Annotated in this window: 50 protein-coding genes and 1 tRNA gene (1 of these 51 running past the window's edge); 17 read left to right on the plus strand and 34 right to left on the minus strand. The window is 42.1% G+C overall.

Going from position 1 to position 57,671, the window contains the following annotated elements:
- Positions 1–712 precede the first annotated feature (712 nt).
- Entirely contained in the window at positions 713–1,561 is an 849-nt protein-coding gene (gene pssA, locus IEY48_RS05245; RefSeq protein ID WP_229786333.1) for a CDP-diacylglycerol--serine O-phosphatidyltransferase, read from the minus strand.
- A gap of 98 nt (positions 1,562–1,659) precedes the next feature.
- On the opposite strand from pssA, the gene IEY48_RS05250 reads away from it, so the two are divergent.
- Positions 1,660–2,100 (plus strand): DUF4124 domain-containing protein, encoded by a 441-nt coding sequence (locus tag IEY48_RS05250; protein ID WP_188918005.1) that lies wholly within the window; start codon positions 1,660–1,662, stop codon positions 2,098–2,100.
- Positions 2,101–2,160: 60 nt separating this feature from the next.
- Here the strand turns inward: IEY48_RS05250 and clpB are convergent, their stop codons facing one another.
- The 3 genes from clpB to rluD all read right to left on the minus strand — a co-directional run bounded on the left by clpB (position 2,161) and on the right by rluD (position 6,613).
- The gene (gene clpB, locus IEY48_RS05255) at positions 2,161–4,734 is read right to left on the minus strand and encodes an ATP-dependent chaperone ClpB (RefSeq protein ID WP_188918007.1); all 2,574 of its coding nucleotides are present in this window, start codon (positions 4,732–4,734) and stop codon (positions 2,161–2,163) included.
- A 152-nt stretch (positions 4,735–4,886) separates the two neighbouring features.
- Positions 4,887–5,639: a peptidoglycan editing factor PgeF gene (gene pgeF, locus IEY48_RS05260; protein ID WP_188918009.1), complete on the minus strand. Its 753-nt coding sequence runs from the start codon at positions 5,637–5,639 to the stop codon at positions 4,887–4,889.
- The gene (rluD, locus tag IEY48_RS05265) at positions 5,639–6,613 is read right to left on the minus strand and encodes a 23S rRNA pseudouridine(1911/1915/1917) synthase RluD (RefSeq protein WP_188918010.1); all 975 of its coding nucleotides are present in this window, start codon (positions 6,611–6,613) and stop codon (positions 5,639–5,641) included. Before rluD ends, pgeF begins: the two co-directional genes overlap by 1 nt.
- A 123-nt stretch (positions 6,614–6,736) precedes the next feature.
- Here rluD and IEY48_RS05270 point away from each other — a divergent pair, with 123 nt between their 5' ends.
- On the plus strand, positions 6,737–7,498 hold the full coding sequence (locus tag IEY48_RS05270) for an outer membrane protein assembly factor BamD (protein ID WP_188918013.1): 762 nt from the start codon (positions 6,737–6,739) through the stop codon (positions 7,496–7,498).
- 229 nt (positions 7,499–7,727) lie between these two features.
- Positions 7,728–7,803: transfer RNA gene (locus IEY48_RS05275), tRNA-Phe, on the plus strand.
- A 123-nt stretch (positions 7,804–7,926) separates the two neighbouring features.
- Here the strand turns inward: IEY48_RS05275 and recJ are convergent.
- From recJ to brnQ, 4 genes are all read right to left on the minus strand, one after another.
- Positions 7,927–9,651: a single-stranded-DNA-specific exonuclease RecJ gene (gene recJ, locus IEY48_RS05280; RefSeq protein ID WP_188918015.1), complete on the minus strand. Its 1,725-nt coding sequence runs from the start codon at positions 9,649–9,651 to the stop codon at positions 7,927–7,929.
- Between the two features lie 183 nt (positions 9,652–9,834).
- The gene (gene dsbC, locus IEY48_RS05285; protein WP_188918017.1) at positions 9,835–10,563 is read right to left on the minus strand and encodes a bifunctional protein-disulfide isomerase/oxidoreductase DsbC; all 729 of its coding nucleotides are present in this window, start codon (positions 10,561–10,563) and stop codon (positions 9,835–9,837) included.
- 132 nt (positions 10,564–10,695) lie between these two features.
- Complete coding sequence (xerD, locus tag IEY48_RS05290) at positions 10,696–11,601, minus strand: site-specific tyrosine recombinase XerD (RefSeq protein WP_188918020.1); 906 nt, start codon at positions 11,599–11,601, stop codon at positions 10,696–10,698.
- A 109-nt stretch (positions 11,602–11,710) separates the two neighbouring features.
- Positions 11,711–13,036 carry a branched-chain amino acid transport system II carrier protein gene (gene brnQ / locus IEY48_RS05295; RefSeq protein WP_188918022.1) on the minus strand — a complete coding sequence of 442 codons (1,326 nt, stop codon included), beginning with the start codon at positions 13,034–13,036 and terminating at the stop codon, positions 11,711–11,713.
- 480 nt (positions 13,037–13,516) lie between these two features.
- On the opposite strand from brnQ, the gene IEY48_RS05300 reads away from it, so the two are divergent.
- The 6 genes from IEY48_RS05300 to IEY48_RS05325 all read left to right on the plus strand — a co-directional run bounded on the left by IEY48_RS05300 (position 13,517) and on the right by IEY48_RS05325 (position 23,371).
- Positions 13,517–14,245 carry a tRNA1(Val) (adenine(37)-N6)-methyltransferase gene (locus tag IEY48_RS05300; RefSeq protein WP_188918024.1) on the plus strand — a complete coding sequence of 243 codons (729 nt, stop codon included), beginning with the start codon at positions 13,517–13,519 and terminating at the stop codon, positions 14,243–14,245.
- 53 nt (positions 14,246–14,298) lie between these two features.
- Positions 14,299–15,519, plus strand: a complete 1,221-nt coding sequence (srmB, locus tag IEY48_RS05305) for an ATP-dependent RNA helicase SrmB (RefSeq protein ID WP_188918026.1) — start codon at positions 14,299–14,301, stop codon at positions 15,517–15,519.
- A gap of 441 nt (positions 15,520–15,960) precedes the next feature.
- Complete coding sequence (locus IEY48_RS05310) at positions 15,961–17,154, plus strand: efflux RND transporter periplasmic adaptor subunit (RefSeq protein ID WP_188918028.1); 1,194 nt, start codon at positions 15,961–15,963, stop codon at positions 17,152–17,154.
- 2 nt (positions 17,155–17,156) lie between these two features.
- Positions 17,157–20,309, plus strand: coding sequence for an efflux RND transporter permease subunit (locus tag IEY48_RS05315; RefSeq protein WP_188918030.1), 3,153 nt, complete (start codon positions 17,157–17,159; stop codon positions 20,307–20,309).
- 137 nt (positions 20,310–20,446) lie between these two features.
- On the plus strand, positions 20,447–21,055 hold the full coding sequence (locus IEY48_RS05320; protein ID WP_188918032.1) for a TatD family nuclease-associated radical SAM protein: 609 nt from the start codon (positions 20,447–20,449) through the stop codon (positions 21,053–21,055).
- 69 nt (positions 21,056–21,124) lie between these two features.
- Positions 21,125–23,371, plus strand: coding sequence for a PAS domain-containing protein (locus tag IEY48_RS05325; protein ID WP_188918034.1), 2,247 nt, complete (start codon positions 21,125–21,127; stop codon positions 23,369–23,371).
- A gap of 34 nt (positions 23,372–23,405) precedes the next feature.
- On the opposite strand, the gene IEY48_RS05330 is transcribed toward IEY48_RS05325, so the two are convergent.
- The 10 genes from IEY48_RS05330 to IEY48_RS05375 all read right to left on the minus strand — a co-directional run bounded on the left by IEY48_RS05330 (position 23,406) and on the right by IEY48_RS05375 (position 34,935).
- Positions 23,406–24,857 carry a hypothetical protein gene (locus IEY48_RS05330; RefSeq protein WP_229786334.1) on the minus strand — a complete coding sequence of 484 codons (1,452 nt, stop codon included), beginning with the start codon at positions 24,855–24,857 and terminating at the stop codon, positions 23,406–23,408.
- A gap of 67 nt (positions 24,858–24,924) precedes the next feature.
- Positions 24,925–25,446, minus strand: coding sequence for a hypothetical protein (locus tag IEY48_RS05335; RefSeq protein WP_188918036.1), 522 nt, complete (start codon positions 25,444–25,446; stop codon positions 24,925–24,927).
- Positions 25,447–25,510: 64 nt separating this feature from the next.
- Positions 25,511–26,215, minus strand: coding sequence for a hypothetical protein (locus IEY48_RS05340; protein WP_188918038.1), 705 nt, complete (start codon positions 26,213–26,215; stop codon positions 25,511–25,513).
- A gap of 337 nt (positions 26,216–26,552) precedes the next feature.
- Positions 26,553–27,293, minus strand: a complete 741-nt coding sequence (locus tag IEY48_RS05345) for a DUF481 domain-containing protein (RefSeq protein WP_188918040.1) — start codon at positions 27,291–27,293, stop codon at positions 26,553–26,555.
- A gap of 136 nt (positions 27,294–27,429) precedes the next feature.
- Positions 27,430–28,770: an MATE family efflux transporter gene (locus IEY48_RS05350; protein ID WP_188918042.1), complete on the minus strand. Its 1,341-nt coding sequence runs from the start codon at positions 28,768–28,770 to the stop codon at positions 27,430–27,432.
- Between the two features lie 184 nt (positions 28,771–28,954).
- Positions 28,955–30,019, minus strand: a complete 1,065-nt coding sequence (gene fba, locus IEY48_RS05355) for a class II fructose-bisphosphate aldolase (protein ID WP_188918045.1) — start codon at positions 30,017–30,019, stop codon at positions 28,955–28,957.
- Between the two features lie 150 nt (positions 30,020–30,169).
- Positions 30,170–31,345: a phosphoglycerate kinase gene (locus IEY48_RS05360; protein ID WP_188918047.1), complete on the minus strand. Its 1,176-nt coding sequence runs from the start codon at positions 31,343–31,345 to the stop codon at positions 30,170–30,172.
- 81 nt (positions 31,346–31,426) lie between these two features.
- A complete protein-coding gene (gene epd, locus IEY48_RS05365) occupies positions 31,427–32,446 on the minus strand; it encodes an erythrose-4-phosphate dehydrogenase (RefSeq protein ID WP_188918049.1) in 1,020 nt (339 codons plus the stop codon).
- 185 nt (positions 32,447–32,631) lie between these two features.
- On the minus strand, positions 32,632–34,626 hold the full coding sequence (tkt, locus tag IEY48_RS05370; RefSeq protein ID WP_188918051.1) for a transketolase: 1,995 nt from the start codon (positions 34,624–34,626) through the stop codon (positions 32,632–32,634).
- Between the two features lie 153 nt (positions 34,627–34,779).
- Positions 34,780–34,935 carry a hypothetical protein gene (locus tag IEY48_RS05375; protein ID WP_188918053.1) on the minus strand — a complete coding sequence of 52 codons (156 nt, stop codon included), beginning with the start codon at positions 34,933–34,935 and terminating at the stop codon, positions 34,780–34,782.
- Between the two features lie 229 nt (positions 34,936–35,164).
- Here IEY48_RS05375 and metK point away from each other — a divergent pair, with 229 nt between their 5' ends.
- Together metK and IEY48_RS05385 are read left to right on the plus strand one after the other, a co-directional pair.
- Positions 35,165–36,316 (plus strand): methionine adenosyltransferase, encoded by a 1,152-nt coding sequence (gene metK, locus IEY48_RS05380; protein WP_188918055.1) that lies wholly within the window; start codon positions 35,165–35,167, stop codon positions 36,314–36,316.
- Positions 36,317–36,664: 348 nt separating this feature from the next.
- A complete protein-coding gene (locus tag IEY48_RS05385; RefSeq protein ID WP_188918057.1) occupies positions 36,665–37,243 on the plus strand; it encodes a GNAT family N-acetyltransferase in 579 nt (192 codons plus the stop codon).
- A gap of 9 nt (positions 37,244–37,252) precedes the next feature.
- On the opposite strand, the gene IEY48_RS05390 is transcribed toward IEY48_RS05385, so the two are convergent.
- The 3 genes from IEY48_RS05390 to IEY48_RS05400 are packed head-to-tail and all read right to left on the minus strand — an operon-like array spanning position 37,253 to position 38,399.
- Positions 37,253–37,615: a hypothetical protein gene (locus IEY48_RS05390; protein ID WP_188918059.1), complete on the minus strand. Its 363-nt coding sequence runs from the start codon at positions 37,613–37,615 to the stop codon at positions 37,253–37,255.
- Positions 37,615–38,178 (minus strand): GNAT family N-acetyltransferase, encoded by a 564-nt coding sequence (locus IEY48_RS05395; RefSeq protein WP_188918061.1) that lies wholly within the window; start codon positions 38,176–38,178, stop codon positions 37,615–37,617. The genes IEY48_RS05390 and IEY48_RS05395 overlap by 1 nt, the downstream gene beginning before the upstream one ends.
- A 2-nt stretch (positions 38,179–38,180) precedes the next feature.
- Positions 38,181–38,399 (minus strand): hypothetical protein, encoded by a 219-nt coding sequence (locus IEY48_RS05400; RefSeq protein WP_188918063.1) that lies wholly within the window; start codon positions 38,397–38,399, stop codon positions 38,181–38,183.
- Positions 38,400–38,522: 123 nt separating this feature from the next.
- Here IEY48_RS05400 and IEY48_RS05405 point away from each other — a divergent pair, with 123 nt between their 5' ends.
- Together IEY48_RS05405 and argR are read left to right on the plus strand one after the other, a co-directional pair.
- Complete coding sequence (locus tag IEY48_RS05405; RefSeq protein WP_188918064.1) at positions 38,523–38,939, plus strand: META domain-containing protein; 417 nt, start codon at positions 38,523–38,525, stop codon at positions 38,937–38,939.
- A 226-nt stretch (positions 38,940–39,165) separates the two neighbouring features.
- Complete coding sequence (gene argR / locus IEY48_RS05410; protein WP_188918066.1) at positions 39,166–39,636, plus strand: transcriptional regulator ArgR; 471 nt, start codon at positions 39,166–39,168, stop codon at positions 39,634–39,636.
- A 112-nt stretch (positions 39,637–39,748) separates the two neighbouring features.
- Here argR and IEY48_RS05415 read toward each other — a convergent pair whose 3' ends face one another.
- From IEY48_RS05415 to IEY48_RS05440, 6 genes are all read right to left on the minus strand, one after another.
- Positions 39,749–40,687: a Dyp-type peroxidase gene (locus IEY48_RS05415; protein WP_188918068.1), complete on the minus strand. Its 939-nt coding sequence runs from the start codon at positions 40,685–40,687 to the stop codon at positions 39,749–39,751.
- 197 nt (positions 40,688–40,884) lie between these two features.
- Positions 40,885–41,919 carry an ABC transporter ATP-binding protein gene (locus IEY48_RS05420; RefSeq protein WP_188918071.1) on the minus strand — a complete coding sequence of 345 codons (1,035 nt, stop codon included), beginning with the start codon at positions 41,917–41,919 and terminating at the stop codon, positions 40,885–40,887.
- Between the two features lies 1 nt (position 41,920).
- Positions 41,921–43,552 carry an ABC transporter permease gene (locus tag IEY48_RS05425; protein WP_188918073.1) on the minus strand — a complete coding sequence of 544 codons (1,632 nt, stop codon included), beginning with the start codon at positions 43,550–43,552 and terminating at the stop codon, positions 41,921–41,923.
- Between the two features lie 72 nt (positions 43,553–43,624).
- On the minus strand, positions 43,625–44,632 hold the full coding sequence (locus tag IEY48_RS05430; RefSeq protein WP_188918075.1) for an extracellular solute-binding protein: 1,008 nt from the start codon (positions 44,630–44,632) through the stop codon (positions 43,625–43,627).
- Between the two features lie 188 nt (positions 44,633–44,820).
- Positions 44,821–45,570: a ferredoxin--NADP reductase gene (locus tag IEY48_RS05435; RefSeq protein WP_188918076.1), complete on the minus strand. Its 750-nt coding sequence runs from the start codon at positions 45,568–45,570 to the stop codon at positions 44,821–44,823.
- 133 nt (positions 45,571–45,703) lie between these two features.
- Positions 45,704–46,300: a DUF5610 domain-containing protein gene (locus IEY48_RS05440; RefSeq protein WP_188918078.1), complete on the minus strand. Its 597-nt coding sequence runs from the start codon at positions 46,298–46,300 to the stop codon at positions 45,704–45,706.
- Between the two features lie 195 nt (positions 46,301–46,495).
- On the opposite strand from IEY48_RS05440, the gene IEY48_RS05445 reads away from it, so the two are divergent.
- Both IEY48_RS05445 and IEY48_RS05450 read left to right on the plus strand, forming a co-directional pair.
- The gene (locus tag IEY48_RS05445) at positions 46,496–47,980 is read left to right on the plus strand and encodes an FMN-binding glutamate synthase family protein (protein ID WP_188918080.1); all 1,485 of its coding nucleotides are present in this window, start codon (positions 46,496–46,498) and stop codon (positions 47,978–47,980) included.
- 359 nt (positions 47,981–48,339) lie between these two features.
- Positions 48,340–48,534: a hypothetical protein gene (locus tag IEY48_RS05450; protein WP_188918082.1), complete on the plus strand. Its 195-nt coding sequence runs from the start codon at positions 48,340–48,342 to the stop codon at positions 48,532–48,534.
- A 212-nt stretch (positions 48,535–48,746) separates the two neighbouring features.
- Here IEY48_RS05450 and IEY48_RS05455 read toward each other — a convergent pair whose 3' ends face one another.
- Entirely contained in the window at positions 48,747–48,965 is a 219-nt protein-coding gene (locus IEY48_RS05455) for a hypothetical protein (protein ID WP_188918084.1), read from the minus strand.
- Positions 48,966–49,256: 291 nt separating this feature from the next.
- On the minus strand, positions 49,257–51,050 hold the full coding sequence (locus tag IEY48_RS05460) for an ABCB family ABC transporter ATP-binding protein/permease (RefSeq protein WP_188918086.1): 1,794 nt from the start codon (positions 51,048–51,050) through the stop codon (positions 49,257–49,259).
- 350 nt (positions 51,051–51,400) lie between these two features.
- On the opposite strand from IEY48_RS05460, the gene IEY48_RS05465 reads away from it, so the two are divergent.
- Complete coding sequence (locus tag IEY48_RS05465) at positions 51,401–51,577, plus strand: hypothetical protein (RefSeq protein ID WP_188918088.1); 177 nt, start codon at positions 51,401–51,403, stop codon at positions 51,575–51,577.
- Positions 51,578–51,615: 38 nt separating this feature from the next.
- Here IEY48_RS05465 and aroG read toward each other — a convergent pair whose 3' ends face one another.
- The gene (aroG, locus tag IEY48_RS05470; RefSeq protein WP_188918090.1) at positions 51,616–52,671 is read right to left on the minus strand and encodes a 3-deoxy-7-phosphoheptulonate synthase AroG; all 1,056 of its coding nucleotides are present in this window, start codon (positions 52,669–52,671) and stop codon (positions 51,616–51,618) included.
- 389 nt (positions 52,672–53,060) lie between these two features.
- Between aroG and IEY48_RS05475 the strand changes: the two genes are divergently transcribed.
- On the plus strand, positions 53,061–53,924 hold the full coding sequence (locus tag IEY48_RS05475; protein ID WP_188918092.1) for a transporter substrate-binding domain-containing protein: 864 nt from the start codon (positions 53,061–53,063) through the stop codon (positions 53,922–53,924).
- Between the two features lie 275 nt (positions 53,925–54,199).
- Here the strand turns inward: IEY48_RS05475 and IEY48_RS05480 are convergent, their stop codons facing one another.
- The 4 genes from IEY48_RS05480 to IEY48_RS05495 all read right to left on the minus strand — a co-directional run.
- Positions 54,200–55,420, minus strand: a complete 1,221-nt coding sequence (locus IEY48_RS05480; protein WP_188918094.1) for a tetratricopeptide repeat protein — start codon at positions 55,418–55,420, stop codon at positions 54,200–54,202.
- Positions 55,421–55,528: 108 nt separating this feature from the next.
- Positions 55,529–55,849, minus strand: a complete 321-nt coding sequence (locus tag IEY48_RS05485) for a hypothetical protein (RefSeq protein ID WP_188918096.1) — start codon at positions 55,847–55,849, stop codon at positions 55,529–55,531.
- A gap of 235 nt (positions 55,850–56,084) precedes the next feature.
- Entirely contained in the window at positions 56,085–57,335 is a 1,251-nt protein-coding gene (gene amtB / locus IEY48_RS05490) for an ammonium transporter AmtB (RefSeq protein WP_188918098.1), read from the minus strand.
- A gap of 10 nt (positions 57,336–57,345) precedes the next feature.
- Positions 57,346–57,671 carry the 3' portion of a P-II family nitrogen regulator gene (locus IEY48_RS05495; protein ID WP_188918100.1) on the minus strand. The gene runs 13 nt beyond the window's last position, so only the last 326 of its 339 coding nucleotides appear in the window; the start codon falls outside the window, past its right edge; the stop codon is at positions 57,346–57,348.

The following is a 57,671-nucleotide window of genomic DNA, read 5'->3' on the forward strand; positions in this document are numbered from 1 at the left end:
TTGGGAGGCGTATTTTACGCTTTCCCGTGTTGGCGTCAAGTGTTTTTTCAAACTTTCTTTTCGCCGTTGAATTGTGTGTTTTGAAGCACTTAATTCAACCTAACTCGGTGACCGCTTTCGCTGTCTGCCGTGTCAGTGGATGCGCATTATAGGCACCATGAGATTTAGTGCAACCCCTTTTTTAATAGTTTTATCTCAAAACAGCTCAAGCGAACACTATTCGAACAGAACACATTAAAAACGGTTAAAAACACAACATAAAAGCAACTTTTGGGAGCTTTTAGGATTAGGTTGACTGTCACTTTCGGTTTTTTGCGATTTCTTAATGCAATTAACAAGCTTTGATAAGTCAGTTAGCGCAGGTAATCGTGATATCGATAATTGATTCAATGAACATAACAACGACTGATTCAGTCGTTACTCTCGCTACTTACTCCCTCATAGTGAAATAAGCTATGTAGGTAATCGTTACTATTACCTTATAGGAGTAGTCGCGACTGTTTTTAAAAATCGATATCTACAGTAAGCGATATCTAATGCAATCTATCTCTAAACAGATGTTAACTTTTTTCAAACAGACTTTAACTATAGTACAAATACAGTCTCTGGGTGAGAAAAGTGGTGCTTTTAAAAAAAATAACGCCATCGAATTAATGGCGCGATTTATGAGTGATACAACTCAGTAGTTATCTGGTTGATTTGGGAAGCGATACTATTGTGGATTATCCTTTGTTGGCATGGCTTGGGTTTTATCTTCGCCATGAGGTTCTGCCATGTCTTGCTGAGGTTCTGTTTCATTAGGATCTACTGGCTCATCCCCAACAATATGCTCAACCTTTAACTTTTTAATGGTCTTGATAGTGATGAATGGACCTGACAATGCATATATATAGAAACCTAAACATAAAATGATGGCCGGTTCGACTGAAACAACAACAAATACGCCGACCAATAATAACATAACGATGAAATTGACCCTACCGCGCCAATCGACTTCTTTAAATGAGTGATATCTGAAATTACTTACCATTAACAGCCCGGTTAAGGCGGTGACAAAGGCTACGATATAGCTAATGTTTGTTGGATCAATTTCATATTTGCTACCACTCCAGATGCTTCCGGCAATTAATGCAGCTGCAGCTGGACTTGCAAGCCCTTGAAAAAATCGTTTATCAGCAACACCCACTTGGGTATTAAACCGCGCGAGGCGTAATGCGGCACAAGCACAATAGATGAAAGAAGCCAACCAACCTATTTTGCCTAAATCTTGTAGTGCCCAGTTATATACTAATATTGCAGGGGCCATCCCAAACGACACCATATCGGCCATGCTATCGTATTCTGCACCAAAGTCGCTTTGTGTATTCGTGAGTCTTGCGACTCTTCCATCTAATCCATCGCAAATCATCGCAATAAAAATTGCAATTGCAGCGGATTCAAAGTGACCATTCATAGATGAAATCACGGCATAGAACCCAGAAAAGAGTCCTGCTGTGGTAAATAAGTTAGGTAATAAGTAAATACCTTTATTTTTTACTGTTTGATTTGATGAATTTTGCATACACTTTAAACAATATTGTTTTAGATGTTGGATTTATACTCAAGATAGCATATTTTGGAACAATCAAGCATAGCGTCATTTTAGCCTTGGGAACTCACATGGGAATTTTTCGTTTAGTTACTAGTTTAATCCTTATTACCTTTAGCTGTTTTTTGTATGCTGAGCCCATTTATACCTGGGTTGATAAAGCGGGCGTTGTGCATTACAGCCAGCAGCCGCCTAAAGGTGTAGATGCTACATTAATTTATAGCGAAGATATGGAGCCCGCCAAAATAGGGACTCGTGCTCCGCAAAGAAAAACGTCACCCACTAAAGAGATGACAGATTTAGAAAAGTCAGCACAGATCATCAATGCACAAGACCAAAAACAAGCTGTAGAGATTTGTGAAAGTGCTAAGCACAGCCTTAATGTATTAACCACTCACAGCCAGTTAAACCAGCAGAATAAAGAAACCGGTGAAACCGTTGCAATGACAGAAGAGCAAAGACAAGCAGCGATTGCTGAAAACACTGAACGAGTAAAGTTATTTTGCAAATAACACAAACACTTAAACAAAAAAAGGGAGCTTTCGCTCCCTTTTTGATTTTACACAGTTAGCTTATTGCTCAAACGTTAACACCCCATCAACCACATCGACATTAATCATCTTACCTGGCAATAATTGTCCGCGAAGTAGTTTCTGCGCCAATGGATTTTCAACTTCCTGCTGTAAGGCACGTTTTAATGGACGCGCACCATAAACGGGGTCGAAACCGGCTTCGGCAATTAGCGATAAAGCCGCATCAGTTAACTGAATATCAAACTCTTTCTCAACCAAACGTTTACGCAGTAACTCAAGCTGAATACTCGCAATATGTTTAATGTTTTCCGCATCCAATGGATGGAACACGACAGATTCATCGACACGGTTTAAAAACTCTGGACGGAAGTTTTGCATCACCACCTCCATCACGCTTTCTTTCATTTCGTCATAACTGGCACGACCAAAGCTTTCCTGGATCCGGTCTGACCCTAAGTTAGATGTCATGATGATAACGGTGTTTTTAAAATCAACCGTACGTCCTTGGCCATCGGTTAATCGTCCATCATCTAGCACTTGCAGTAAAATGTTAAACACATCTGGATGCGCTTTTTCAACTTCATCAAGCAAGATAACCGAATAAGGTTTACGTCGAACTGCTTCTGTTAGATAACCACCTTCTTCATATCCGACATATCCGGGAGGTGCACCGACTAGGCGTGACACGGTATGTTTTTCCATAAATTCTGACATATCGATGCGCACCAGTGCCGATTCGGTATCAAATAAAAACTTAGCCAGTGATTTACATAACTCGGTTTTACCGACCCCGGTTGGCCCAAGGAACAAAAATGAACCAATAGGGCGCTGTGGATCAGCAAGACCTGCACGACTACGACGAATGGCATTGGATACAGCATCAACGGCTTCATGTTGACCAATTACGCGCTCGTGTAATGCATCTTCCATGTGCAAGAGTTTTTCGCGCTCACCTTCAAGCATTTTTGATACCGGGATACCGGTTGCTTTTGACAATACTTCTGCAATTTCGATATCGGTAACCTTATTACGTAATAAAGTCATATCTTGCATTTCAGCTTGTGAAGCTAAATCGAGCTGTTTTTCAAGCTCAGGGATCCGTCCATACTGTAACTCAGACATTCGGGTTAAATCACCAGCACGTCTTGCCACCTCTAGATCTAGGCGAGCTTGTTCAAGATCAGCTTTGATATGCTGGGTTCCTGCTAATGCGGCTTTTTCAGTATGCCAAATCTCATTAAGCTCAGCGGCGTGGCTTTCAACTTCTTTCAACTCTTGTTGTAAAAAGTCTAAACGTTTGCGGCTGGCGTCATCGGTTTCTTTACTGAGCGCTTGCTCTTCTAGCTTCAACTGAATCGCACGACGTTCTAGCTTATCTAACGCCTCGGGTTTTGAATCGATTTGCATACGAATACTCGATGCAGCTTCGTCAATTAAGTCGATAGCTTTATCGGGTAACTTTCTGTCTGAAATATAGCGATGTGACATAGTTGCAGCGGCAACAATGGCAGGGTCGGTAATTTCAACATGATGATGCAACTCATAGCGCTCTTTTAAACCACGTAAGATTGCAATGGTGTCTTCTACACTTGGCTCATCAACAATCACTTTTTGGAAACGGCGCTCAAGTGCTGCATCTTTTTCAATGTATTGGCGATACTCATCTAACGTTGTGGCGCCAACACAATGTAAGTCACCACGGGCTAGAGCAGGCTTTAACATATTACCGGCATCCATGGCACCTTCGCCTTTGCCAGCGCCAACCATAGTATGCAATTCATCAATAAAGAGAATTACCTGCCCTTCTTCTTGCGACAACTCGTTTAATACTGCTTTGAGACGTTCTTCAAACTCACCGCGATATTTTGCGCCCGCAATAAGCGAGCCCATGTCGAGTGATAACACCCGCTTGTTTTTAATGCCTTCTGGCACCTCACCATTAATGATCCGTTGAGCTAAACCTTCAACAATGGCCGTTTTACCTACCCCAGGTTCACCAATTAATACGGGGTTGTTTTTACTCCGGCGTTGCAAAACCTGAATAGTACGGCGAATTTCGTCGTCGCGGCCAATCACGGGGTCCAGTTTGCCCTGCTCTGCGCGTTCGGTTAAATCGACAGTAAACTTTTTCAATGCTTGGCGTTGGTCTTCTGCATTTGGATCATCAACTTTTTGACCTCCACGCATGTCCTCAATGGTTTTTTCCATGAGTTCTTTGCTAGCACCCGATTCTTTTAACGCTTTTGACAATGAATCGTTGTTTTCTAAGGCAGCAAGCACAAACAATTCTGACGAAATGTATTTGTCTTTACGTTTTTGTGCCAGCTTGTCGCATAAATTCAGTAGACGGATTAATCCCTGAGACAATTGAACGTCGCCACCGGTACCATCGACTTGCGGTAAACGCTCTAACTCTTGGGTCACTGCAGAGCGAAGCGCGCTAACACGAATGCCAGCTTGGGTTAACAATGGATGAATAGAGCCAGAATCTTGATTTAATAGCGCCATCATTAAGTGAGTGGGTTCGATAAATTGATGATCGCGCCCCAAGGCTAATGATTGGGCATCAGAAATAGCAATTTGAAACTTATTAGTCATACGATCGAGTCTCATATAACCTCCTAGGATCTGATACTTATGTAATGGGAAATTAATTCAGAAATGAATAATTTGTTAACTTAAAGATGGGGGCAATTAATGTGATTTCAAGCTTAAAACTTAATCTAGATCAATAAATCGTCTATTTTTTGAACTTGAACGAATTATTATGATTTTAGCCAGATAAGCGACGCCATGCGGCCAGTTTGTTGATCGCGACGATACGAAAAATAGTCAGGGTCAGTAAAAGTACACACATTAGCATTGAATACTTGTGACACGCCCATTTGCGCTAAACATAAAGAAGCAAGACCGGGTAAATCGGCAAGATATTTGTTGTGATGAGAAATAAAGTATTGCGCGGCTTGAGGGTGTTTTTGCATAAAAGCATCGCGTACCTCAGCGCCGACTTCAAAAGCCTGCGGCCCAATTGCTGGACCTAAATAAGCCATGAGCTCAGTGGTAGCTGAGCCAAATAATTCAACCGCTTGTTCAATCACGCCAGCACACAACCCGCGCCAGCCTGCATGTACCGCTGCCACTTCTGTACCTTGTTGATTACATAACAATACAGGTAAACAGTCTGCTGTCATGACTGCTAACACATCACCAGCTTTATTACTGTAACTTGCATCGGCTTTTATCGGTGAAAGGCTTGTAGAATCCCTCACCGAATCACTCAGTTTTAGGTGCGCCATATTCACCACATCAACACCGTGCACTTGATCAAGCCATAATGGCTCAGCAGGTAAAGATAGCCGTTGGCGTAAAGCGGCACGATTAGCCAAAACATGTTGCTGATTATCGCCAACATGCAACCCTAAATTTAAACTGTCAAATGGCGCTAAACTGCATCCGCCATGTCGATCAGTCATCGCTATTGCGACATTATCAGGTAAAGGCCAATCGTGCTGGAGCATTATAAATACTCAATAGGGTTTAATTGCGTATCTTCACGTAACGCTTTGGTCAGCTCAACCATGTCATCAGGAATTGGCGCATGCCAAGTCATGATTTCGCAGGTAAACGGATGCGCTAATTCTAAACGCACCGCGTGTAATGCTTGGCGGTTAAAGCCTTTCAATAACTCAAAAAATTCAGGGCTAGCATTTTTTGGGGGTCTTGGGCGACCGCCATACACTGGATCGCCAACCAAAACATGGCCAATGTGCGCCATATGCACACGAATTTGGTGAGTACGACCGGTTTCAAGGCGTAAACGTAAACGCGTATGAGCACGGAACTTTTCAGCGACTCGATAGTGAGTTACAGATGGACGACCACCATGAATCACCGCCATTTGTGTCCGTCTTGTGGCATGACGCTCAATCGGCTCATCAACGGTGCCACCAGCAGTCATAGTACCAAGCACAATGGCCTCATATTCACGAACGATATCGCGCGCTTGCAATGCTGCAACCAAATGAGTTTGTGCTTCTACGGTTTTAGCCACAACCATCAACCCAGTCGTGTCTTTATCTAAACGATGCACAATACCGGCTCGTGGCACATGTTCAATGTCAGGGCAATGATGCAATAGCGCATTCATCAAGGTGCCGTCGGCATTACCCGCACCAGGGTGAACAACTAAACCCGCTTGTTTATTTACAACAATAATATGTTCGTCTTCATAAATAATATTTAAGTCGATATCTTGTGCCTTAGCACGCACTTCTTCTTCAAGTGTTGCTGTAACTTCTATCAACTGAGACTCGAAAACCTTTTCCCGTGGCTTGTCGACTGTGATACCGTCAATAGTAACTGCACCAGATAGGATCCATTCCTTGATGCGTGTGCGCGAGTAGTCAGGGAACAAACCAGCTAATGCTTGGTCTAATCTCAGACCGGTTTGTGTTGCTGTTATCTCGCTTTTTAGATTAATCTCTTGTGTCATAGGAACCGTACCCCAGTTTAGGGGTCCAAAGTGAATGTGCTATCTGTTACAATCGGATGTTTTCTATTTTACCGTGAAATGGAAAAATTCTTAACAACAACTTAAAAAGAATTGAATTCAAGTATGTATAAATTTGCCCAAGGTGCCGCCCTAGTAATACTTTCACTGGCTTTAACAGCCTGTAGTAGCAGTCCAGAAGAAGATGAATTTACAAGAAATGCATCTCCTGATCAGCTCTATACTCAAGCAAGAACATCAATGGAATTAGGGAATTACTCTAAAGCCGTACGTTCACTTGAAGCATTGGATTCTCGTTATCCATTTGGCCCGCACAAGACTCAAGTTCAATTAGATTTGATTTATGCGTATTACAAAATGGACGACGCGGCCTCTGGAATTGCTAACATTGATCGCTTTTTACGCCTCAATCCAACACATCCAAATATTGATTACGTGCATTATATGCGCGGTTTAACCAATATGCAGGCAGATAATTATTTATTTCACGATTTAATGAATATCGATCGTACTGATCGCGATCCTAAAAATGCTCAAGATGCATTTAAAGATTTTGACCGCTTAATTAAATCATACCCAAATAGTAAATATGCTGCCGATGCGCAACACCGCATGCAGTTTTTGAAAAACCGTTTAGCGCAGTATTCTATTAAGGTAGCCGAGTATTATATCAAAATGAACGCCTGGAGTGCAGCAGCAATTCGTGCGCAAACGGTTATGGAAAAATTCCCAGGTACTCCTGCAACCGAACGCGCTCTAGAAATCATGTCTGAAGCATACGAAGAATTAGGCCAAGAAAAGTTACAAGAGCACATTAAAATGGTGATGCGAGCTAACTTCCCGAACAATGAAACACTCACTAACTAAGTGAGTTCGCATCATTGAATGAATAAAACGCTCTTCGGAGCGTTTTTTATATGTGGGCAGTTACACAACCATATTTTTTGAGTCGTTTAATCAACTTTTGGGCTTTAGTGCACAAAATGGATAAATTAACGCCGATACGGATAAAATACGTCCAAACGCATCGATTTTTACGATAAAAAGTAAAAACAAGTTGACTCAACAGGCCAAAACCCTTTAAATTGCGTCCGTCGCCCGAATAGCTCAGTCGGTAGAGCAGAGGATTGAAAATCCTCGTGTCCCTGGTTCGATTCCGGGTTCGGGCACCATATTTAGATTGGTGGCTAACGCGACTAATAACAGATTAACAAAAAGGCCTCGCATTGCGGGGCCTTTTTGTGTTCAGTATTGATGAAGCTCAGTACATCCTTGTACTAATGCGGTCTCCCCCATTACAGCGGCTCGATGTAATCCACCATAAGCTGCACAGTTTGATTACCACGAAACTCATTCACATCTAGCTTATACACAATCCTTGCTTGTTGAATCGTTGCATCAGGCCAAATCGTTAAATCTATATTAAACGCGATACCATCGAGCATTAACGTACCACAAGGGGTTTCTACGAGTAATTTAAGATGTTTCTCTCCAACAATACGTTGCTGGACAACCCTAAACACCCCGTCAAATAATGGCTCCTCAAACGACTGCCCCCAAGGCCCTGCATTGCGTAAAGTCAATGCGGTATCAAGACTGATTAACTCAGTAGGTAGCTCCCCATCTGAAAGCAACTCTCCGGTCAATTGCTCATACTCAAGAATATCCCGCACGGCGTTATCATAAGCTTGTTTAAACGGCTCAAATGTATCTGCTTTAAGCGATAATCCGGCCGCCATAGCATGGCCACCAAATTTAGTGATCATGCCAGGGTGTAGGCTATTAATACGCTCAAGCAAGTCACGCATATGCAAGCCTTTAATTGAACGTGCAGAGCCTTTAATTTCGCCCTCTCCCGCATCGGCAAACGCAATCACTGGACGGTGATAACGGTCTTTAATCCGTGAGGCCAAAATACCAATTACACCTTGATGCCAATCTTCTTGAAAAATGGCAATGCCCCAGGGTAAATCATCTTCATTGAGCGACACTTGCTGCAAACTCTTAAGCGCCTCTTGTTGCATGCCGGTTTCAAGTTCACGACGTTCCTGATTTAAGCCATCGAGCTCGGCTGCCATTCTTCTTGCTCGCATCATGTCATCACACAAAAGGGTTTCGACACCTAGGGCCATTTCATCTAAGCGCCCTGCGGCATTTAAACGGGGACCAACAGCAAAACCAAAGTCAGCAGCCACCATTTTTTCAGGGCTGCGTTTGGCCACCTCGAGTAAAGCGGTAATACCGACTCGGCAACGGCCGCTTCTCACTCGCTGTAAACCCGCATTGACCAAGATACGATTATTGGCATCTAGCGACACCACGTCAGCCACGGTGCCCAGCGCAACAATATCTAATAGCGTGCCTAAATTGGGCTCTGCAATATGATATTGTTGATACCAATTGCGTTGCCGTAACTCTGCCCGTAATGCCGACATTAAGTAAAAAGCCACGCCAACGCCTGCAATCGATTTACTGGCAAACTCACATCCAGGTTGATTTGGATTCACAATCACATCGGCATTGGGCAAAGAGTGCCCTGGTAAATGATGGTCAGTGACCACAACTTGCATGCCTAATAACTTGGCAGCCGCGACCCCTTCAATTGATGAAATACCATTATCGACAGTGATCAATACATCTGCAGATTTAGAATAGGCAACCGCAACAATCTCAGGACTGAGGCCATAGCCATAGTCAAAGCGATTAGGGATTAAGTAATCCACCTTGTGTGCGCCCATCATCTTTAATGCCAACATACACACGCTGGTTGATGTCGCGCCATCGGCATCAAAGTCGCCAACGATTAATATCGACTTTTCAGCAGCCATTGCATCAGCGATTAACACTGCAGCTTCAGATAGGCCTTTCATGGTTTCGGGGCGAAGTAATTTGGTTAACACTAACTCGCAGTCTGTCTCGGTGACACCACGACGAGCGTAAAGCTGCTTTAAAAATGGTGGTAATGATGTCGGTAAGTGTGAATCATCGACTTGCGGACGACGGACTATTTTGTGTGACAAGAGACAACCTTATTCGAACAATGAGTAAACCTTTCAACTCAGGTATTAAATGATAATCAAATGACGGCTTAGTGTGTTTGACTCACTTGTAACGTGAATTGAGATGAAATAATACCTAACAAAAAGGTGAGCCTGAGCTCACCTTAGATATTACGCAATAACGACTTACTTGACGACAATCAATTATAGGTTTGACTCAATCGTACGCAGTAAATCAGCAGGCGGTTGATAACCTGGTACCATAACGCCGTTTTCTAACACGATTGCAGGTGTTCCGTTTACGCCAAATGCTTGGCCTAACTGAAACTGTTTCGCAATATCTATATCACAACTTGCCGATTTAACATTGCCACCCGTTTTGGCTTCTGTCATCGCTTTTAACGGATCTTTAGCACACCATACCGCTTGCATTTCATCGGCATTAGCAGAAGGTATACCGGCACGTGGATAAGCTAAATAGCGAATAGTAATGCCTAAATCGTTATAACCCTGCATTTGGTTATGCAACTTACGACAAAATCCACAATCAACATCTGTAAAAATGGTCACAACGTGCTTTTCGTTTTTGGCTTTATAAACCAACATATCTTGCTCAAATGGTTTAAGCATTTCTAAACGAGGAGCAGCCAACGCAAGCTCAGTAAGATTCTTCATACCCTGGTCTAAGTCATATAAATTACCATGAAATAATTTACTGCCATCTTGAGTGACATATAACACCCCACGATCAGTAAACACTTGGTACAAACCGTCAACAGGGGAAGGTTGAATCTGCGCAACATTAACGCCTAAAGTTTCTGTAAGCTTTTGTTTTAAAGCTGATTCATTTGACACATCCGTTGCAGTAGCTGCAGACACAATTGGCGCAATAACAAGACTAACAACAAGAGTAATTGCTTTAGTTAACTTCATGATAATTCCTAATTTACACGGGTTCAAAATGTATAGACCCGACTTCGTAAGCAAAACTTACAGATTTAATTAAATGAACGCAACAAATACTCAAACTCTTAAATGTAAGGATTTGAAACCTCACAAACACAACTAACCTCGAGGATGATGCTGGCTATGCAATTGTTGCAAGCGCACTTTTGCTACATGGGTATAGATTTGAGTTGTCGATAAGTCACTGTGGCCGAGTAATAATTGTACCACACGCAAATCCGCCCCATGATTGAGTAGATGAGTCGCAAAAGCATGGCGTAAAGTATGTGGAGACAAATGACACTGGATCCCTGCTCTTGCCGCATACAACTTAATCCGATGCCAAAACGTTTGCCGTGTCATCATTTGTCCGCGTCTTGATGGAAACACCACATCAGATTGTTTCATATTTAATAATTCGCCACGAGCAAAGCGCATGTATTGCTCAACCTCGGCCACCGCTAACTCGCCTAAAGGCACTAAACGCTCTTTACCGCCTTTACCTACCACCCTCACAAGCCCCTGGCGCAAGCTTATTTGTTCCATGGTTAAACTCACCAACTCAGTGACCCGCAGCCCAGTGGCATATAACAGTTCCAACATGGCTTTATCACGACATTCAATCGGATCGTCCTGATTGGGTTCAGCCAGTAAACTATCGATTTGTGCTTCAGACAATGAGTCGGGGAGTTGACGTGCTAGCTTTGGCGATTTAATTAAGGCGGTAGGATCTTCGCTAATCAATTGCTTTACCAACAAGTAGCCATAAAAGCGTCGTAAACTACTTAATAACCGGGCGGTACTGCTTTTAGCAAACTGCTGCTCAAAACGGGCATTCAAATAATTACGCAGCAAGCCTTGATCGACACGCAATAAATCACAGCCTTGCGATAACACATAACGCTCTACATGCTGCAAGTCAGTGCGATATGAAGCCAAGGTATTGTCACTTAACCCTTTTGTCGACCATAAATCATCCAAAAACTGGTTAATTAATGGGTTGGGCTGATATGCAGGTTTGACCAAAATAACATCTCTAATGGGATAAAAAAAACGACGTTAGATAAAATATCATAACGTCGTCTTATTGTTTGCCTTTATTCATTGATTAAGGTGAATGTTTACCCCTAAACCATTACGCGGCTGCAACACGGTTATTGGGTAGAAACAAGCACACAATTGCGGTCAGTGCTGTCGGCAACAACCACGCCATACCTTCTTTATGCAATGGCATGAAATCAAGGAAGCTCATGTCCATGCCCGCAGTTTGTAAACCGTCGAAAATACCAAAAAATAACGCCACGCTTAAAATCACTCGGTGTGAAAAGGCTGGTCGAGCAAAACGTTCGGTTAAGAATGTCACTAATACCAGGGCAATCGCCACTGGGTAAATTGTCATCAACACCGGAATACTAATACTGATTAATTGCGACAAGCCTACGTTAGCAACCGTGGCACAAATTATACTTAACAACACAACCAATAATTTATACGACAAACTTGGCATTAGCTCATTGAAAAACTCAGCACATGCCGTCACTAAACCAATCGCTGTCGTTAAACACGCTAGTGTTACCACGGTAGACAACATTAACATACCAATGCTGCCAAAATGATGGGTGACATAGTTTGTTAGAATTTGGCCGCCATTTTCAGCACCAATGGCAAAATCACCCGCCGATGCGCCAAGATAAAATAACGACACATAAACAAACGCTAATCCGCCTGCGGCGATAAAGGCAGCTCGCACCAAATACTTAGTTTGATCGGCTGTATCGTTAACGCCTTTTTTACGCAGCAAATCAATAATCAACATACCAAACATCAACGATGCTAGGGTATCCATGGTGTTGTAACCTTCAATAATCCCTTTGGTTAATGGGCTATTGATGTATTCACCAACCGGTTGATTAACTTCAAATCCCGGTAAAATAATCACTGAACTGGCTAAACTGACTAATAACAGAATCAAAATGGGTGTTAGCACCTTACCCACGTTATCCAGTAACTTACCTGGGTATAAAGACAAAAACATCACAATAGAGAAAAACACTAAGGTGTAGATCAGCTGTGCGATATTGAATTCTTTACCCGCTAACATCATCACAGTATCTGGGTTGCTAATAAAGGGTCTTGCGCCAATTTCAAATGCGACTAACCCAGTACGCGGTGCAGCAAATGCAGGGCCAATAATAATGTAAATAGCAATCGCCAATGCCGTAGCAGCAAACGCAGGTAATAGCGCCATGACCTTGCCATTCGCTTTAGCAACAGCAATTAACCCAATCAATGGCATACCCACCGCGGTAATCAAAAAGCCGAGCATCGCAAAAGACATATTTTCGCCAGCCAACATGCCAGCAAAAGGTGGGAAAATTAAGTTCCCTGCACCTAAAAAGAACGCGAAAGTCATAAAGCCTAACCCTAGCGTATCTGTCAAACTCATCTTGGTTGTTTGCACTACTTGCCTCTTTTTATTGTTATGTTTTTTAACAAACCTAATTGATTACGCCAAAATTAGCTACTGCTGAACTGAACGCACCCACTTTTTGTAAAGTTAAAAATACACTTTTAAATATTAAATTCTGCAGTGAAATGCGATTAAATGTACATCTAATCCTGTTTTTATCAGCTAAATCTTTATCAAAATAGCTGCAGTTAGACTTTTTACTCCATTTCACTGAACTAAAACGGCCAAACTAATACCAAACATCATTAATTGACACAAGCTTTGCTCAGCAAAATAACTAAAATAACGTTTTTGTCATGCGTTTCTGTCAATACTTGTGTACATACTCGCCAAGTTATCTTTTTTAGTTTAATTTTTGATAACAAAAACTCAACGATTTATCCCTGCACCAATTAACTCACGACATGCTCACTTAAAGCGATTATCATCTGCCGTAACTTTTATATTGACCCAATAACCACAAGCTTAATTATGCCTTTTACGTTTAAACAATTTCATATCGACGATGAACAATGTGGCATGGCTGTCAGTACCGATGCCGTAATTCTCGGTGCATGGGCACAACTCACCCAATCAAGTCATATTCTTGATATTGGCGCAGGAAGCGGATTATTGAGTTTAATGGCTGCACAACGCAGCCTAGAACACACAAACATTACCGCGGTTGAATTAGACTCCGCAGCAGCCAGTGCTTGTAAGCATAATATCAAGCAAAGCCCTTGGCCCAATAAAGTGCAATTATTTCATGGTGCCATTCAGGATTTTCAAAAACAATTTGATAAAAACATCACGCCTTTATTCGACCATATCATTTGTAATCCCCCGTTCTTTGAACAAGGTACTCAAGCCAAAAATAGCGCCCGCGCAGATGCAAGGCACACCAACACCTTGTCATTTGCCGAATTACAACACGCTATCAGCCAATTACTTGCGCCTCATGGTCATGCCAGTATTATTTTGCCGCAACAAAGTCTAGCCAGCTTTATTCAACAGCTTAAAGGGCAAACACTCTTTGTTGCCAAGCACCTTGAAATCATTAGCGCTGAAGGAAAATCACCTAACCGCTCGATACTGGTACTCAAACATGCCACAGACACTGCTGAACAAACTCAGTACCTTCAAATGGCAATTCGTAACAAACAAGGGGGATACAGCGAAACGATGATAGATTTATGCCGCCCTTTCTACTTAAAGCTTTAGCCTGCTCATTAGGTCAGCTATAATACTCAACTATTTTTCAGCGAGACCAGCGCATGCAATTTGAAGATTTCCAGCTCGACCCTAGCTTATTAGAGTCACTCAAGGCCATGGGACACAACACCCCTACCACTATTCAGCAACAAACCATTCCATTGGCCATGGATCAGCGGGATATTTTAGCGCGTGCGCCAACCGGCACCGGTAAAACAGCCAGTTTTTTACTGCCTGCTTTACAGCATCTTATCGACTTTCCTCGCCGCTTTGAGGGTCAAGCACGTATTTTGGTATTAACGCCAACACGCGAACTTGCTAGCCAAATTCATCGCTATGCTTGTCACTTAGCTACCGACCTTGATCTTAATATCGCCATCATTACTGGCGGTGTGCCTTACGGCCCGCAAGAAGAAGCCCTAGAAGATAACATTGACTTATTAATCGCTACACCAGGTCGATTAATGGAATACCTGGATAAAGATAAGTTTGATGCGACTGAAGTTGAAATTTTAATCATTGATGAAGCAGACCGCATGCTCGATATGGGCTTTTCATCTGTGGTGCAAACCATTGCGATTGAAGCTCAAGGGCGTAAGCAAAACATGTTGTTTTCGGCAACACTTGAAGGCAACGGGGTTAACCGTTTTGCGCGCGAGTTGTTAAACGATCCTGTCGTGGTCGATGTAGAATCACCTCGCAGCGAAAAAGCCAAAGTGCATCAGTGGCTCCACCTTGCTGATGACAACGCTCATAAGTTTGCTTTGCTGTGCCATATTTTGCGCCAAGAAAACGTTAAACGTGCCATTGTGTTTGTAAAAACCCGTGACATTGTTGCCAGTCTTGAAGGGCTATTACTAAAAGCCGAGATTCCCTGTGCTTTTATGCGCGGTGATATGGAGCAGAAAAAACGTTTCCAGGCGTTAGGTAAGTTCTCAAAAGGCGAAGTAAACGTATTGCTAGCAACCGACGTTGCTGCTCGTGGTATCGACATTGACGACATTACTCATGTGATTAACTATGATATGCCACGCTCTGCTGATGCTTACGTGCACCGTATTGGTCGTACCGCACGCGCAGGCGCAAAAGGAACCGCTATTTCGCTAGTTGAAGCACACGACATGCGTATTGTGTCTAAAATTGAGCGTTATATCGAGCTGCCACTGAAACGTCGTGTGATTGAAGAACTTCGTCCTAAGCATAAAGAAGCAAAAGTGCCTGGCAAGAAAAAAGCCAACGCAAAAGATGCCAAAGTGAAGTCGAAAAAGTACAAGAAAAAGTAATTTTTCACACTAGGGCCTGTATATGGTCTCCAATAAAAAAAAGCGAATTATTTAATAATTCGCTTTTTTTTATTGCCTAAGTAAGTTAAATCACAATTAACTAGATGCAATACGGCAAATAGTGTCAAGAAATGTCAATTTGCGCACAAAAAACACCCACCAACAAAACAAAGCCTAAGGCATTGATTTAAAATCACTAATAACAATATGACAAGATGGTTTTTCATTTATTAGTGCCATTAACCAGGGTTTATCCAGATTCAATCGTAAAATAGGCAGCAAACTCAAAATTAGAAACATTTTATTTACATAAAACTATTTAGCTAAGCCCAAGACTCTGTTAATTTATGAACTATGAGTAATAAAATGAATCTGAATGAACAGCTTAGCCAACGTAGTTAACTGTCGTTAGTCTTATTTAAGCATGGATACGCAATAAAAATGATAAAAAAAATTCTAAGAAGACTGTCACCACTCTTTATTATCGCAGTGTTTGCTGCCGCAGCCTGGTTATTAATTAATACCCAAGAAGCCCCAGAGCAAAAAGATGAGCCCATCAACATTCCTATTGTCGATGTACAAACCGTGACGCCACAAACCTTGTCACTGAACTTACCGTCATATGGTGTGGTAAATCCCAAATACAAAACGCAATTAGTCACCGAAGTTCAAGGGCGCATGCTAAGTATTTCAGCAAACTTTGTTGCCGGTGGCGTGGTCAAAAAAGGCGAGCAATTGGCCATCATCGAACCCTCCGACTACGAAGCCGATTTAATCCAGGCTGAAGCGACACTCGCACAAGCAACCGCTGCTCTCAACGAAGAAAAAGCCCGCGGTGAAGTCGCAAAAGTAGAATTTAAAGATTTTACCCAAGGCTTACCACCAGAACTTGGGTTACGCATTCCGCAATTGAAAAAAGAGCAAGCAAACGTCAAGTATGCCCAAGCAGCATTAGCACGAGCCCAACGTAATTTAGAGCGTACGGTTATCCGTGCACCTTTTGACGGCATCATTAAAGCGCGCAATGTCGATTTAGGCCAATATGTCACACTGGGCACTAACCTAGGCGAACTTTACGATACCAGTATTGCTGAAATTAGATTACCACTCACCAACGAAGAACTCGCCTACCTTGAGTCAGTTGAAAACCCAGACACCAGCGTCACACTCACAGCTCAACTTGCCGGTAAACCAGTCACCTGGCAAGGCACTATAGTGCGCAGCGAAAACGTGATTGATGAACAAACCCGCATGGTGTATTTGGTGGCCGAAATTCGCGACCCTTATCTTCGTAACACCAAAACTTCTGGCCAATTACCGCTTAAATACGGCAGCTTTGTTAACGCTGTGATCACTGGTCGCACCGTTAATGATGTTGTCACATTGCCTCGCCATGTTGTCCGTAATGGCCAGGTGGCAGTGGTAAATCAAGACAACATTATCGAAATGCGTCAGGTCAATATTATCCGCTCCGACGTTGATACGCTTTACATCAAAGGCAGTTTTAAAGCCAATGAGCGCGTATCAACCACCAGTGTCAACAGCTTAAGCTCAGGGCAAACAGTGAAAATATTGGGTGAAGAATCCAGCAGCACTGACACCCCCCCTGAAGCCGCTACGACAGCAGGTGAATAATCATGGATACCAATAAAGGAATTATTGCCTGGTTTGCCCGCAACAGTGTCGCGGCAAACTTACTCATGGCCGCACTGCTTATCGGCGGCTTATTTAGTACGTTTATCATTAATAAAGAAGTGTTTCCGACTTTTGAATTAAACCTAATCAATATCAATGTGGCCTATCCAGGTGCAGCGCCACAAGAAATTGAAGAAGGGATTAACATCAAAATAGAAGAAGCCATTCAAGACATCAACGGCATTGACAAAGTCACCTCTGTTGCCAGTGACAGCGTTGGCTCAGTGACCATTGAAGTTGAAGATGGTTACGATGTTCAGCAAGTTCTCGACGAAGCAAAACTGCGGGTCGATGCGATTGCCACCTTCCCGGACAACATCGAGAAACCCAATATTTACCAAATAAAACCAGAAAATAGTGTGATTTGGGTGTCTGTCTATGGAGACATGAATCTACATGACATGAAAGAAATGGCTAAAGCCATTCGTGATGATATTACCGATCTGCCTGCGGTCACACGTGCAACAGTCAATGGTGTGCGCGATTACGAAATTGGCATTGAATTGTCTGAAGATAAGCTGCGAGAATATGGCATCACCTTTACCCAAGTTGCGCTAGCCGTACAAAACTCATCTATCGACTTACCCGGTGGGTCGATCCGCGCCAAAGATGGCGATATTTTATTGCGCACCAAAGGCCAGGCCTACAATGCCGATGACTTTGCCAAAATAGTGGTCACTACTCGGGCTGATGGTAGCCGTATTATGCTGCCACAAGTTGCGACCATTAATGATGATTTTGAAGAACGTTTAGAGTACACCCGTTTTAATGGCAAGCCGGCAGCGGTGATAGAAATAGCCAGTATAGATGATCAAAATGCTTTAGATATCGCCTCTCAAGTTAAAGACTATGTCGCCGAGCGCAAACTCACCCTACCGAGTAATGTTGAACTGGATACCTGGGGCGACTTAACCCACTACCTGCAAGGCCGTTTAAACATGATGTTGTCGAACATGTTTTATGGCGCACTGCTGGTATTTATTATTTTGGCCTTGTTTTTAGACCTTAAACTGGCGTTTTGGGTCATGCTGGGGCTACCGGTATGCTTTTTAGGCACCATGCTATTAATGCCTATTGAGCCTTTCAATATGTCTATCAACATGTTGACCTTATTCGCCTTTATCCTGGTACTGGGGATAGTGGTCGACGATGCCATTGTCATCGGCGAAAGTGCCTACACTGAGCTGGAAGAAAATGGCCACTCATTAAACAATGTGATTAAAGGGGTGCAAAATGTGGCAATGCCGGCCACTTTTGGGGTATTAACCACCATTGCCGCCTTTATCCCAATGATTATGGTATCGGGCCCCATGGGGGTTATCTGGAAATCCATCGGCATGGTGGTGATTTTATGTTTAGCATTTTCGCTCGTGGAATCAAAACTGATTTTACCCGCGCATTTAGCCCACATGAAAATCAAAAAACGGACTGCCCCGACTCATCTATTTTCGAGAATAAAATTCGGATTAAACGAATGGTTACAGCATTTTATCCACAACAGGTACCGTTACTTTTTAGAACGCTGCATTAAAGTACGTTACAGTGTGGTTGCTGTGTTTATTGGGGTATTAATTTTATCACTGGCATTAGTGCAAAGTGGCAAAGTGCGCTGGGTATTTTTCCCTGATATTCCATCAGACTTTATTCAAGTTCAACTTGAAATGGAAGAAGGCAGCTCAGAAGAGAACACCTTAAAAGTGCTACAACAAGTTGAAGATGCGTTATACAAAATGAACGCCAAACTTGAAGAGCAATACGGTTATCCAATGGTGAAACACAGCTACATTGAGCTCAGCTCACGCAGCAGCGCCTTTGTATTTACCGAGCTAACAAAAGGTGAAGACCGCGAAGTCGACGGCGTTGCCATTGCAGAAGAGTGGCGTAAGCAACTGCCTGAACTGTTATCGGTTAAAAAATTAAATATCAATGCCAGCACTAACGATGCCGGCGGAGATTTATCGTTCCGCTTAACCTCTAGTGACTTAGCCCAGCTGTCTGAGGCATCCAAGGCGCTTAAATCAAAATTAGCGACTTACGAAGGTGTGTTTGATATTACCGATAACTTCTCATCGGGCTCACATGAGATACGGTTAAACATCCGCCCAGAAGCTGAAGCACAAGGGCTGACATTGTCAGACTTAGCACGCCAGGTACGCTACGGCTTTTATGGTTATGAAGCTCAACGGATCTTGCGTAATAAAGAAGAAGTTAAGGTGATGGTGCGCTACCCGCTTGATCAGCGCCGCACTGTGGGCGACCTTGAAAACATGTTAATCCGCACACCAGCTGGTGTCGCAGTTCCGTTTTCAACCGTGGCAGAAATCGAGCTAGGTGAGTCTTACGCCTCGATTACTCGTGTTGATGGCCGCAGAGCGATTACCATTAGCGCCAATGTAAATAAAAACAATGTTGAACCGTCAAAAGTGGTGGCAGAAATTCAACAAGACTTTTTACCCGAATTAACCGCGCAGTACCCTAAAGTAGCCTCTGCTTTAGATGGCGGCAGCTTAGACGAGCAAAATGCAATGCTAGGCTTGGCGCAAGGCTTTTTCTTTGCCATGTTCACCATCTACGCTTTAATGGCCATTCCGCTTAAGTCGTACACCCAGCCATTAATCATTATGTCGGTGATACCATTTGGCATGATTGGCGCCTTATTTGGTCATTTCATGCTGGGCTTATCAATGAGTATCTTGAGTTTATGCGGCATTGTGGCGTTAGCAGGAGTCGTGGTAAACGACTCTCTGATTTTAGTCGACTTTGTTAACCGCGCCCGCGAGCAAGGCAAGTCGTTAATGCAATCGGCCATTGACTCGGGCTGTTACCGATTTAGAGCCATTATCTTAACCTCGTTAACCACCTTTGTTGGCTTAGTACCGATTATTATGGAGCGCAGTTTACAGGCTAAAATTGTTATTCCAATGGCAACATCACTCGCGTTTGGTATTTTATTCTCAACCGTGGTCACCCTTATTTTAGTGCCGATTTTGTACATTATTTTAGATGATATAAAACGTGCATTAAGACGATTCTTTATCTGGTGGTGGCAACCTAAAACGGCTGCAGAGCCATTGGATTCAGCAGAACATCATTAACTCAACATAAGCCAATGAGTTAAAAAGCAGAGCAATATTCGCTCTGCTTTTTTTATGTTTTATGCGAGCCAAACAACAAAGCAACGGCGGTTATTTCGCTACAATATGCTCATGTTAATCTAATCATCATAACCATTATGAGTACAACAAAGCCTACTTTAATTTACGATATCGGTAATCACCGTTATCTCAACATTACTGCTAGATGTACGTTAAGATGCCAATTTTGCCCCAAACACAATGGTTCAAAACAGGTGCATGAATACGACTTATCATTAAGTAAGCCCATCACAGCAGAAGACATCATTCCGCTACTTGGCGATGTCACACAAATTGAAGAATACGTATTTTGTGGCTTTGGCGAATCAACTTTAAACTTGAGCTGTTTATTGCAAGTCGCAAAAGAAATTAAAGCCCGGGGCGGTAAAGTCAGAGTCAATACCGATGGGTTAGGCAATCATTTTCATCGTCGTAATATCCTGCCAGAATTAAGCCAGTATGTAGACAGTTTATCGATTTCACTCAATGCCGACACTCCAGAGGGGTATTTGCAGCACTGCCGACCTAAGTTGGCGAACTCGTACGAAGCGCTGCTTAAATTTATTGAGTTAGCTCCGCAATACATTTCGCAAGTGCAGGTCACAGCCATAAATGGCTTAGACAACGTGGATATTGAGCGTTGCCGCGCTATAGCTGAACAATACGGTACGCAATTTAAGCAACGAGAATTAGATAAGATTGGCTAAACTAGACATTCTTCCTAACGCACCTTCATGCTAATATTGCTGACAAGTGAATGCTAAAAAAGTAACTCAATGTTTAAACGCAAAGTGGTAAGCTCTTCTAATCCGTTATTAATTTCATCACAAGCAGCACGATGGTCACAGCAGCATATTTTATCGCTACTCAGCCAATTAATTATCTTGCTCATTGCGGTGTTTATTATCACCAACATGGTTGTAAATCTAGGCGAACGCCGTTTACAAGAAGACTGGGCAGATCAACGTTACAGTGAACTGCAAACTGTCGCCTCGTTGGCGTCGGATAAAGTCGCGTTTCTACAATTTAGAACTCAAACCTTTGCTAAAGCTGAGTTACTTAGACAATATTTGCAGCAGCCTTCAATAGCGCAACAACGTAAAGTCACCGACAGCTGGAGTTCGCTCACCCAGAACATTCCTGAGCTGCTAGGGTTGTCTCTGTACGACCCGCAAGGACATTTACGATTTTCAACCACCGACAGCTTTGACAACATGCAACTACCTGCCGCGCTGTTAGGTTCTGGCCGCAATATGGGTGGCAGCGACATTTACACGTCGCCAATGTCATTCACCCCCATAGATGGCCGGCTTGAGCCCTACTTTTATCAATTATCTTGGATAGAAAACCCCGACCAAAGCGTTAAAGGTTATTTAGTCACTTATAACTCAATCACCAAATTACTTGAGTCAATCAAGCCGGCATTTTTTAATCAAAACTCGCCTATGTTGTTACTCGACACTCAAGGCTTTTTATATGCTGGAGCAAATCAACCTGAACCTTTAAGCAATATGCCAGACTCATTAGGGTCAAGTCTCAAGCAAACCTATCCCGATTTGTGGAAAGACATGGCAATGAATAATTTTGGCCAGTTTTATAGTAACGATGCCACATTTGTTTATTTAAAAGTTGAGCTCACCAGCCAATACGAAACCAAGAGAGAATACTTTTTATTGTCGTATATCCGTCACGATGATATTGCTTCCCGCTATCTAGAATGGCGCATGGTGATTTTAATTGCAGGAGTATTAATAGCCCTACTTGCGTCGGCCTTAATCGTATTACGACACCTGTTTGTGCTTGAGCGCCGAGCTAAACTCAATAGCTTACAGTTAAGCCATGGGCTGTTTAACAGTGAAATGAGCTGCCTGATAGTCAATGATAGCGGCCGAATAAGCAGTGCCAACTTTAAAGCAGCCAAAGCGCTAGCCTTGTCGATCGACACCTTAACAGATCGTAATTTTCAACGTGTATTGCAACTCGATAACGAGCGCTTTGAGCAAATAAAAGAAGCCTTAGCGCATCACCAACAATGGCGCGGCGAAGTGAGTATTGAGAGTGTTAATAGCACTTTACAAACCCACATAAGAAGTGAGCTATGCCCCAATAGCAAAGAGTCATATTGGTTGGTTACCTTTGAAGATATTACCATTTTATATGACAGCCAACGTCAAGCCTATTTGTATCAACTGTTGAGCGACAGCGCCGTCGCCACTGCATTAACGGATTCGAGCGGCAAGTTGATTAAATGTAATAGTCAGTTCGATCACCTCATGGTACTCAATGGTGAAACCGATATCCCTATAACCGATTTATTGGGTAGTGAGCTTAAAAACCAGTGGCAAAACATTTGTGCCCAAATTAGCTTACAAGGTGAATGGACTGCGCAAATCATGCCGTTTACGCAAAGCCGTTATAACCAATGTCTAAAAACTACATTGGCTGGGCAACTTACATTTGATGGTGATATTGAATACTTAATTTGTACCTTTGAAGAAACAGTCCCCACGGTAGCCGTACACAATAGCAGTAACGTATTTGGCCATAGTAGCGCCATTGTTTTACGACTAACCGAACTTGAGCATCACTTCAATAATCTCAATGAGCAAACCAAAATTCAATCGAGCTTGTTAGTAATGGACATTAACCCTGAAGGCATTTTCAGTAGTATGGGCAACATGAGTCAACTAGAAAAACGCCAAAAAGACATTGAATTACAATTGTTAATCGAATTACCACTTAACTATCAAATAGCCCAGTGGCAACTCGGTAAGTTAGTGATCTTATTGCCAGAGACCAATGCCACTAGTGCACATCAATACGCAATGAATGTGATGCACTGCTTAGCTGAAAACCAGTTGGCTGAAGGGATTAACATTGGTATTGCAGGGTATATGTCTCCGCAAAGTTTAGAGCAATATCTGGCTAATGCTGAAATTGCTCTAAAGCGGGCTAAGCAGTCGGTTGACCAAAATATTTGCCAAGCGTTTACTCGCCCAACCTATGCCGACCACCTCAATTAACAATAAGCCGAACCTTGGCTTATTGTTTATTGGGTCAGGGTTCGACTTGGTGATGATCTACGACCTGAGTCTCTTCGTGTAAGTTACTGTCAGCTTCAGATGTAAAAGGTTGAATGTTATCAGGCAGTTTACTTTCGGTAATCTCAACAATATTTGAGCGATTCATCGTGACTTTAAAGCGAGCATACTCAGGCTGTTGCTTACCATCTCGTAACACAGCAACAAGATTCACTTGATAACGGCGCTCAACAGATTCATTACTGATATTACCGTCAGACTCTTTATAAATCTTGGCTTTACCGCGTTCTAAATGACGAGCAAACGGCACTAAGCTGAAGTTAACCTGCTCTTGAATTTCTGAATATCCGGCCTCAAAAGGTTTATTCGCCACTTTAGTGGCAATACGGTAATGCAACACAGTCGAGTCGACCTTATTTTGGCTATTTCGATGTTTCATGATTTCAGACACAGTATCTGGAATGTCTTGCGAGCGCATAAACTCAAGCCAAACTAGCTGCTTAGCGACAATCGCTTGAGTACTAGTGTCGCGCAAAATACGGCTCCAACGTGGACGACCGCGTTGAATAAAACGCCACATAGCATTACGAAAATCTTCTTTAAAGATTTCCCTAAACCCGTAAATTACCGCAAGCGTAAGGACTAGGGTTAAGGTTAAACCATTAAAAAAGCCCTGGGCTTTAATAATTAACGCCGACACGACTAACATCACCAAACCGGTAGCAAGGCCTGTGACAAACTTCTTTAACCCTATGCCAAGTGGTTTTAACTCTTCTTTTAATACCACGCCTTGCTGGATAAGACGTCGTAGCAACAGCATTTTATTCGATATCCGATTGGCATCTTGTTGGGTTTGCATCGAATTGTATTTACACACTTGTTCGCGATAATAGTTTTCGCTACGACATAAATCCAAAGCCTTATCTTTCACTTCGCTAAAGTCTGAACTACGAGGCGAATGAGCTAATATTTTAAGTAATTGCTGCTCACAAAACCACGAAAGGTAATTATCTGCGTGTTCAAAATATGATTTCCATTTGGGATCGCTCGGTTCATTACGACGAAATTTTTTGAGTAATTGACCCACCACATCACACAGCTCGTCTAATGCCAGATAGAAGTCACTGGCATCACTTTTTTGGCGCAGTTCTTTACCGTCAGTTTCGATAGCGACAGCAAATTGATAGGCAAATAAATTAAGGTATAAACGAAACTCTTCCATAGTCCGTTTGTTTAAACTAATAAAACGAGACTGAACGAGTGGCAGGTGTAAACCTTTGGAGTAATATGAACGACGGCCTAAAATACCACTATGATAATATTCTTCTTCATCGAGAGTGTGTGAACCGATCCCCATCTCTGTAGGCAAATAGAAGTACAAATCAAATGTACGCTGATCCCCGGGAGCCATTTGATGGCTAAATTTGATTGATAACGCTTCTTCTTGTTTTACTTTAACTTTTGCCACTGTTTTAAATTACATACCATTTAAAGTTTCGCCGATGTTATCGATATTAACCTAAAGATGAATTTATTCAATGTGGCTGAGGCAGAACTGCCGGTATTATCTCACAAGACCAAATACTATTACTGGGTATAAATGTTAAAGTTGCCCGCGATTGGTCATCGTTGATACTGTTGAGTTGCACCTCTAGCGGTAATGTTTCACCATTAATAAGTTGTGTTTCACTTACCGTTAACTCATTCAACAAATATCCAAGTAAGATACTGTCATCATTTATTTTTTTGTTTTTTAGCCTCATTTGTAATTCATAATTCAAGGCGTAAAAATCGACTTTAACCACATCACCTTGCAACACAATTGATTCCGCTGACGATAATTCATTACCCAAATGGTAACGCAAAACAGCATGTTGATTTTCAAGTGTGAAGGTTAACAATAATTCACTGACAACAGAGGAAGCTGCCTGGGTTTGTGGCGGGTCAAAATAACTATCAGCACGGCAAGACAAGTGCCATTCTTGATGCAGGGGAACAAAACGTTCAAGCGCGTGAGTAAAAGTAAATAAGACAAACACCCACGTTAATACAAACAACAACTTTCCTCGCTTTGATTGTAATAATCGCCGCGCTCTTTTTCGCCACTTAAATCCTATTCTGTTAACCACAAATCAGCACCTTATGCAGCCATTCTTGAGTGATAAATGGCGAGTGCATGTCATCTACAGATAATTTAATATTTTTAAACTGCAATGATTGCGACTCTGATTGACTCAAAATAAAGCTCACATAATGGCGATCTGTAGACATCGCGGCGCTGATTGAGTTCCAACGTACATCATGGCACTGCTGTAATTGAGTGGATAAACAATCAGCATGCAAAATGGCATCTTGTGGGGATTGATTATCAAATACCGATAATTGCACCACTTGCCCATCTGCAGTGAGTACCTGCCTTATGACATCTGCTTTTGCAAATAACGGCGGATGAAGATTAGACAACACAAACAGTAGCACTGCCAATAATGCCAAAATAATAATCCCGTACTGACCCCAGGTCAGTAACCGGTTAGGTAAGTCGAGTATTTTAGTATGTTTACCGTGAGTAGCAGGATAAAGAATGACACCTTGCTGTGGGATGTACTCTACAAGGTTAGAATGCTTAGCACATAAGTAATCAATAACATGATAAATAATGCTGATGAGTTCATTTTGAGATAATTGGTGGGCACCGCTGTCGAGCACTACGGTTTCGAGCATTGTTAATGGCACAACTTGACCCCGATGCAGAACTAATTGTTCTAGCACCCAATATTCATGATCGTTTAAATGCCACTGAGTCGATTTTGCCTGATCAGTTAACAAACGTCGCTCTTTATCAAACCAACAACATCCTATTTGCATGGTACTGTCTCAGCGTCGCTACTGATAAAAAAGTATACTCCTAAACCCAAGCTAATTTGAATAAATGCCATTAAAACAAGCTAATAAGATTGTTATTACGTGAACCGCCCCCCGAATATGACGGTTTTATGAGCTATGTATCACTGGGGTACAATAAAGCGAATAATACCAACAATATCCACTTTCTACGCTATGTCAGCAAGGAAAAACCCCTAATGACATCATCCACCCCCCTACTTGCTCGAAACGCAGGCATAAAAAAAGCTGGCTAAGCCAGCTTTTTCACGATGACATTGGCTTAAAATGAATAAAGCAATGTCATGTTAGTTTCAGTGTCAGTGCTTTTCTTGTCATCAAGCGGATCACTGTTATAACGAACAATTACAGCAAACTTCATCGCTAATGCGCCAATAATGTTCGCCGTTAGCGAGGTTTCTGAGCGTCCATCTAATTTTTCACCCCAGTCAGCAACAAATTTTTGCTGAAACTTAGATGACTCACCGACTTTAGTTTGAAAGTCGACCACGGCGTGAAGCACGATACTGTCATCACTGTCATAACCTTCAGCTAGTGAAGTTTCATCGTCAAGCTGCTGATAAATATAACCAGGACCAGCCTCAGCTTTTAAAGACATTCTTTCTGTATCAATAAATCGATAACCGTAACCCGCAGAGGTTGTAGAGGTAAAGTCGTAACCGGTGAATGGATCAACTTCATAGTTGGTGTTAGCAAACGCATAGCTAACATCATTTATTTGATAATCGCCTTGTATGCCAAAAAAGTAACGTTTTGCGGTGACTTCTTCGGTATCTTCTTTATATAACCCTTCTAACACATACTGGTTTTCCCAGTTGCCTAGCTCTTGCTTTAAAGCTAAACGTGCTTTTAATGAAGAAGTATCAGTGTTACCAGTGGTTAATGTCGCACCTAACTCAGCTTCACCAGCAAAAGTGGCATCGCCTTCAACAAAATCACTTCCAGCGTGTGCTGCAAATGGCATGGTCAGTGTAATAGCTGCGGTAAGTAGCAGTTTATTCATGTCATTACGTCCTTTATTTACGATTTACAAATCGTTTAGATGGCTATCTAGTCTAAATTTGCAGGCATATTACCACTTTCAATGCAGGATTGACAAAAATGTGACCGCAATCAACATGAAACAACTTACATTAACATCAAGCAACTAGGCTTTTGGACTGCCAGCGACCACTGCGCCAACGCCATAGCATCGCTAGCCCTCTGACCCACTCATCTAATGTTAATGCCGCCCAAATGCCTATCAAGCCAAATTCAAAATGAATCCCTAGTACGTAAGCGCCCGGCACCGCGATACACCACATAGAAAACACTCCCATAAAGAATGGGAACTTAGCATCACCACTCGCACGCAGTGCATTAATCACAATAAGATTAAATGTGCGGCCAGGCTCCATCAATAACGTGAGGATGAATAACTGACCCACTAACAGGGCTATGTCGGTTTCATCAGTAAACAAAGCCACCAGATTGGGTCCTAAAACCGCAGCAACTAACGCAACGACAGTGGTCACCATTAAGCCTAACTTTAACGCGCGGTACATTTGATGCTCTGCCGCTTTAAGCTTTTTAGCGCCCACCATATGGCCGATAATAATCTCGTTACCAATGCCAATAGAGAGACCAAACAACAAGATAAACATACAAATTTGAAAATATAATGATTGCGCAGCCAACGCCTTATCGCCCATTAACCCCACAAACGATGTCACTACCATAAATTGCAGCATCCACGACAAGTTTTCACCCGCCGCAGGTAAACCAATATGAAACACCTTTTTAAGCATCTTTGTGTCTGGACGTAATATACTTGGTATATGTAATTTTATGCCGGTATAACGCACAAACAATACCACCATAATGGTAACACCCACGAGACGCCCCGCAACCGTACTTATCGCAACGCCAGCGACGCCCATTTGCGGTATGCCAAACCAACCGTAAAGCAGCAATAAGTTACCCACAAAAGTAATAATATTCATCGACAAAGTGACCCACATGGCTTGTTGAGTAAACCCATGAGCACGCATGCCTGCCGCTAAGCACATTGCCATGGCTTCAGGAATCAGACAAAAGCCGACAATGTGTAGATACAACTTACCATCGGCCATTAACTCTGCGGGTAAATTCATTAAATTCAAAATAGTGGTAGAGCCTAATAAAATAGCGGCTGCGGCTACCAGACCCACTAAAAAGTTAAAACCAATAGACGAGTACACCACCGCGCTGGCTGCGGATTTATTTTTTGAGCCTAAGTATTGGGTGATCACTACACTTGCGCCAATACTGACGAAACTAAATAACGTAATCGCCAGCTCAAACACCATATTACCGACAGATAACGCCGCGACGCCTTGGTAAGACACATGGCTGATCATAAAGGTGTTAATCGCCGCCGTTAAAAAGTGCAAAGCAAAGTCAACGAACAAGGGCCAAGTTAATGAAAATAAGGATAAAGGCTTATCTGAATTGGAGTGCATGAGCTGTTCTACTGTGAGTGTAAAATGAAATCTTGGTGGGGTTATAGCAATTAACTATGACATTTTAAGGGCGCAGATCATGGGTGATGACGCTTAAAATATCAACATTTTTCGTCATTACATTACAAAAAAATGGCCCACTGAATTCAGTGGGCTATTTAATAACAATATTCGTTAATTTGGTTTACATGATTTTTGGATCAAGTTCACCAGATTGATACGCTTTATACATTGCTTGTAAAGACTTAGGCTTAATTTTAGACCCCATACCAGCACAACCAAATGCATCATAACGAGTGGTACAAATGTCTGCCATCGCTTCCATCGATGCTTTTAAGAATTTACGAGGATCAAATTCAGCAGGGTTTTCAGCTAAGAATTTACGCACAGCGCCTGTTGAGGCTAAACGTAAATCGGTATCGATATTCACTTTACGCACACCGTGCTTAATGCCTTCGACAATTTCTTCTAATGGTACACCGTAAGTTTCTGGGATCTCACCGCCGTATTGGTTAATGATTTCTAACCACTCTTGCGGTACCGACGAAGAACCGTGCATAACCAAATGGGTGTTTGGAATACGTGCATGAATTTCTTTAATGCGGTCAATACGTAACACATCGCCGGTAGGCTTACGGCTAAACTTGTAAGCACCATGGCTAGTACCAATTGCAATCGCTAATGCATCAACATGAGTGTCAGCAACAAAACGAGCCGCTTCTTCTGGAGTGGTAAGCATTTGGTCCATGCTCAAAGTGCCAACTGCACCAATGCCATCTTCTTCACCTGCTTGGCCAGTTTCTAAACTGCCTAAGCAACCAATTTCACCTTCAACTGACACACCACATGCATGAGCAAATGCAACAGTACGACGAGTGACGTCGACGTTGTATTCATACGATGCAGGAGTTTTACCGTCAGCCATTAAAGAGCCATCCATCATTACAGATGACATACCTAACTGAATTGAACGCTGACAAATATCAGGATCAGTACCGTGGTCCTGGTGAATACACACAGGAATATCAGGATACTGCTCAAGAGCCGCTGCCATAAGGTATTTTAAAAATTGTGGGCGAGCATATTTACGTGCACCAGCAGATGCTTGCACAATCACAGGGCTGTCTGTTGCTTCAGCCGCTTGCATAATCGCACGCATTTGCTCAAGGTTGTTTACGTTAAATGCAGGGACGCCATAATCATGCTCAGCAGCATGATCAAGTAGTTGTCGTAGAGAGATAAGAGCCATTTTGTTCTCCATTAATAGGGTGATTGCTCACCTAGGTCGCTATCGTTTGGACGGATTTTTAACGCTGCTACAACCTCATTCCGTTAAGTTGTAACAGCGCATTTTCTTATAATAATTATATTTTTATTTACAATAACTTAAGACGTGAACTTATGCGCCACGTTTTTCAAGCATTGCCACTGCAGGTAATTCTTTGCCTTCTAAAAACTCAAGGAAAGCACCACCACCAGTAGAGATATAAGACACTTTGTCAGCAATGTTATATTTATCTACCGCGGCTAGCGTGTCACCGCCGCCCGCAATAGAAAATGCTTTTGACTCTGCAATCGCTTGCGCGATGCGTTTAGTGCCTTCACCAAATTGATCAAACTCAAATACACCGACAGGGCCATTCCAGACGATGGTACCGGCTTGTTCAATAATTTTTGCCAGTGCTTCTGCACTATCAGGGCCGATATCAAAAATCATATCGCCGTCGGTTACATCCGCAACTGATTTAAGCGTTGCCGCGGCTGTTGGGCTAAATTCACTGGCCACAACCACATCGGTTGGCACAGGAATATCACCACCACGGCTTTGGGCGTTAGCCACAAGGCGCTTAGCTTCTTCAACTAAATCGGCTTCATATAGTGACTTGCCCACTTTATAACCGGCAGCTGCGATAAAGGTATTGGCAATACCACCGCCCACTACAAGCTGGTCAACTTTGCTTGATAGGCTTTCAAGTACCGTTAACTTAGTTGATACTTTTGAACCACCCACAATGGCCACCATTGGGCGCGCTGGGTTATCAAGCGCTTTGCCTAATGCATCGAGCTCTTGTGCTAATAACGGACCAGCACACGCCACCGGGGCATAGACACCAACACCATGGGTAGATGCTTGAGCACGATGCGCCGTACCAAAGGCATCCATAACGTAAACATCACACAATGCTGCCATTTTCTTGGCCAATGTGTCATCGTTTTTACCTTCACCTACGTTAAAACGTACGTTTTCAAAAACCACTACTTCACCCACTTTAACCTCAACACCGTCAAGGTAATCGCTCACGAGGCGCACTGGGCAATCTAATGCTTTTGCTAAATAGTCAACAACAGGCTGCATTGAGTATTCAGCATTAAATTCCCCCTCTGTTGGGCGACCTAAATGCGACATCACCATCACGGCGGCGCCTTTTTGCAATGCTAGTTGAATGGTTGGCAACGACGCACGTAAACGCGCATCACTGGTCACCACACCGTCACTGACAGGCACATTTAAATCTTCACGAATAAGCACGCGCTTATTTTGTAGATCTAAATCTGTCATATTAATAATTGCCATAATTAGCCTTTCCTTTTTAAGTTAAAAACAAAACTTGGACGTAACCGGCTTAATACCCATTACTGATAAATTGATTGATGTCTATTGCACTTGTTTAGCTTGGATCATAGCTAAGCTCGTATCGAGCATACGATTAGCAAAACCCCATTCGTTGTCGCACCACAATAATAATTTGACCAGGTGGCCGGCGCTAACACGGGTCTGAGTGCCATCGACAATACTTGAGCGCGGATCGTGGTTAAAGTCACACGACACTAACGGCTCGTCAGTATAGCCTAAAATACCATTAAAACTGCCGTTTGACGCAAGTTCTAACACTTTGTTGATTTGTTCAATATCGACTTTTTTATCGAGGGTGACAGATAAGTCGATCGCGGTCACATTAATAGTGGGAACCCTTACCGAAATCGCTTCAAACTTATCTTGCATGTGAGGCAAGATACGTTCAATACCCCGGGCTAATTTGGTGTCTACCGGGATAATAGATTGCCCAGCAGCACGCGTACGGCGCAAGTCATCGTGGTAAGCGTCAATCACCTGCTGATCATTCATGGCCGAATGGATAGTCGTTATTGCGCCACTTTTAACCTCAAAATGCCTATCTAGCACATCAATAACCGGCACAATACAATTAGTTGTGCATGACGCATTTGAAATTACTGTGTGTTCAGGACGCAATAAATCATGATTAACACCATAAACAATAGTGCCATCAACATCGGCAGACGATGGGTGACTGATCAACACTTGCTTAGCACCCGCTTGAATGTGCGCCTCGCAAGCTTGACGGTCGATTAAACTACCAGTGGCTTCATATACAATATCAATATCAAGCTCGCTCCAGGGTAATAAACTGGCATCAGCTTGATTAAACAATTGAATATTGTCATCACCAATCAACAGCTTGTCGCCATCGAGGCGGACTGTGTGCTTAAAACGTCCGTGGGTAGTATCGTATTGTGTAAGATGACAAATGGCTTCAGGTTTGGCGAGTTCATTAATCGCGACAATCTGAATTTGCTGGCGTTTACCCGACTCGTACAATGCACGAAGAATTGAGCGGCCAATTCGACCATATCCATTAATTGCAACTCGAATCATTTAGGGTCCAGAGTAATTAACCTAAGCACATGTTATTAAGTCAGTTATATAAAAAGCCGAAACATGAGTGACTTAGCATATTATTTTTGTGAAATTGCAGCCATAAAAAAACGACCTACAATTGCATTGCAGGTCGTTATTATACAGATTAAACACTTAATAGATAAGTGTTTAATGGCAAGCGATTATCCTAAAGACTGGACAGTTTTTACGACATTATCAACAGTGAAGCCGAAATGCTTAAGTAAGTCACCGCCTGGCGCAGATTCACCAAAGGTGGTCATGCCTACTACGCCGCCTTCAAAACCAATGTACTTGTACCAAAAATCAGCATGTGCAGCTTCAATGGCCACGCGCTTAGTAACAGCTTTTGGTAGTACTGATTCTTTATATGCTGCATCTTGCTTGTCAAATTCAGTGGTTGATGGCATAGAAACCACACGCACTTTTTGACCTAGCTTAGTTAACTCTGCAGCAGAATCCATGGCTAATTGCACTTCACTACCGGTAGCAATCAAAATAACTTCTGCAGTGCCTTCGCAATCAGACAATACATAGCCACCTTTAGCCACGTTAGCTAATTGCTCAGCAGTACGCGCTTGGGCTTTAAGACCTTGGCGGCTAAAGATTAATGATGTTGGTGCATTACGACGTTCAATCGCAGCCTTCCAAGATACTGCGGTTTCAGCCGCATCACATGGACGCCATACTGCCATATTTGGGGTTAAACGTAAGTTTGCAAGTTGCTCAACCGGCTGGTGAGTAGGACCATCTTCACCTTGACCGATAGAGTCATGGGTATAAACGAAAATGTTTTGAATGCCCATTAATGCAGACATACGGACTGCGTTACGTGCGTATTCCATAAACATCATGAACGTCGCACCGTAGTTGATAAAACCACCGTGTAATGATGCGCCGTTCATAATGCCACTCATACCGAACTCACGTACACCGTAATAGATGTAGTTACCGGCTGGGTCGTCTTGAATACCTTTTGAACCAGACCAAAGCGTTAGGTTTGAACCCGCTAAGTCGGCGCTGCCGCCTAATAGCTCTGGCAACATTGCACCAAAGAAACCAATAGCATTTTGTGAAGCTTTACGGCTGGCAATGCCTTCCGCTTTTTCTTGGCATTCTTGGATATAAGCTTGTGCTTTTGCTTCAAAATCAGCTGGTAAATCACCATTTAATACACGACGTTCGTATTCAGCAGCTAATTCAGGAAATGCAGCCTGGTATGCAGCAAACTTGTCATTCCATAATGCTTCACTCGCCACACCTTTTTGCTTAGCATCCCAACCTGAATATACGTCAGATGGAATATCAAACGGTGCATGTGGCCAATTTAAGAATTCACGTGCAGCTGTAATTTCAGCATCACCTAATGGTGCGCCGTGACAGTCGTGGCTGCCAGATTTGTTTGGCGAACCAAACCCAATAATGGTTTTGCAGCAAATCATAGATGGCTTATCTGTTACTGATTTAGCTTCTTCAATTGCAGCACGGATTGCATCTGGGTCATGACCATCAACACCAGCAATAACATGCCAGCCGTATGATTCAAAACGCTTAGGTGTGTCGTCTGTAAACCAACCTTCAACATGACCATCGATAGAAATACCGTTGTCATCCCAAAATGCCACTAACTTACCTAGGCCTAAGGTTCCTGCTAATGAACTGGCTTCGTGAGAAATACCTTCCATTAAGCAGCCATCACCTAAGAAACAATAAGTGTAGTGGTCAACAATGTCGTGACCTGGGCGGTTGAACTGGGCTGCTAAAGTTTTTTCAGCAATGGCCATACCCACAGCGTTACTGATACCCGCGCCTAAAGGACCCGTTGTGGTTTCAACACCAGGCGTATAACCAAACTCTGGGTGACCCGGCGTTTTAGAGTGTAACTGACGGAATTGCTTTAGCTCTTCAATAGGTAATTCATAACCCGATAAATGCAGTAAAGAGTAAATAAGCATTGAACCGTGACCGTTTGATAAAATGAAACGATCGCGATCAGCCCAGTTTGGGTTAGTCGGGTTATGCTTTAGAAAATCGTTCCATAGCACTTCTGCGATATCAGCCATCCCCATTGGTGCACCTGGGTGACCAGAGTTAGCTTTTTGAACCGCGTCCATACTTAGGGCGCGAATGGCATTAGCGAGTACTTTACGAGAAGACATGCTCTCTCCTGCTTGTTTGTGAGATCTAACGGCAATTGTGGATAGGCATTTTCCCCTACTAGGCGGTGGGACGCAAATTAAAATTTTTCGGGTTGTTTTTATTGGTCCTAACGATGATGTTTATTGCACGCGGCTTTGTATTCCCCTACAGGTTTAACTCAAGTTAGCAATAAAGCCGCTGTCGATATCTGGTGCAATTAGCAGTAATGATTTGTTGACACTGGCACGATTAATTAAAGAAACGTGATGTATTAAGCCGTCTATTTCCACTACTAAAATCACATTATTAGCAAAAAAATTGTCCAACATTTACCATCCCACTGACAGAAAAAACTATAAGGATACTCATTTAGTCACTGCAATTCAGATAGTTAACCTATTTTCATTCAAACCAAAAATCCAAGATGTAAAATAGATTGCTGATGTAATGCACAATTCTTAGGTTAAATTCGTATTAGGGGGGTGTTATCAATTTCGATTTCGATTAAAATAGACGTCTAGACGTATATTCAAATGCAACCAACGAGATTTTCCAATTATGGCAAAGCACTTGTTTACCTCTGAGTCGGTCTCAGAAGGTCATCCAGATAAAATCGCCGATCAGATTTCTGATGCGGTATTAGACGCAATTCTTGAGCAAGATCCAAAAGCTCGTGTTGCGTGCGAAACATATGTCAAAACAGGCATGGTATTAGTGGGCGGCGAAGTCACCACTTCTGCTTGGGTCGATATTGAAGAAATTACCCGTAAAACTGTACGTGAAATTGGTTACACCCATTCAGATATGGGTTTTGATGCTGATTCATGTGCCGTATTAAACGCCATTGGTAAGCAGTCTCCGGACATTAACCAAGGCGTTGACCGCAGCGATCCTGCAGAACAAGGCGCAGGCGATCAGGGCTTAATGTTTGGTTATGCCAGCAATGAAACTGACGTATTAATGCCAGCACCGATTACTTATGCGCACAAATTAGTGAAGCGTCAGTCTGAAGTGCGTAAAGACGGCACATTACCTTGGTTACGCCCAGATGCAAAAAGCCAAGTTACTTTTGCATACGATGAAGGCAAAATTATCGGTATTGATGCCATTGTGTTATCAACACAACACCGTGAAGACGTGACTCAATCTGATTTGATTGAAGCCGTAATGGAAACCATCATCAAGCCAGTATTACCTTCACAGTGGTTAAATAAAGACACTAAATACTTTATTAACCCTACCGGTCGCTTTGTCATTGGTGGTCCTGTTGGCGATTGCGGTCTAACGGGTCGCAAAATCATCGTAGACACTTACGGCGGCATGGCGCGTCATGGTGGTGGTGCTTTCTCTGGTAAAGACCCATCAAAAGTTGACCGTAGTGCAGCTTATGCAGCACGTTATGTTGCTAAGAATATTGTCGCTGCCGGTCTTGCTGATCGTTGTGAGCTTCAGGTGTCTTACGCTATTGGTGTTGCTGAGCCAACATCTATCAGCATCGAAACTTTCGGTACTGGTAAAGTGTCTGAAGAAGTATTGATTAAGTTAGTGCGTCAACACTTCGAACTACGTCCATATGGCTTAACTGCCATGTTAGATTTGGCGCGTCCTATCTATCAACAAACTGCAGCTTACGGTCACTTTGGCCGCGATATCTTCCCTTGGGAAGCGACAGACAAAGCTGAAATATTACGTACAGATGCCGGTTTATAATTAATCTTGCATGGCTATAAAAAAACCGCCTTATGGCAGTTTTTTGTTACTAGGGCCTGTTTATCTTTGCTGATTGAATTTTGTTCGAGTTAAAAACGTTTTAATCGAGGCGAATGGATTGATGCCTAGTCATCTAAGCAAAATCCATTCAACAAAGAGTAAAACGTTTTTAGCCGAACCCTTCGGGCAGCGTTTGTTGGCCATTTTTACTGCGTTATCGACTTTTTATGTAGAATAACTACACCTCGAAGTCTCTGCCGCGCAGTTGTATATGTGAGTAATGGCCAACAATTCGCTGCAAAAACAACCTTGAAAGATCAACAGGTCCTATAAATAAAGTCAAAACTAATGATTAAAGCAGACTGGATAAATACTGACCTACTGAGTGGAAGTCAGGATTGTGCTGATAGCCTAACTCAAATAAAACAATGGTCAGCGCTAAAGCTTTTTTACCGCCAGTATATGCCCTATGCTAGGGTATCCGCGAAAGAGTCTGTTGCAGTAATTTGCCAACATCACACCCCTGCTCTGGCTGATGATAAACCTCCGTCAATGGCGCAAGCTATCACGACACAAACCTTAACGGGTTCAAACAAAGCATTCAGCTCACCAGCCAACATTATTGCGGCTGTCAGAATAAAACCCGTGGAGCAGTTTCAACTAATTAACGGCGTATTAGTTAAACCCGACTCCCGCGGCAAAGGTGTCGCGAGCGATTTACTCAACTTCATAAACCCGCATTTAATCGATAAAAAATGCTTTTTATTTACTGAGGCAATACTGCAGCCTTTGTATCAAAAACAACAATTTAATTTAGTGACACCACAACAAACCAATCAAATTCCCGCAGATATTCTCCAGCTGTATCAGCGTTACCATAGCGATCAGCGCCCCCTCGTCATAATGCAACTATGCCGAACGCTCTAAAGTGTGAATTTAACAGTGATCAAAGTGGGCACTTTCAATACACATAAAATCCACTTGCTGCATAGACATCACAGGCACACTAACAACATCCACTGATGCGACATCAATCTGCTCAAGTTCAATTTTCGTCATTAATACAATCGGATCGGCATAAGAGTTACAAAGCCCGCAATATAACCAGCAATCCCCCCATTGCACAAAATAGCCACGATTAACCTGCTCATTGGCAGCAGATGCTAACAGATTTGCCTCTACACATTGATACGCTTCACCAGCCTCAGTTAGCACGGCTGCAATTAATTTCATATTATCAAAAGCCGCCAACCGCAATGCTAAATAGGGGCTAAACAGGGTTTCAAAATTCGTCGTCATTAGTTTGCCTCAGTAGATTGATGAGTATGAGTTACCAGTAACTGATAATCGCGTTGCTCAAACCTAAAATTCTCGAGCACTTGCATAGCGGCTTTATTTTTGTGCGCCGCAAGTGAGCGTAAGTTTTCTGCTGAGATAAAGGTCACCAAAAATGGATAAATGTCTTTTACCTGATTTTTAAGCTCATTAACTAACTCCTCAAAGATTCCTTGGCCTCGATAAGATGGGTTAATCCAAACAGGTCCATATTGGCAAGTGTTTGTGGTTGATAATGCACAACCGTCTGCATCAGCAAATTTAATCCGTTGAATAATGTGGCGATACAGTGGTTGAGATGAAAAAAAAGCCCACTTAGCCGCCACGACATAACCGATAATTTGACCTTGATCCTCAGCAACCACCAGCCAGTGGTGATTGATTAACGTTTTTACCTCATTAAGAGTAAACGAGTGCGCGAGCAATGCTGCAACAGGCTGGGTGAGCTCGTCATTAATATGCTCGCGTTCTAATTGCACAATGGCTGCTGCGTCCTTTAATACGCCTTTGCGAATAGTGAATAGCATGACTACTCCTTTGGTTTGTCTGACGTCGGTTGATTTCGTGCCCACTCAAACACAAGTGCCACAGGTAATGGTGACATAATTAATGTACCAACGCCTATCAGTGATGCAACGACTAACATGCCACTCACAAGTTGGGCTACATCTGTCTGCCAATACAAGAAAATCCCAACTAATAACATAACGATGCCAATAAAATGCAGTGCTTTTAGCAGTTTGATCATATACGTACTCATTACAGGTTAAATTGTGTTAATTAAACCAACAAAAGATGACCATTATCAGCCTAAATGTATTCTCGCAGTAGCAGAATAACCGCTACTTTTTATTATAGGAGCATTCGTCGCATGATAAAGCCTACTCTTTGTGCCATAGGATTACTTTTTGGCCTTAGCGCTTGTCAAACTCAACCGCAAATGGCCACACCACAACAATTACTTGGCACATGGAATGTTGAGGTTGTAGTCAATACACCTGCCATTGACTACAGTCCCGCTAATATTGCCTTTTCTCGAGATGGCCAATTAAGCGGCCATAATAGCTGTAATCAATTTTTTGGGCATTATATTCAACAAGGCCATCAATTACAGATTGCCACGCAAGGTGCCACCATGAAAGCTTGTATTGATGATCTGATAGCGCAAGAAGCAAAATTAATGCAGGCGATATCATTGGTAAAACACGTCAATATTTCAAATGGTAAGCTTAACTTAATGGCTGCCAACGGTGACACTTTACTGGTATTAACTAAACACTCTGGCTAACAACACACATCATCTAAATCATGAGGCATACCTGCCAATCAGCTTTGCCTTACGTTCACGGCTCGGCGTAAAGTGTCAGCATAAAGTTCCACTTTGCAAATGAATTTTTATTCAACAAATCTGATTCGTTCTTGACTTAATCAGGCAATCTATTCAAAATGAGCTAGTTTTTTTGAATAACAATTATAAAATTTTTTATATAACAACTATAAGATGAATTTTCACTATGCCAGCGACAAAAAATCAGGATGAGCTCGTAAAAACCTTTAAAGCGATTCTAAAAGAAGAGCGCTTTGGAAGCCAAAGCGAGATTGTTAATGCGCTACAAACCGAAGGATTCGGTAATATTAATCAATCTAAAGTGTCGCGCATGCTTAGTAAATTTGGCGCGGTTCGTACCCGCAATGCCAAACAAGAGATGGTATATTGCCTTCCAGCTGAACTCGGGGTGCCCACTGCTGGTAGCCCATTGAAAAACCTCGTGCTAGACGTAGATCATAACCAAGCTATGATTGTGGTACGCACCAGCCCAGGAGCAGCACAATTGATTGCCCGTTTACTCGACTCAATAGGTAAACCAGAAGGTATTTTAGGTACGATTGCAGGTGACGATACTATCTTTATCTGCCCAGCCAGCATCAAAACAATTGATGACACGCTTGAGACCGTTAAATCACTGTTTAATTACACCGAATAAAAATGTGATTTAAGTGACTAAATATTCGACGTTGTATTTTGCAACGTGATCGTTATCCAAAATACAAAAAGCAATGCTATCGCATTGCTTTTTTTTATTCTTTTATCAAGCGCTAAGCATCATCAAATTGAGTTAAAAAATCAAGTGATGGTACAAAGAATGAAGAGCCTGTAAGTGCTTTTGTGAATAGCATTAAATGGTCGTGATTACCGTGAGCATCACCATGCACCATACTGCGTAACATTTTCTCAAAATGCTCAGGTGTACGACACACAGAAATAAACACTAATCCCTGCTCTTTTACCGAACCATAAGGCATGCTTTGGCGTAAAATTTCAAGCGACTTACCTTGATCATCTTTTAAATTAACCCGCTTAGTATGACTGGTTAGAGGCTTATCTTCCGATTCATATTCAATATCGTCAACCTTGGTACGCCCGTAAATATCTTCTTGCTTTTTAAGGGGTAAACGATGCCACTTACTTAAATTATGCTTGTACTTTTGTACGTGGACATAACTGCCTGAAGTAAATTCTGCGTCTTCATTACCCACTAATGCCACTTCTTGGCGATGACGACCTTTCGGGTTTTCGGTGCCATCAACAAAACCGGTTAAATCGCGGCTGTCCATAAAACGGAAACCACGCTCTTCATCAACAAGCTCAACCAAGTCTTCAAACATTTGGTTAATCTCATTAGCAACTAAATGCAAAATATCGTAACGGTCACAGCGGATATGCACAAAAATATCATATTCCATCGCTGGTGCATCACGGTTACCTTCATTCATAGCCGGAAATGGCTTTAATAATGCTGGGCGAGCTTGAGGATAAAAGGTGTCCCAAAAATTAGCGCCAATACCCACAAAGCCATTAAAAGCACTGTCAGCATATTGGTCCGTGAGTTCATAAATGTATTGCGCCACATTGGCAATTGAAGGACGTAATTGTTCTTCTACGCCGTCGATGGCGTTAAACATTAAATACACACTGTGTAAATTACCTTCAGCGCAAATCCCTAATTGTTCACGAGGCATAACTTGGTTACCCATATTTACTCATCCACCTTAATACTTTATGTCGGCCTAAATGCTTATAACTTAACAATTTGATCATATTTGATTTGATATCATTAAGCCAAAACACTTTAGCTTAAATACAAACAAATTACTTGATGTACTCTCACATTTAAATCAATAACTGCCTTAGTTGGATAATTTTTATCAGTAAAAACTAATAAACTTTAGCATTATTCACTAAACACCACTAACTGATGCTCTGGAATAACTAATTGCACTCGCTGTCCAATGTTAAAATTCATCATTGGGCTGTTAATTTCTAAAAACACCCCATGTTGTAAAACATGATAATGGCAAACAGAGCCTAAAAAGCGCCTTTCGATAATTTCAGCGTCGCCTTTGTCATTGGCTTGTAGCAAGATTTGCTGCGGTCTTAATAATAGCTTCCCTTTAGAACCGATAGCATGAGGTAGAGCTGTCGTACTAATGACACTCCCTAAAGGTGAATCAACTTGTTGTTCAGCGGTTACCGTCACATCGAGATAATTTGTGGTCCCTAAAAAGTCGGCAACGTAGTGACTGTTTGGGTTTGAATATAAGGTTTCTGCAGCGCCATGTTGCACTATCCGCCCTTGTTCAAACAACGCTAATTGATCGGCAAAAACAAAAGCTTCGTCTTTACTGTGAGTGACAAACACAGCACTGACATTACGCTGTTTTAAAATAGCACGGATTTCTAGCATCATCTCATGGCGCACCTGAGCATCGATATTAGAAAAAGGCTCATCAAGTAGCATAAGTTCTGGCTCATATGCCAGTGCCCGCGCAATGGATACTCGTTGCTGTTGCCCACCCGAAAGCTCATGAGGATAACGCTCACCTAGCCCGGTTAACTTAACCAGTTCAAGCATGTCTTCTAATCTTGTTTGGCGCTCAAGCTTATTTAAGCCTTTTACTCCAAATAAAATATTGTCAGCAACCGTTAAATGAGGAAATAAGGCATAATCTTGAAAAATCATCCCCACGCCTCGTTGTTCACTGGCAACAAAAACGCCATCACCACTGAGCACCTGCCCATTAATGCTAATGCTACCTTCACTGATAGCCTGTAACCCCGCTATCGCTTTTAACAATGTGGTTTTACCGCAGCCACTGGGACCCAATAACGCGACGATTTCGCCTTGTTGTAGGGTTAAATCTAACTGCTTTAATATCACCTGCCCCTGGTAATCACTGGTGACATTATGAATAGATAACGTAGACATATTAGCGTGATTGCTCCAACGAACGATTCAAATAAATCAATGGTACTAGCCCGACCAACACAATTACAATTGCGGCTAAAGCCCCATGCTCTAACTTCTCATCTGAGACAAATTGAAAGACATACGTGGCTAGGTTTTCAAACCCAATAGGGCGAAGTAACAATGCTGCAGGTAATTCTTTCATGCTTTCAATAAACACTAATAATGCACCCGCAAACATGCCTTTACGTAATAACGGAAGGTGAACACTGCGCAATAATTGCCGAGGTGATTGGCCTAACGTGATGCTCGCCATATCAAGCGACGGGGAAATACGCTTATAACTGCTCTCTAGGCTGCCAATCGCAATCGCAACAAAACGCACGCAAAATGCAAAAATTAACGCAAATACGCTACCCGTAAATAACAGTCCGGGGCCTTTGGCACCAAACCATGTCATTAAGTCATTAATGGCAAAGTCAGCATAGGTCAACGGAACCAATACACCAATTGCTAATACCGTGCCGGGTAAGGCATAGCCAGTACTGCTCAAGCGCGACGCAAGCTTATCGCTTGGGCGCGGGCTCACGCGCCGAACAAACATTAACACCACCGCAAAAGCCACACAGATAAAACTCACAATAGCCGCTATATATAAACTATTAATGCTGTACTGCCAAAAACGGTCATCCCAACTTTCGCTAAAGTAGTCAACAGCGTATGCGCACAGCACAGCAAAAGGCAGTATAAATGATACCACCAATAAGCCCATACAATAGCTCCACGCCGCCCATGCTTTGGTTGGTGCTAAATGATATCTATCAGCTTCATTTAATCTTGACTGTTTTTGAAATAATTGCTGTTTACGCCGAGCAAAACGCTCAACTCCCACCATGCTAAATACCACCAATAACATAATGGCCGACAACTTAGCCGCTGCGGTTAAACTGCCATAACCTAGCCAGGTGTCGTAAACCGCAGTGGTTAATGTTGGCACAGCAAAATAACTTACCGTGGCAAAATCGGCAGCGGTTTCCATTGCCACTAAGGCTACACCCACGGCTAGAGCTGGGCGTGCCATAGGTAAGGCTAATCGCCAAAAGCTGCGCCAAGGCCCACACCCCATCACTCTAGAGGCATGTAATAAGTGAGACGATTGCTCCATAAATGCAGTGCGAGCCAACAGGTATATATAAGGAAACAATACCAACGACAACATAATTGCTGCGCCGCCAATACTGCGAATAGCGGGGAAGTAATAATCTTGAGGCGTTTGCCACTCAAACCATGTCCGCATTGCCCGCTGCACAGGGCCTGCATAGTCGAGCATATCGGTATAAACATAAGCGACAATATAAGCAGGCATGGCCAGAGGTAATAACAATAACCATTGAAAATAACGTCGTCCAGGAAACTCACAACGAGCCACAAACCAAGCGGCAGGTATAGCGATGACGAGTGAGCCAAACCCAACAAGTAACATTAGCAGTAAGCTATTGTAAATATAGGTAGGCAATACCGTGTCAAACAGATGGGTGAATACCGCTTCGTCTGGCTGAGTAGCCTGGACAATAAGCGCAAGTAGCGGTAACAATAATACTGCAGTAATCAAATAACCAATAAGCGACCAGCTTCTGGTTAACCCTAAGATCATAAAGTCTACCGAATTAATTCAGCGCGTTATTATTTTTTAACAACGCGCTGATACTGAAAAAACCGCACTTAATTACAGATCAAATTTTACTTCATCTAATAACTTAATTGCTGCTTGATGATTTTCTGCTAATTTATAAATAGGCAGTGAATCCGCTTTAAAGTCGCCCCACGATGCAACCAGTTCAGATGGCGCAACATCCGCCTTAACGGGATATTCCATATTCACTTCAGCATACATGCCTTGAGCAACATTTGAAGTTAAAAACTCCATCAATTTGATCGCATTATCTTTGTTAGGTGAATGTTTTGCTAAAGCCATACCTGATACGTTGATATGCGCGCCACGGTTTTGTTGATTTGGAAAGTTAATATAAACCGCTTCAGCCCAGCTCTTTTGGTTTTCATCCATCATCATTTTACCGTAATAGTAGCTATTACCAATGGCGATATCACATAAACCTTCTTTAATTGCTAACACTTGGGCACGGTCATTACCCTGTGGCTTACGAGCCAAATTAGCTTTAACACCTTCAAGCCATACTTTAGTTTTAGCTTCACCGTCGTGGGCGATCATTGAGGCAACAAGGGCTACATTGTAAGGATGCTTACCACTGCGGGTACAAATTTTGCCTTTATATTGCTCTGACGCTAAATCTTGATAATCAATGTCAATTTTGCCGGTACGCTCTTTTGAAGAGTATACATTACGTACACGCATGGTGAGTGCATACCAATCGTGATTAGGCGAGCGATATTGTGCAGGGATATTTTCATCAATAGCAGGACTATTAACTGGACTAACTAAGTCTTTTTCAACTAATTCCATTAAACGCGAAAAATCAGAAGTTAATACTACATCAGCAGGAGATAAACGACCTTCACGTGCTATACGCTCTGCAATACCATCTTTAGCGAAGACCACATTCACATCTACGCCGGTTTGTTCAGTAAATTTTTCTAGGATTGGCTCAACTAAAAATGCTTGGCGATAAGAATAAACAGTCAGTGGATCTGCTGCAGTAGCAGAAAATGTCATACCGGCTAACCCTAACAATACGACGTTATTGAGCAATTTCATTGTGGCACTCTCCTGTGATCAAACTTTGTAAAAGCCTTTTAAAATATAAGTGATAATAATTATCAATTGCATACATGATAGATAAACGTCACATATTGAGCAAGCACTGTTTAATTTTTTCGTATTTTAAGTCAACAGAATGTAAACACCCTCTCCTCTACAGAAATTCAATTAGTTAAAAATGCAAGTTACCAATATTTTTCAACGGTAATTTGTCCAGGTGTACGGCGTAAGTTTTTATTGAGTCCCTTTTCGATTAACGCGGCTTGCGCGTCACTAATCATTCCGGGGTTACCACAAATCATCACTTGTGAATGTTCAGCGTTAATGCCCAAACCGGCTTTTTGTTCAATTAAACCACTGCTTATTCCATCAGGGATCCGACAAGAAAGTGCATCAGGAAAATCTTCACGGGTCACGATAGGAATAAAAACAAATTGCTGGGGATATTTTTGTTGAAACTGCTTAATGGTATCAAGATAAGCTAAATCTTCAGCCAGCCTGACACCATAAACCAGCACTACTTTTTCAAACCTTTGCCAAGGTTCATCGGTTGCCAACATAGAAATAAACGGCCCAACAGCGGTTCCGGTCGCTAAAAACCATAAATGTTTACCTTGTAAGGCGCCTTGTGGGATCTCATCTAAAGTCATAAACCCGGTGGCTTTAGGGGTAATTTCGATTGTGTCACCTGGGGTTAGGCTTTGCAGATCGGGAGAGAGTTGCCCCTCCTCTACCGCCACAGCAAGCACTTCAACATAATCAGTGCCAGGCGGGTTAACAAGTGAATAAGCTCGGGCTACGCGCTTATCGTCGCGTTTTTGGCTTAGCTTAATAAATTGCCCAGCTATAAAGGGCTCAATATCAGCTTTGATACGCAAAGAAAACAATTTGTCATTCCAGTCAATGCGCTTGAGTACAGTACCGTTAATCCACATGGCGAATATCCTTCTAGATTTGGCGATAAATAATAATACCAATCTATACAGATATTTGCTTAATTAACAGTCTAAGTTTATTTATAATATTTATCGCAACCTCTCGATGAAGTCGTAATGCCATAGCGTAAAATTAAGCCTCTTTGGTTTCTGTATTAGCCGTATTAGCATCTAGTCTGTCTTGCGCAAACTGAGCTAGTTTTTGCTGAATTAATTCATAGGTTTGGTCAACCCCCTCGGCAATGTCGCCTTCTAATACTTTCAATCCTGACAAAATATCACTGGCTTCTTTAAAACCTTGGTCAATAGCCTCACCAATCTTAACCATAAAGCTACTGACCTGCTCATCAAAACCCATCGATTGATTTTGCTGCTGATGAACCGAAAAAAAGTTGGTGGCAAAGCTCACAATACGATCGGCTGTTGCTTCAGGCGAGTAATCAATGCCCTCCTCAGCATTTTTTTGTACCGCATTTTCGCCCATGGTGGGGGCCAGCTCCTCATTGATGGCCTCTATGGCGGCACGATAAAGCAGCGCCATCGATTTATCGCCCGCAGCAATACTCACTTCTTCTTGGGCAGCTAAAATCGAGTTATTCATCATTTGGCGACTAAGTTGATTGCTGGTCAATTTAGGTTCTGTATCGCTGGTTGTTGCTTGTTGATTGGCTGTGTTTTGAGTACTGTTCTGCGTGTTTACACTGGCGCTATTGGTTGACTTAATATCCATAATCTTGGCTCACATACAATGACCGACAGCTTAATTATCGACCAATACACCGATTTCTAAAGCGCTGTAGCGAATTTTTTAAGCTATGTAGTGGCAAGCTGCTTTAGTCTACTGATTAATATCATCAATTTAACTTGCCCTAATTCATCGCGGCTAATATGGTAACCAATATACGCGATCATTAAGGACTGTAGCATGGAACAACATTGGTTTATGTGGGGAATAGACTTGTTCTCAGGTTTATTTTTGGTGCTGTTTTGGCTACTGCTTATCGCAGTGGTTTACATGTATATTGCTGACAAACTGCAAACTAAGCAGGCCGTACGCCACAACTACCCAGTAATTGGCCGCTTTCGATATTTATTTGAAAAACAGGGCGAATTTTTTAGACAATATTTTTTCTCCCAAGACCGCGAAGAGCTGCCTTTCAACCGTGCAGAGCGAAGCTGGGTATATCGTGCTGCCAAAAATGTTGATCGCACTATCGCTTTTGGCTCAACCCAGGTTTTAGACAAACCTGGCACAGTCATGTTTATGAACTCGGCCTTCCCTATTAGTGATCATGAGCAACATCAACGTATTGCGGTAACCGTGGGCGCCAACTGCAAGCAACCCTATCGCACTGAGAAAATTTGTCATATTTCTGCCATGAGCTTTGGTGCATTATCTCGCCCAGCAATAACGGCATTGTCGCATGGCGCCGCGCAAGCTGGTTGTTGGTTAAATACAGGAGAAGGTGGGCTGAGCCCACACCATTTAAAAGGCCATTGTGATTTAGTGTTTCAAATCGGCACGGCAAAATACGGGGTGCACAATGAACAAGGGCATTTAGACCCGCAAAAATTAACTGACATCGCCGCCCACCCTGAAGTCAAAATGTTCGAAATAAAATTGAGCCAAGGCGCAAAACCCGGTAAAGGCGGAATTTTACCTGCGATTAAAGTCACTGAAGAAATTGCCGCCATTAGAGGTATCCCTCTCGGGCAGGACTCTATTAGCCCAAATGGTCATGTTGAATTTAAAGGCATAAGTGACATTCTCGATATGATTAACCAGGTGCGCGATATCACCGGTAAACCCACAGGCATTAAAGCCGTTTTAGGCGACATGACTTGGGTAAGTGAGTTATGTGATGAAATTGAACGGCGTGGTATCGAGTCTGCTCCGGACTTTTTTACCCTCGACAGTTCTGACGGTGGAACAGGTGCAGCACCACAGGCGTTAATGGATAATGTGGGATTGCCTTTAAAACAAAGCTTGCCATTGTTAGTAGATTTATTGAATGAGCGCGGACTAAAGCAGCGGATCAAAATCATCGCAACGGGTAAATTAGTTATGCCATCTTATGTTGCCTGGGCATTGGCTACCGGCGCAGATTTTATTGCTTCAGCCAGAGGTAACATGTTTGCTTTAGGTTGTATTCAATCTCTGCAGTGCAATAAAGATACTTGCCCTACAGGCATAACAACCCATAATACTCGCTTACAACATGGCTTAGACCCCAAAGACAAATCCGCTCGAGTGGCGAATTATAACCATTTTTTACATTACGATTTAACCATGATTGCTCATTCATGCGGGGTTGCCGATCCAAGGCATCTAACACGTCATCACGCCCGCATAGTCCAAAATACCGGGGTGGCGGTGACATTAGATAAACATTATCGACATATGCAATAAAACATGAGTGTCGATAAAAGCGTATACCTATTAATGACAATGCTATAAATAGGGCTTATTAATCCGATAAGCCCTATTATGATAAACGGGTCGATGTACGCTAATGCGAACAAAGCTGTTGAAAAGATTAATATTTACAATTCTTTACTTATTATTTATTGAATACCCGCAGAAACCTCTCAACACTTTATGCACTGCCACCATCCAAAGAACTTATACGAAAGAGATACAGAATATAGTACCGAATTGTATCAGTATCGCTTTGCTGAAATGCGGAATAAGGTGTAGAATAGAGTATGACATTCGTCACATTATATTGCTTTGATGTGATTTAGGAACAAATGTGGATTAAGGGTTATATGTTAAAGATTCAAGCGGATAACATCCCCGTTAACGAAAAAAGCTTAAGTGTTAGCTGTCAAAACTGCGATCGCATGATTGAGATCGAAGGCGAACTAGTCTGTTTTGAGCATGGTAAAATCAAACGCTTAACTCTTGATCCATCGCCAGCAGCGTTGATCAAAATGGTATGTATTGGCTGGAGAAAAAAATAGCCCCAAACATAAGCAATACCTACTTTAGCTTTCGACGCATGGCTACATTTCAACTTGTCTATAAATCACTCTTTAGTTGTCCCTTACTCAAACTCGTTTTACCCAACTCAAAGATTATTGAATGCGTTGTTATTTGATAAGTTATTGAATGATCGTGGTGTTAACTGCTGCGTATAAACTCACCTCAAAAAGGCAAACCTATGATGATGTGGCTACTTTAAGATGGTTTGATCTTTAAGTTCTTCAGTCATTTTGGCCAATGTTAAGCCACGAGTCGTTACCCTTAACCCCGCACATAAATCGTTATAAACAATACTAATAGCATCATCGGACATATTACGCTGTTTTAACATGGCCATAATAGCAAACCAATCTGTCGTCACCTGATGTCGGGTGCCTTCTAACGCCGCTATCAACGCAATATTATGCATAAGTCACCTCCATACATCATTTAGTACCTTAACGATTAATAAAAAATTAAAATCAGATGCTTAATAAGCATCTACAAGAATCTCAGCTTGGATTTAAGCGGTGGGATAACCAACTAGATCAGATTTAAGCCTAGATGTTGAGTAAAACGTCGTATAAATGCACATGTTCTACTCAACAACTTGCAGCGATATAGATTAGCGACCTTATTATAGATCGTCAAAATAATCATTCGTTATAATTGTAACAATAAACATATAAAACACATCAAAACTAGCTTGTTCAGAAGGAGGTTATTGACTAATTGGTTCGCTATGCTCATGTTGAATATGCCACAAGCGAGCGTATAAGCCTTGCTGGGCCAACAAACTGCTGTGAGTGCCATGCTCAACAATACAGCCTTTACTGAGCACCACAATTTGGTCGGCATCGATAATGGTTGATAACCTATGCGCAACAACCAAACTTGTATGACCTTTTGCTGCGTCGCGCAAGGCACTTAAAATCGCTTGTTCGGAGCGAGAGTCTAATGATGATGTTGCTTCATCGAACACTAAAATCGGTGCGCCTTTTAACACAGCACGTGCAATTGCGACCCGTTGTTTTTCACCGCCAGAAAGTTTGAGCCCACGCTCACCCACTTTGGTATTGCCTTTATCTGGTAATGAATGAATAAAATCACTCAAATGTGCTAATTCAGTGGCTTGTTTAATTTCATCTTCTGTTGCATCAGGGCGGCCATAGCGAATATTTTCATAGATTGAATCGTTAAATAGCACGGTATCTTGCGGCACAACAGCAATCGCTTGGCGTAACGCTAATTGGGTCAATTGTCGAATATCGATACCATCAATGTTTATTGAACCACTTTTGACATCATAAAAACGAAACAGTAGTTTAATGATGGTTGATTTACCAGCACCACTGTCACCAACTACTGCTATTTTTTTACCCGCAGGGACATCAAAACTCACCTGTTTTAGAATCGATCGTTGATCATATTGAAAACTGACATTATTAAACTTTATCGCACCTATACTGGGGCGAATGGTTGAAGCCCCCTCTTGGTCTTCAACCTGTGGCACATTAGCCATAATGTCGAACATACGTTCAATGTTGGCCAAGGCACCTCGGATTTCACGGTAAACAAACCCTAAAAAATTAAGTGGTATAAATAATTGCATCATAAAGGCGTTGATCAAGACAAAATCACCAATGGTCATCATGCCTAATGATACTTGATGGGCCGCTAAAGCCATCATCGCAGTCATGGCGATAGCAATGATAAACGCCTGCCCTCCATTAAGAGCTAGGAGTGATAAACGGTTTTTACGTTTAGCGACTTCCCACTGATCCAGCGCGTTATCGTAACGTTGTGACTCATAAGATTCGTTATTAAAGTATTTTACTGTTTCATAATTTAATAGGCTGTCTATTGCTCGAGTATTGGCTAATGAATCTGCTTTTGCCGCATCACGTACATAGCCTGTGCGCCATTCAGTTGCTCTGATTGAATATCCGATATAAGCAATCACAGAAATAAATGTAATGAGGGCAAATTGAATACCGTAGTTAAAAAAGAAAATGCCGATAACCAAGGTGATTTCAAGCAGGGTGGGAACAATATTAAACACCATAAAACGCATTAAAAAGCTCACACCACTGGTACCACGCTCAATATCTCGCGACAAGCCACCGGTTCTGCGGTCAAGATGAAAATCAAGATCTAAGCGATGTAAATGCTCAAACACAGCCAACCCAAGACGACGAATAGCACGTTCAGTTACGCGGCCAAACAACGTGTCGCGTACTTCACCTATAATGACATTGAGAAAGCGAATTGCACCATAAGCAATCACCAATCCAAATGGAACCGCAAGCGCCTGTTCAACACTTAACGTGTCTAAGGTATCAACGAGATCTTTTAGAATAAAGGGTAAGCCGACGCTGGCTAATTTAGCGATGACTAAGCACAGCATCGCCAACAACACTCGACCTTTAAACTCTATTAAATAGGGCCACAATAATCGTAAAACATGCCAATTCAGCTTCCCTACAGGGCCTTCAAAATACGCAGAAGGTCTCATCGCTACTCCAATGTTAGGCCGCTTAACGTGGCAAGTTGATCATGAGGTTTATCAATATTGTCTTATTATAAAGCATTTTCTTATCAGACTTACATCACACTCTGCTGTAATAAGCCCTGAATTATCTCAATATTTTCATTATTCAACCTAAGCACAAGTACAACTTAAGACTTACAGAATAAATAAAAACACACACCTTTATACTACTTTTAATTTTTTTTTGACCATTTTTGGCTTTTAACGCCTAAATAGAGTTATTTCTACAGATATTATTTGATACTCTTCAGGAATAAATAAACGACTGTTTGGGTAATTCACAAACAACGATTTACCCGTTTAAAGGATGCTTTATGTTGGATAGCACGAAAGTTCAATACCCACCATTACAACTAATACAAACTTGGGTATGGATGATGATTGAATCAGGGAACCCTGAATTACAAGATAAAGGCCGCAACAATCTCATATCTGCATTTGGCAGTTTAGCAAAAGCAAACGAATATTTAGTACAGCAGGAAAAAAAATAAGGCGCATTGAGCGCCTTATTTTTGTCTGCACAGTTCAATTAACCTTGTCGACGATTAACCACACTTTGATTTAACGTCGCCAGTAATTGCTCTGTATCATCCCAGCCAATACAGGCATCAGTGATACTTTGGCCGTAACATAATTCAACACCATCAACTAAGTCTTGACGACCTTCTGTTAAATGGCTTTCAACCATCACACCAAAAATGGCTTGGTTACCAGCTGAAATTTGTTGTGCAACATTTTTGGCCACCAGCATCTGTTTTTTATAGTCCTTGCTGCTATTAGCGTGGCTAAAATCAATCATAATGTTATCAGCAAGGCCTGACTTTTTCAGTTGCGCTGAAATATCTTCAACATGCGCAGCACTGTAATTTGGCTCACGTCCACCGCGTAAAATGATATGGCAATCTGGATTACCTTTGGTTGACACAATCGCTGAATGACCAAACTTAGTGACCGACAGAAAATGATGTGGAGCATTAGCCGCACCAATCGCATCAATAGCCACTTTAATGGTGCCATCAGTGCCATTTTTAAAACCGACTGGGCAAGAAAGTCCTGATGACAGTTCACGATGCACCTGAGATTCTGTTGTACGCGCACCAATGGCGCCCCAGCACATCATATCGGCAACATATTGTGGTGTGATCATATCTAAAAACTCACCCGCCGTTGGCATGCCACACTCGTTTAAGTCGACCAATAATTTACGTGCTGTGCGTAAACCATCATTTAATTTATAGCTATTGTCCATGTAAGGATCGTTAATTAATCCTTTCCAGCCCACGGTTGTCCGCGGCTTTTCAAAATAGACACGCATAACAATTTCAAGCTGGTCTTTATACTGCTCACGTAAAATGCATAAGCGCTCACCATACTCTAGTGCAGCCACAGGGTCATGAATTGAACAAGGACCAATGATGACTAATAAACGGTCATCTTTACCCGCTAAAATATTATGGATATTATTACGGGCGTTATATACGGTCGCAGATGCATTTTCGTTAGCCGGAAATCGCTCAAGAATCGCAATAGGTGGTAGCAATTCTTTTATTTCATCGATACGAATATCGTCGTTTTGATAATTCATAGTGGTTACAACTCCGGCAAAATCTATAATATCTCTTATTCAATAGATTGAAAGAGATGAGTTAATTCATAAAAGTGATATAAAAATGAGTAGAGTACATCAGGAAAATGAACACGAAAGTTCAATTTAACCAGTATTAATCGACAAATCAATCAAGTATTACTCAACTATGCCGATATTAAATGAGAGGTTATCACCTAAAGTAAAAGTGAGCTTGATGCAAGAGATTTGATGAACCATACTGATGTTAGCAATAATGCGGTTTTGTACTAAATAGTGAACAGTTTTGCACCATATCAAATGCTGTGATGATCTATACAAGCAACTATTATTGACTTGGTTAACATCGACGAAAATAGACAAGGACATCACAATAGGAAGTTTAACGTTTGAAATACAGCATCATTTTTTTGCTAGTTACGCTTAACTTATTTATCTGTCTAACCGCTACGGCAGATGACATCGCTAGCGATCCGTCTGAATTCCCTCACATCTTAGTCGAACATCACGCCCAAACCATACAGCAAGCCTTACTGCCCGATATCACCCAAATCAGCTTTTCTACCAGCAATAGTATTGCACCGTATTTTTTTGCGAATAAACCTCAAGGCGTACAATATGATCTATTAGTCACCGCCCTTAAACTTAGTGGTATTTCGATGACAGAGCTTGTTCACGCGCCTAACCTGCGAGCTCAACGCCTGGTAGATACCAAGAGAATAGATTGCATGATAAATACACCAAATCATGTTGATGGGATGTTTTACACTCAGAGCTTAATCGAATATCAAAATAGCGTGTTTTACCTAAGCAAAAACAAGTTAAATATTAATAAAATTGAAGATCTTAAATCCATTTCGATTTTAGGATTTCAAAATGCAACGAAGTACCTTGGCGAAGAGTTTAGTGAGGTAACAAAACAAAACCCGCTTTATAGCGAAATATCAAATCAAAAAAGCCAGGTTGTAATGTTATTTAATGGCCATATTCAATCTGTAGTACTCGAGCGACGTATTTTTGAGTATTACCGTCACCAACTAAGACATAAACTTGACACGAGCTTAGCGGTGACCGAAGTAGCCTTATTTGCGCCAGCCGAAAGAAAGATTGCCTGTCACAACAAAGACACTGCAGCAGTGTTAGACAATGCCATAACGACCCTAAAGCAATCGTATCAATATCAAGAAATTCTCAGCTTAGCTGAACAAAACAGCTATCAACCTGCACAACACGCTAACCGCTTAACCAAATAAGCCCTCCCTCGACTCAACAAACAACACCTCAAGATAAATCTTTCCTCAGTTGCAGTAATGTAAGTGTCTGTTTGTCATGTTAATGAAGCTTCACATATAGACTATGGTTTGTAGCTTGATACTAGGTGCTAGGTGCTAGGTGCTAGGTGCTAGGTGCTAGGTGCTAGGTGCTAGGTGCTAGGCAAGGATAATCACTGTACATATTATACTCAACGTAAAAGAGCCACCGATTGTATACATACACATAAAGCTGCTTAAGCCACTGATAGCCTTAATTAGTATTGACGCATGGCTTGTAACTTACTTTGATATCGTTGTTTATTATCCACATCGCTCAATGCTAACGCTCGCTTAAGGTTTTTTTCTGCAAGCCTTTGTTCACCCGTTGCCCAATACGCTCTCGATAAACCAAAGTAAAACTCATGGCGATAATCTGCTTTTTCAACGGCACGCTTATACCACACAAGTGCGTCTTGATATTGGCGATCAAAATACGCTTGTTGCGCCATATCAAAATAATAAAAAGGATTATTAATTCTGGCTAGCTCTAGTACTTTATGTACTTCAGCCCACTCGGTTAACCTATCTTGCTCACCTAAAATTAACGCTAAATTATACAAGGTCGATAAATCTTGTGGCTTTATCTGCAATGCTGCTCGATAGACTTGTTCAGCTTCAGCTTGATAACCCTTATGACGATATATCACCGCCAAAGTGTTGATCGCTCCAACAAATTGAGGATTTAGCACAATCGCTTTTTTAACTAAAGCATACGCTTGGTCATAGTCGTTTTTGACCAAGGCTTCTGCGGCAATATTGTTGTAATACATTGCCGATAATTGCCGTTTATTGACTCGCTTACTTTGGTAAGCCCTCACTGAACGTTCAGGTAAAAAGTCCACCAGCATTTTTGAGCCCCTAAGCAATACGGTTTTATTATCTTCAGGAGGCATCAAGTTTAAATTGACATGACCATTAACCAAAAAAAAGCCACCACGGCGATCCCAAATGGGTTCAACGTCAATGTCATAAAACTCAACCGGTACATCTAATACCTCAGCTAAAGCCGCAGACAGAACCACTAAAGACATACAATTACCTTGGCGATTTAGTACCGTTTCCCCCGCCGGTCGAGTGTAATGATCACGATATTCAAACCCACCATTGGTGGCACCTATGTATTGCGCCAACCATTCATTGGACAATATGTTTTTGCTTCGTAGTGTATGTTCAGCCTGATATTGACGTCTAAACTTGGTAACAAAAGCTTCCGGCAGTTGATATATATCATCGGTATCAATGGTAGATACAGGGGTAAAGTATTCATCGTAAAACAAGGTATTAGTATCAATTTCTTGCACATTAGATTGTGTAGATTGACAACCACCAAGGCAGATTAATACGCTAATGAATAATAACTTAACCGTTAATTGAAGTCCTTTTGGGGATAGGCGTAATACCTTACTTGCGCTCCTGCTTGGGTGATAAGCCAACATGATTCAACCCTCAGATAGAAATAAGCTACCTTAAAGCGTAGTCAATAGACTGGCATTCAGCCACAAACGCACCGCTTTGGGACACGCCAAATAGCATCTGACATATACCTAATGTTCTTGAGTAGGGTCGATCTCAATAAATAACTGCTGGTCCTGATATTGATAAGGGCGATAATGATGTTGACCGCAATTGAAGTACAAAAAAGCCCTTTTGACTGCAATACAGGTAAGAGGTAAAGATTGCAAAATGGATAATTGCTGCTGTTGTCGCAGTAATTCTTGCCATTCATGTTGTTGCTGTAATTCATCACGCACAGCAAACGCATCAAACGGTTGTGATGATTTTCGTACAATAACGGTGCCAGCTTCAGCTATAAAACTCATCAAAAGTGCCATAATCAAAATGATCAATCCCAAACGATGTGTCATGTCCCCTCCAAGCGCCAAATAAAACTTTATCACATTATACCAATCAGCACTGTAATGCGCGTTTGCCAAAATACTCTTCAAGCTACACAGACTTTGCTTGAGATGACAACTGCGGATCTATACCCACAGCACTTAGCGCAAAAAAAAGAGTTAACTTAAACAGAGTACAGTTTCAAAACAGCAAAAAAAAACAGAACCCAAAGGTTCTGTTTTTAAGCGTATCGCAAGGATAAGATTATCCAGCAGATTTAACACTCACAAACTCAGGATAAGCATCAACACCACAATCAGACACATCCATACCGTTGTATTCTTCTTCTTCTGTTACACGAATACCCATGGTCATTTTCAATACAAACCATACAAGTAATGATGCAGCAAATACCCAGATGAAGATAACCGCAGCACCATATAACTGGCTACCAAAGCTAGCGTCAGCATTTGATAAAGGCACTAACATTAACCCTAGGAAACCCGCAACACCATGCACTGAAATCGCGCCCACAGGGTCATCAATTTTAACACGGTCAAAGGCAATAATTGAGAAGATAACCACGCCACCAGCAATTAAGCCAATCACAGCAGCCATTAAGAATGAAGGTGATAATGGGTCAGCAGTAATAGCAACAAGACCTGCTAATGCACCGTTTAAAATCATAGTTAAGTCAGCTTTACCCCATACAACCTTACATACGATGAGTGCAGAGATAGCACCAAAGGCCGCTGCAGAGTTAGTGTTTACAAAGATTTTAGCCACTGCTGTTGCATTTTCAGCATCTGACACTAATAACTGAGAACCACCGTTAAAGCCGAACCAGCCCATCCATAAAATGAACATACCTAATGTTGCCATTGGTAAGTTTGAACCTGGAATTGGTTGTACTTGACCGTTTGCGCCATATTTACCTTTACGAGCACCCAACAATAATACACCAGAGATTGCTGCCGCTGCACCAGCCATGTGCACAATACCGCTACCAGCAAAGTCAAAGAAACCAGCTTCTGATAAGAATCCGCCGCCCCAAGTCCAGTAACCTTCAACTGGGTAAATTACCGCAGTCATCACAACAGAAAACGCTAAGAAAGCCCAAAGCTTCATACGCTCAGCGACCGCACCAGAAACAATTGACATCGCCGTTGCAACAAACACAACCTGGAAGAAGAAGTCAGATTCTAATGCATGGTCAGCACCATCAGCTTGTGAGCCAATTAACGAACCAAACGAAGGAATGAAGCCACCTTCAGCATTGTCTACATACATAATGTTGTAGCCAACTAATAAAAACATCGCACAAGCAATTGAATATAAACACACGTTTTTAGTTAAAATTTCTGTCGTGTTTTTTGAACGCACAAGTCCTGCTTCTAACATTGCAAAACCTGCTGCCATCCACATCACCAATGCGCCTGAAATTAGAAAATAAAATGTATCTAATGCAAAGCGTAATTCAGTTACTGTAAGCCCTAATTTTGTTAACTCTTCCATAATCGCCCCCTTATAATGCTTCGTTATCAAGCTCACCCGTACGGATGCGGACTGCTTGTTCTAAATCTGTCACAAAGATTTTGCCATCACCAATTTTGCCGGTGTGTGCGGCTTTGGTAATCGCTTCAAGAAGCATTTCCAAGTTTTCTGCTTTGGTGGCAATTTCAAGTTTTACTTTAGGTAAAAAGTCGACCTGGTACTCTGCTCCGCGATAAAGCTCTGTGTGTCCTTTTTGACGACCAAAGCCTTTAACTTCAGTAACAGTCATACCTTCAATGCCCATGCCTGCTATGGCTTCACGGACATCATCCAATTTAAATGGCTTGATGATAGCGC

It is taken from the genome of Shewanella saliphila, assembly GCF_014648295.1.
GTDB classification, from domain to species: Bacteria; Pseudomonadota; Gammaproteobacteria; order Enterobacterales; family Shewanellaceae; genus Shewanella; species Shewanella saliphila.

Excerpts from the sequence above, each read along its gene's own strand:
- pssA (WP_229786333.1), bottom strand. The coding sequence starts at position 1,561 with ATGCAAAATTCATCAAATCAAACAGTAAAAAATAAAGGTATTTACTTA.
- IEY48_RS05250 (WP_188918005.1), top strand. The coding sequence starts at position 1,660 with ATGGGAATTTTTCGTTTAGTTACTAGTTTAATCCTTATTACCTTTAGC.
- clpB (WP_188918007.1), bottom strand. The coding sequence starts at position 4,734 with ATGAGACTCGATCGTATGACTAATAAGTTTCAAATTGCTATTTCTGAT.
- pgeF (WP_188918009.1), bottom strand. The coding sequence starts at position 5,639 with ATGCTCCAGCACGATTGGCCTTTACCTGATAATGTCGCAATAGCGATG.
- rluD (WP_188918010.1), bottom strand. The coding sequence starts at position 6,613 with ATGACACAAGAGATTAATCTAAAAAGCGAGATAACAGCAACACAAACC.
- IEY48_RS05270 (WP_188918013.1), top strand. The coding sequence starts at position 6,737 with ATGTATAAATTTGCCCAAGGTGCCGCCCTAGTAATACTTTCACTGGCT.
- dsbC (WP_188918017.1), bottom strand. The coding sequence starts at position 10,563 with ATGAAGTTAACTAAAGCAATTACTCTTGTTGTTAGTCTTGTTATTGCG.
- IEY48_RS05300 (WP_188918024.1), top strand. The coding sequence starts at position 13,517 with ATGCCTTTTACGTTTAAACAATTTCATATCGACGATGAACAATGTGGC.
- srmB (WP_188918026.1), top strand. The coding sequence starts at position 14,299 with ATGCAATTTGAAGATTTCCAGCTCGACCCTAGCTTATTAGAGTCACTC.
- IEY48_RS05310 (WP_188918028.1), top strand. The coding sequence starts at position 15,961 with ATGATAAAAAAAATTCTAAGAAGACTGTCACCACTCTTTATTATCGCA.
- IEY48_RS05315 (WP_188918030.1), top strand. The coding sequence starts at position 17,157 with ATGGATACCAATAAAGGAATTATTGCCTGGTTTGCCCGCAACAGTGTC.
- IEY48_RS05320 (WP_188918032.1), top strand. The coding sequence starts at position 20,447 with ATGAGTACAACAAAGCCTACTTTAATTTACGATATCGGTAATCACCGT.
- IEY48_RS05325 (WP_188918034.1), top strand. The coding sequence starts at position 21,125 with ATGTTTAAACGCAAAGTGGTAAGCTCTTCTAATCCGTTATTAATTTCA.
- IEY48_RS05345 (WP_188918040.1), bottom strand. The coding sequence starts at position 27,293 with ATGAATAAACTGCTACTTACCGCAGCTATTACACTGACCATGCCATTT.
- IEY48_RS05350 (WP_188918042.1), bottom strand. The coding sequence starts at position 28,770 with ATGCACTCCAATTCAGATAAGCCTTTATCCTTATTTTCATTAACTTGG.
- fba (WP_188918045.1), bottom strand. The coding sequence starts at position 30,019 with ATGGCTCTTATCTCTCTACGACAACTACTTGATCATGCTGCTGAGCAT.
- IEY48_RS05360 (WP_188918047.1), bottom strand. The coding sequence starts at position 31,345 with ATGGCAATTATTAATATGACAGATTTAGATCTACAAAATAAGCGCGTG.
- epd (WP_188918049.1), bottom strand. The coding sequence starts at position 32,446 with ATGATTCGAGTTGCAATTAATGGATATGGTCGAATTGGCCGCTCAATT.
- tkt (WP_188918051.1), bottom strand. The coding sequence starts at position 34,626 with ATGTCTTCTCGTAAAGTACTCGCTAATGCCATTCGCGCCCTAAGTATG.
- IEY48_RS05375 (WP_188918053.1), bottom strand. The coding sequence starts at position 34,935 with ATGTTGGACAATTTTTTTGCTAATAATGTGATTTTAGTAGTGGAAATA.
- metK (WP_188918055.1), top strand. The coding sequence starts at position 35,165 with ATGGCAAAGCACTTGTTTACCTCTGAGTCGGTCTCAGAAGGTCATCCA.
- IEY48_RS05385 (WP_188918057.1), top strand. The coding sequence starts at position 36,665 with ATGATTAAAGCAGACTGGATAAATACTGACCTACTGAGTGGAAGTCAG.
- IEY48_RS05390 (WP_188918059.1), bottom strand. The coding sequence starts at position 37,615 with ATGACGACGAATTTTGAAACCCTGTTTAGCCCCTATTTAGCATTGCGG.
- IEY48_RS05395 (WP_188918061.1), bottom strand. The coding sequence starts at position 38,178 with ATGCTATTCACTATTCGCAAAGGCGTATTAAAGGACGCAGCAGCCATT.
- IEY48_RS05400 (WP_188918063.1), bottom strand. The coding sequence starts at position 38,399 with ATGATCAAACTGCTAAAAGCACTGCATTTTATTGGCATCGTTATGTTA.
- IEY48_RS05405 (WP_188918064.1), top strand. The coding sequence starts at position 38,523 with ATGATAAAGCCTACTCTTTGTGCCATAGGATTACTTTTTGGCCTTAGC.
- argR (WP_188918066.1), top strand. The coding sequence starts at position 39,166 with ATGCCAGCGACAAAAAATCAGGATGAGCTCGTAAAAACCTTTAAAGCG.
- IEY48_RS05415 (WP_188918068.1), bottom strand. The coding sequence starts at position 40,687 with ATGGGTAACCAAGTTATGCCTCGTGAACAATTAGGGATTTGCGCTGAA.
- IEY48_RS05420 (WP_188918071.1), bottom strand. The coding sequence starts at position 41,919 with ATGTCTACGTTATCTATTCATAATGTCACCAGTGATTACCAGGGGCAG.
- IEY48_RS05425 (WP_188918073.1), bottom strand. The coding sequence starts at position 43,552 with ATGATCTTAGGGTTAACCAGAAGCTGGTCGCTTATTGGTTATTTGATT.
- IEY48_RS05430 (WP_188918075.1), bottom strand. The coding sequence starts at position 44,632 with ATGAAATTGCTCAATAACGTCGTATTGTTAGGGTTAGCCGGTATGACA.
- IEY48_RS05435 (WP_188918076.1), bottom strand. The coding sequence starts at position 45,570 with ATGTGGATTAACGGTACTGTACTCAAGCGCATTGACTGGAATGACAAA.
- IEY48_RS05440 (WP_188918078.1), bottom strand. The coding sequence starts at position 46,300 with ATGGATATTAAGTCAACCAATAGCGCCAGTGTAAACACGCAGAACAGT.
- IEY48_RS05445 (WP_188918080.1), top strand. The coding sequence starts at position 46,496 with ATGGAACAACATTGGTTTATGTGGGGAATAGACTTGTTCTCAGGTTTA.
- IEY48_RS05450 (WP_188918082.1), top strand. The coding sequence starts at position 48,340 with ATGTTAAAGATTCAAGCGGATAACATCCCCGTTAACGAAAAAAGCTTA.
- IEY48_RS05455 (WP_188918084.1), bottom strand. The coding sequence starts at position 48,965 with ATGCATAATATTGCGTTGATAGCGGCGTTAGAAGGCACCCGACATCAG.
- IEY48_RS05460 (WP_188918086.1), bottom strand. The coding sequence starts at position 51,050 with ATGAGACCTTCTGCGTATTTTGAAGGCCCTGTAGGGAAGCTGAATTGG.
- IEY48_RS05465 (WP_188918088.1), top strand. The coding sequence starts at position 51,401 with ATGTTGGATAGCACGAAAGTTCAATACCCACCATTACAACTAATACAA.
- aroG (WP_188918090.1), bottom strand. The coding sequence starts at position 52,671 with ATGAATTATCAAAACGACGATATTCGTATCGATGAAATAAAAGAATTG.
- IEY48_RS05480 (WP_188918094.1), bottom strand. The coding sequence starts at position 55,420 with ATGTTGGCTTATCACCCAAGCAGGAGCGCAAGTAAGGTATTACGCCTA.
- IEY48_RS05485 (WP_188918096.1), bottom strand. The coding sequence starts at position 55,849 with ATGACACATCGTTTGGGATTGATCATTTTGATTATGGCACTTTTGATG.
- amtB (WP_188918098.1), bottom strand. The coding sequence starts at position 57,335 with ATGGAAGAGTTAACAAAATTAGGGCTTACAGTAACTGAATTACGCTTT.